The sequence below is a fragment of the Peribacillus sp. NPDC097225 genome, from assembly GCF_044761955.1.
GTDB lineage: Bacteria > Bacillota > Bacilli > Bacillales > DSM-1321 > Peribacillus.
In genome coordinates this window covers 336605-393805 of the sequence record NZ_JBIWDJ010000004.1, presented here as the reverse complement: position 1 = coordinate 393805, position 57201 = coordinate 336605, and the positions used below count along the sequence as shown (strand labels likewise).

Here is a 57201-nt window from a genome sequence, read left to right as displayed (position 1 = left end):
ATCCAGTCTCCTACTTCACGGGCAAAGCTCATCTCATGGGTCACGACGACCATTGTCATGCCTTCAATGGCCAGTTCCTTCATTGTCGCTAATACTTCACCGACAAGTTCCGGGTCGAGAGCGGAAGTGGGTTCGTCAAAGAGTAGGATATCCGGTTTCATGGCTAGTGCCCGAGCTATGGCAACCCGTTGTTTTTGCCCACCCGATAGTTTGCTTGGGTAGACATCCGCTTTATCCGAGAGTCCCACTTTAACCAATAACTCTTTTGCTTCCTTAATGGCTTGGGCCTTAGGGACCTTCTTGACGTGAGTAGGTGCTTCTATAATATTCTCAAGCACTGTCATATGTGGGAAAAGGTAAAAATGCTGAAAAACCATGCCCACTTTTTCCCGAATCTTATTAATATCATGTTTTCCAGGCTGAATCTCTGTTCCCTCGATCAGGATCTGTCCACTGTCCTTTTTCTCTAAATAGTTCAAGCAACGGAGCAATGTACTTTTACCAGAGCCACTAGGGCCTATCAGGCAGACTACATCGCTATCCAGCACCTTCATATCGATATCCTTAAGCACATGAAGATCTCCATATGATTTATTCAAGTTTCTTATGCGAATCATTTCTTTTTGTTCCATGTTCATTTCCCCCTATCGATCGCTAATGGACAGTTTCTTTTCGAATGCATTGACGGCTATGGTTAAGATTGCTACAAGTATCAAGTAATAGACGGCTACAATCAGAAGGTAAGTCATTTCATCAAAGTTATTAGATCCTAACGTAGTGGCAACGTTAAAGAGCTCATTCATTGAGATGAATGCGGCTAATGAGGAATCCTTAAGGCCGATGATGAATTGATTGCCTAGTGGTGGCAGTGCACGGCGGAAAGCCTGTGGCAGGATGATTCTTCTTAATGTGAGAGACTTGCTCATTCCTAGCGAGCGACCAGCTTCCACCTGTCCTTTGTCGATGGATTGAATCGTTCCACGAAGTATTTCCGAAATATAAGCACCGTTATGGAAGGCGAGTGCAAGAGATGCTGCCCAAAAATCAGGAAGCAGGAAGATGTTACTAATACCAAAGTAAAGGATGAATATTTGTACGATCAATGGTGTACCCCGGACTAGGAATACATAAGCATCTGAAATCCATGCGAGGATCTTAATATTAGAAATTTTTAAGAGTGCAAAAAGTAATCCGATGACGGTCCCCACTAAAATGGATACGACAGTAAGCTCCAAGGTGAGGAGCATGGCTCGGATGAACACATCCGAAGAGCTAAATAATGTATCAAAGAAATGTGAAAAACTTGGCAATGGAACAACTCCCTTTCTATCTATCTTTATTCAGGTTTGGTCGTGATATCTTCACCAAAGTACTTTTTGCTGATTTCAGCAAGCGTTCCGTCTTCACGGAGATTGTCGAGTGCTGCATTGACACGTGCGAGCAACTCAGGGTTATCTTGTGGCAGTACAATCGCCTGCTCACTCCGTTCAATCAATTGTCGTCCTTCAATTTCAAAGCCTTCTTTCACGGCTTCTTTTCCGGTGACAAAATCCGTTATGACAGCATCATGACGCCCCCCGCTCAACGCTTTAAGGGCCGTGATGTCGCTATCATAGGTTTTTACATTGGTTGTATATTCTTCAGCGGTGTTTGCGTATGTAGAACCTTTAGACGCGGCTACCTCTTTTCCTTTTAAATCCTCGATTGTCTCGATATCACTATCAGGGCGCACAAAGATTTGAGGACCAGAGTAGTAATAGGGAGTAGAGAAGGAAACGTGTTTACTACGCTGTTCATTGATGGTATGACTGGCAACAGCTGCATCTGCCCGACCAGTCTTGACCCCTTCAACAATTCCTTTGAATTTTATTCGCTTAGGAACTGCTTCAAGTCCTAATTCTTTGGCAATGGCCGTTCCCACCTCGACATCAAATCCAGTTACAGTCATGTCATCATTGACATAGCTGAATGGTTTGAATTCACCTGAGGAAGCGAAGATAAACTGATCCTCATTAATCAGCTTACTACCATCTTCAAGCTGATCCTTCTCAGCACAGCCGGACATGAGACCAAGAATGACCAATAATGCAAGAATGAATTTTACTGATAATTTCATGATTATTTCTAATCCCCCTTTTAGGTACTGATAAAGTGTTTTATACCCAACATGTCTTCTGTCATAACCTCCAATTTTGGGAAGAACGTCCCAAAATGTCCAAATATCAAAAAAAATCGTCCTTAATCAGGCCGATTCTTGTCTTTTAATCTCTTTTACTATGCAATTCTTAAAGGTTCTGGGACTTTGCATTTACTTCTTCTACATTTCCCGTTATGTTCAAGTCACTGGATAGCTGGGCGTCTATCAAGTCATTGAAAATCCAATCGAAAAAAATCCCCCTTATTAAAACGGTACGCAAGTGGAAACCGCCGAAGAAATAATAAAAAAACCGGTATACGGGGATGTATTACCTTCCAATCCGGAGTGGGTGTTGAAATCAGTGCAGGTTTCAGACAAGGATTATCGTGCTTATTAATCGGGGAGTAATGGACTGACTTTAACATTGCTGACGAAATAAAGTATAATAGAGCCAAAAAGACGAAGGGCAGTTGGGATAATGGTGAACAACTTTGTGCAAGAGCAATTACAGGCATACCGTGAAAAAAATGAAGATAGAGGACGTTTGATAATAAAATGTCCGGATCAACCAGGCATAGTCGCAACGGTAACGGCTTTTTTAAAAGAATATGAAGCGAATATTGTTGAATTGAGTCAGTATTCCATGAATCCAAATGGCGGGACTTTTTTTACTAGAATTGAATTTGATTGCCCCAACTTAAAAGCGAAATCAGGAGACATGGAAAAAGATTTTCAAGAAATTTCAGAAAAGTTTTCCATGCAATGGACGTTCAATTACGTTAGTGATTTAAAGAGGACGGCGATTTTCGTTTCGAAAGAACCACATTGTCTACTTGAGTTGTTATGGGAGTGGCAAAGCGGCAATCTACTGGCAGATATAGCGATGGTCATCAGTAATCATGAAGATACTAGGGAAATTGTGGAATCCATGAATATTCCTTTTTATTATATTCCGGCAAATAAAGAGATTCGTAAAGAAGTGGAAGCGCAGCAGCTTAAATTGCTGGAGGACTTTAAAATTGATTTAATCGTATTGGCTCGATATATGCAGATTTTGACACCCGATTTCGTGGCAGCCCATCCGAATAAAATCATCAACATCCATCATTCATTCCTACCTGCATTCATAGGGGCTCGACCTTATGAACGCGCATATACCCGCGGTGTTAAGTTGATAGGGGCAACATCCCACTATGTGACAAATGATTTAGATGAAGGTCCCATCATCGAGCAGGACATAGAACGTGTCGATCACCGTGACTCTGCAGAAGAGATGAAGAAAATTGGTCGTTCTGCAGAACGCAGGGTACTTGCTCATGCTGTGAAGTGGCATTTGGAAGACCGTGTTCTTGTTCATGAAAACAAAACAGTCGTCTTTTAAAAACAAAAACCCTCTATTGGCAAGTAGCCTTGCCAATAGAGGGTTTTACTTTGGAAACCGGCAACTTAGTAAGTATATTCCACTCTTACTGTAGCGGTAATGTTCAATTCACCAGGTTGGATGGGGGTAGTGGCTGCTTTGGTGTAGGAACTGGTTTGGAAAAGAACAGGAGGAGTTGTTTCCGACATTTCTTCAACGAGAGTGGGAATGGGGTTTAAGGTAACTCCTATCGTTCTTGCCATGGAGAGTGCTTTTTCATAAGCATTCTTTAAAGCTAGTGAAAGGGCTTGATTGTAATAGACCTCTGGAGTGGACAAGGAAAAACGGATACTGGAGATGGAATTGGCCCCATTGCTGACAGCCGTGTCAATTATGATGCCAATGGCCTCAATCTCAGTTGTTTGGACTTGGATTATATAATGGACCTTATAATTTTTAAACAGTTCTTTTCCACCAACATAATCATATTGCGGGTCAATCCTATATTCACTCGTTTTCAATTGATCTTCGGAAATGCCAATGGACTTCAGTCCAGCAATGACTCGTGCAATGCTTTGTGAATTGGCTTGTTGAGCCTTCCGGGGGTCCTCATCCTCTGTTATGACCCCCAGGGTAATGGTCGCCTGATCAGGGGCAGCCTGAAGCGTCTCAGAGCCGGATACCTTTAAAGCGTGAGGGTTATCAAGATAATTTCGATTGGGACTGCTAAATTCCTGATTCATAAGACACCAACCTTTTATAAAAGTGAGTTTATCCTATTGTACGGGACCGTAAGGGAAAACATGCTCCCTTTTGTTGAAGGATTGATCGAAAGAATAAGGATATAAAAAAACACTCGGTTTCAAACCGAGTGCATGTTATTTATGAATGACCTGGACCCTGCCAACTTGGCCGTCTGTCAATCGTACTTTTATTCCATGTGGGTGACTGCTAGAGTTTGTTAAGATGTCCTTTACTGTACCACTTGTTAGTTTTCCGCTTCGTTGATCTGCTTTCAGTACAATGTCTACAGAGGTTCCTGGAGTGATATCTTTTCGGTTTTTACCGTTCATTTTACTTCAATCCCTTTTAGAGGTATTTGCAAGTTACTGCAGTCCCTTCAGTATAAGGAAAACAGTTGTTATAGTCGAGAATAATAGGGCAATGTACGCTAGGTATCCGTTATTACCGAATTTTCTTGAGGGGCTCGACTGCAGGACCTTCCATAACTTCTCCAGTAATAGAGTAACGTGAGCCATGGCACGGGCAATCCCAAGTCCTATCCCCACTGTTCCACGCGACTTCACATCCCATATGGGTACATGTCGAGTCCACGATGAATAGTTGACCTTCTTTATCTCGGTAACACCCAGCCTTTTCCCCATTCACTTTGACAATGGCCCCTTCATCCAATCCTAGGTCGTCTGGCTTTTTATGAAGGATGGAAAGCTTGCCCTGAATCATATGCTTCGCGACATCCGCATTATCTTTCACCATGTTTTTCATTCCATCTAATCTGGCGGGATCATACAAGTCCGCATATCGGTTATCCTTTTGTAAAATGCGGTCAGTCAAGATTTTTGCGGCAATGGTTCCATTTGTCATGCCCCATTTTGCATAACCGGTTGCAATGAGCACCCGGGGATGATTGGGGGTTGCAGGACCAACGAATGGCAGGTCATCAGGCGTCACGATATCCTGAGCCGACCAACGGTAAGGGATGTCCTCCACTTTGAAATAGTGGGAGCTAAAATCCTGTAAAGCCTCATAATGGTTTATTGTGGATATACCTTGCCCGGTTTTATGCCCTTCTCCGCTTACAAGAATCAGCTTTTCCCCATTGTCATTTTCCGTATAGCGAAGGGAACGCGAAGGGCTATCCGCGCTGTAAAACATGCCTCCCGGATATTCCTGTTTCATCCTAATGCCAAGGACATAGGATCTTTTTACATGGACCCGTGCAAAGTATAAACCCATCTCATCATTAAAAGGAAAATGAGAAGCGACGATGACATGGTTGCATGTAATTTTATGACCATCCTCAGTCAGAACGGTCGGATTTTCTCCATCTTCAATCTTCATGGCTGTCGTATGTTCAAAGATTTTGCCGCCACCATCCAGAATGGGGGAGGTAAGTCCCAGTAAATATTTCAATGGATGGAACTGTGCCTGGTCCTTCATGATTACCGCGGCTTTGCATGGAATGGAGAAGGGTATAGTGTCGGTATAATCACCGGGAATACCGAGTTTACGATAGGCCCTCAATTCTTTTTGAATCTTACTAACATATTCTTCAGTATTTGCATACACATAAGCATCTTGTTTAGATAAATTACATTCTATAGAATGTTCCTCGACCAATTCCTTGATTAAATTCATTGCTTCAGTATTTGCTTCATAGTATAGTTTTGCCTTTTCCTCGCCATGCGCTGCAATTAGCTTGTCATAAACCAGTCCATGCTGGGCGGTAATCTTGGCTGTTGTATGTCCTGTGGTTCCGTTTAGGATCTCGCTCGCCTCAATGAGTGTGACTTGAACTCCTTGCTTGGCTAATAGATAAGCGGAAGTTATGCCTGTGATCCCGCCTCCAACAATCAAGACATCTGTTTTAATATCTTCTTCTACCTTGGGGAATGAAGGAAAAGTCAATGTACTTCTCCAGAAGGGTTCAGGATACTGTGGGAGTTCTGTATTTTTTTCAGTCATTTTTAAATTCCTCCAGACGTTTAGGAATGGTTTCCGTTTATTACCATTCCCTTTCACCTAGCTTTTTATCCTCTTTTTGGTAGATAGATGTTATAAAAAGGGAATGATTTGCATTGTATACAAAAATGTATACATGTAAACAAAATAAGATAGTTTGTAAACAATATAGTAAACATGTTTACAAACACGTATACATGGCTATATACAAGGTGTGTACACACTTGTTACTAATGTATACAAAATGAATACATATTTTAGGAAAAGGTATATCTATCGAATCATTGACTATTATGGTATTTTTTTCTATTCTTATTAAAGTACACTGTCTGGCATTTTTTTAAAAAAAAGGGGATGTTTTAAGATGAATTCTAGAATCGCAGCAGTAGATGTAGGTAATGATGCTATCAAAGCTATTTTTGGAAAACTAGAGTCTGAACTATATATACCGAATGTCATTGCAAAAGATATTGAGGACCGGCCGGTCATCGGGATAGAGGAACTGGATGAGAATAACCCATTGGATGGAATTCATATAAGAGTTCACTCACCAGCACTTCAAGATAATAATGCTATTTACCGTGTTGGGAATTTAGCGACAAAAAGTGATAACCCTACAGAATTGGATTTAGGCAGCAGTAAATCGGAAGAAGACCAAACGTTGATCATGCTTTTTGCGGCACTGGCATTGGATGCGGCTAAACAGGGGAACAATGATCGCTTCAAAAAGGTTAATAATGTCGTCGAAGCGAACTATACGTTGGGTACGGGCCTTCCGCTCCGTGAAGTGAAGGAAGGGAAAGATGTCGGATATCGCTCGAAATTAGTGGGTTCGGTTCACCAAGTGGAATTTTTAATCACGCCTAAATATCAGGGATTGAAAGTGAATATTAAATTTGATGAAGTGAAGGTCTATCCTGAAGGGTTTGCAGCTTATATCAATCTAGTAATGGACAATGATTTGAACATCATTAACCGTGAGCTGATCGACAAAAGAATTCTTATTCAAGATATCGGCGGACTTTCGACAGATATCGCGGTCATTAAGAACCGTAAAGTGGATGATGATAAAGCACAAGGGTTTAACCTTGGTGTGGCTGAAGCACTCGAATCAATTCGTGAGGAAATCAGGAAGAAACATGGTGTCGAATTGGACAGCAGACGTGACGTGGTGGAGATTATCACGAAAAAAAACGACCGGAACCATATAATGGTCCGTGGAAGTCGGACAAGTGTGCATGATATTGTCGACCGCATTTTAGGGGAGCTTGCAAAAAAACAATATCGTCATCTTCGCAACGTTTGGAAAAAGAATTCACAGACGGAGATTTGCTACTTCGTAGGTGGGGGTTCAATTGTACTGAAGGATTACTTGAAAACACTCAATCAAAACTTTGATGGGTACAATATCGACTTTTTTGAAGATGAAAGAGAAAGCGTTTGGATGATGGCCAACGCCTATTACAAGCTGATTTCCGACTTTAAACGCCGGAATTCAAAGGAAGAGCAACAATCTCAACATAAGAAGAAAGAACAACGTACAGGTTCAGTTAAATAGGTGAGAAAATGAAAAAAACAGCTTCTTCTGAAATCAAAAGAGGACAGGCCATCACTTTTCGTATCCCTTCAGATGTATCCGATTATACGTTAAGGCAGCTGCAGAAATTAAAGGAAACGGAAAGAAGAAATTTTTCCAGTAAAATTGCTGAGTATGTTCTTGATGGCGTTGGGCAATCCTCTCATCAGGAACGGGAGATGGTTGCCTTGCCCATGCCGAATAAGCTTAGTAAATCTCAGCGTGACTGGCTAAAGCATTCCCACTCAGAAGCAATGCTTGGAACGATTTTGTACCATCTTTTATCCGATCCTTTACGGGCTACGGCCTTGTTGGCCTCACTAAACAGCAATGGAATCAATGAGGATGTCTATGTAAAGGAAGAGGAAGAATTGGTGGAGAGGAGTTTGGAAGAAGAACCGAAGGAATTACCCGAAATGGATCTGGATGATTTTGATTGGAGTTTCGATGAGACTTCAGAACAGTCAGAGCAACCGGAACCAGAAGAGGAAAATCTGGATGATCTTCTTGGCGACTTTCTTGATCAAATGAATCAGTAAAAGAGGAAGGGTATCTGACAACATGTTGGATATCCTTTTTTTTGATAGGATTCGAAGGGGGTTAAAGGCGAGGATAAGACATGAAAAGAGGAACCGTGATGTCACGGTTCCTCTCTTTTATGCTAAGAAAATGAGTTGGTAAAGAAAAAGAACGGCAAAGATGTATACTAACGGATGGACTTCTTTGAATTTCCCTCTTGCGATTTTTAGTATTGGATATGAGATGAATCCAAGTGCTATACCATTGGCGATACTTGAAGTAAGAGGCATCGTAACAATGACCAAAAAGGCTGGGAAAGATTCGTCGAAATGGGTCCATTCAATCTCATTGATGCTTTTGATCATCATGCTACCAACTATGATCAAGCTAGGTGCAGTGATGGCCGCAATATCTGATACTGCCCCGATAAGTGGGCTGAAGAAAGCAGTGACCAAGAAAAGAATGGCTACGACAAGAGCGGTTAACCCTGTTTTACCACCTGAACCTACACCGGCCGAGGACTCCACGGAGGCGGCAGTAGGGCTTGTACCGAACATGGCTCCGATTGTTGTCCCAACGGAATCCGCGAAGAAAGCACTTCCTGCTTTCTCCAACTTTCCGTCTTTCAATAACCCTGCTTGGCGCACAATCCCGATTAGGGCTCCGGTGGTGTCGAATAGCATAACGAGAAGGATGGAAAACACTACACCATATAGGCCGTAGTTTACAACATCCGCAAAAGAAGTGATTGGATTAGCAACAATGATGCCCTCGGGTAACGATGGCACCGAAACAAAATGTTCAATTTTAAGTTGTCCAGTAAATAGGGCAATGATCGCTGTAATGATCATCCCGATGAAAATGGAACCCTGAATCTTACGGACCATTAAAATGATGGTTATTACCAAACCGATTAAGGTAAGTGCCACTCCTGGGTCTCTGAAGCTCCCTAGGGTCACCAGGTTCGATTCATGACTCGTTACGACCCCAGATAAACGAAGCCCGATAAAGGTGATGAATAGACCAATCCCGGCGCTGATAGCATGTTTCAGATTATTGGGGATCGCTTCAATCAGTTTAGACCGGAAAGAAGTAAGCGATAATATGACGAAGATAATCCCTGTAACAAAGACTGCCGAAAAGGCAACCGTGTACGAGATATCATGCGTGCCTAGGACAGAGTACGCGAAATAGGCATTCAATCCCATCGCAGGAGCAATGACAATCGGATAATTGGCTAGAAAAGCCATGAAAAGAGTACCGACTAAGGTAGCGATGATGGTTGCTGTAAAAGCCTGTTCAAAAGGAACACCAGCATCAGAAAGAATTTTGGGGTTTACAACGATGATATAAGCTAATGTTAAAAAGGTTGTAAGCCCTGCAAGGACTTCTGTCTTAATATTCGTTTTCCGTTCTTTTAATTTAAACATGCGGCCACTCCTTCTTTTTATATACAAAAACTCCTTGTACGGACATTTACAAGGAGGAGACGCCCACCTTTTTCCAGGCAAGTAGCTCAAATAGTATAGTTAGTCAGAAATTTAAAATCTTATAAATTATATTAGAAAAACATCTAAAGCACAATACCATGAAAAATTTTCTCTCAAAAATAGATAATGATATACTAACAAAGAACTTGGAGTAAAGGAAATTGCCTTAGTGTAGAATCAATAATAGACAATGGATGTAATGATGATTTAAATAAGATATCACAAATATAGAGAGTAGGCCGATACATGACAAATTTCATCGAGCTTGGCATAAGCCCAGAAATTAACACGATATTGAAGCAAACCGGCATAACCAGCCCAACCCCGATACAGGAAAAATCGATACCTGACATAATGGCGGGACGGGATGTCATCGCGAAAGCACAGACAGGAACAGGGAAGACATTGGCATTTTTGCTTCCAATATTAGAAAAAGTCGACCCAAAAGCTTCCCACGTTCAATCATTAATCGTCACACCGACTAGGGAGTTAGCGTTACAGATAACGGCTGAGCTGAAAAAGTTCGCCAATGAGATCGAGGAATTGCAAGTGCTAGCCGTGTATGGTGGACAAGATGTGGAGCAGCAAATGAAAAAGCTGACACGGAATATTTCTGTCGTGGTAGCTACACCGGGCCGATTATTAGACCATTTACGAAGGGGAACCATTGATTTATCCCAAACCGAAACGCTTGTTTTGGATGAAGCGGACCAAATGCTCCATATTGGATTTTTACCGGAAGTGGAAGAAATCATGGGACAATTGCCAGAGACAAGACAAACGTTGCTCTTTTCCGCGACGATGCCAGAACAAGTCCATCAGTTGGCGAAGCGTTATATGGATAGACCATTGACAGCTGCTGTTAAAGCTGAGCAAGTGACGGTCGAGCAGATCCGTCAACTTGTCATTGAAACGACGGATAGGGCCAAACAGTCCTCACTGATCAGCATCATAAAGGAAGAACAGCCATATCTGGCGATTGTTTTTTGCCGGACAAAGCGCCGTGTTTCTGTTTTGAACGATGCTTTAAAGGCGGCTGGTTTCAACTCGGATGAACTTCATGGGGATTTGTCGCAGGCAAAACGAGAGCGCGTCATGAAAAACTTCCGGGATGCGAAGCTTCAATATTTAGTGGCCACGGATGTTGCTGCGCGTGGGCTGGATGTTGAAGGCGTGACACATGTTTTTAACTACGATGTTCCTGAAGATGCCGAAAGCTATATCCATAGGATAGGACGTACAGGAAGGGCCGGTGAGCATGGATTAGCCGTAACCTTTATTGCTACGAAGGATCTTCAGCTTTTGAGTGATATTGAAAAAGGTATTTCCATGAAAATTGAACGGAGAAAGATCGAAGGGGTTAAGATGTTCCAGCCGGGCGAAGTCGAGAATAAACGGAAGCGTCATGACCGCGACTCATCTGAAGGGGAAGCGCGTCGTCCACGTTCTGGTGGTGGACGCCGTCATAGAGAAAGAATCGATACGCGAGGTCCGAACCGAGGAAGTCACCGCTCCGCTAATCAGGCCGACAATCGTGAGTTGAGTCTAGAGAATACACGTGAGGGCTTTGCAAACCGAGGTCCTAAACGCGAGAACACACGAGGAGATCATAGGGATGAAAGTCGGGGACGTAGTCGCGACAATGTCCGAGGAGAACGACAAGGAGGGAGTCAAGGCAGAAGGGGGAATACCCATAGTCCGAATGGGAACCGTCGCAATGATTCAGGAGGTTCACCTAGCAGGGGCAGAAACCGATAAAGGGGGAAGGAGAATTGGACAAACCATGGTTGGCAGAATATCCAGTTTCCTTAGAACTTGCAAAGAATTTGATAAAGAAGCAGTTTCCCGATGTGGGCTTGGAAAAGGTGAGGCAAATCGGGGAAGGGTTTGACAATACGGTCATTCAGTTGAATGAGGAGTATGTATTCAGATTTCCCCGAAGACCCATTGCTGTTACCTTAATTCAAGTGGAAAACAAGCTTTTGCCTTCATTGGCCGGAAATCTTCCGCTAGCCATTCCTGAACCGGTCTTTTTTGGAGAGCCGAGCAGTAGTTATCCATATCCCTTTACTGGCTACAAAATGGTGAAGGGACACTTACCTGTGAAGGAAACCATGGAAAGTAAGATTTCCTCGGCAATAAAGTTTGCCCACTTCCTGAAAGTGCTTCACGGGTTTCCTGTGCCAACGGCGAAACAATTGGGTGTACAGCCTGATGGAATGCGGAGGCTTGATGTTTCTTTCCGGCAGGACAGCCTTGATGAGCAACTCTTAGCATTAGTGGCACTAGGCTATTCTGAACAGGCCCATGCCGTTTCGATGTATTTGAAAGACCTGGATGTATCGTATGAAGGGACATGCGATACCCTTGTCCATGGTGATATTCATGTCCGGAACGTCTTGCTCGATGCCCAGGGTGTACTAATGGGCATCATTGACTGGGGGGACGTTCATATCGGGCATCCAGCTATCGATTTTTCTTTTTTATACAGCTACTTTCCAAAAGAGGCGAGACGGTCCTTTTTTGAAATCTATGGTGAAATTGAAACCGAAGTCAAAAACCTGGCAAGATTTAGGGCGATTTACATGCTCGTCAGGCTGCTTGTGTATGGAATCGATCGAGGTGACAAAGAACTGATCTCCCTCACGCGCACAGGTTTGTCGTTGGCTATGGAAGATTGATTCTACTGATTTTTACTGATCTAGGAGGTTCGCATGAACGGAAACTATTTACATACAATTACATGGATAGGGGAATTGCTTGAGGATGAAAACATTCCCTATCAATTTACGGGACCCTCCGCTTTATTTATACAAGGGGTTGAAATAAAGGATACTATAAATGTCTCGGTCGACGTGCAGTGGGATGTTTTTGATGAAACATTTTCCCTTTTCATAGATCATGCTCCTTCACAGCCCGAAAAGAATCCTGAAACAGCCTTTTTCCAGGTTGAAAAGGATGGAATACTGATTACGGTCCGCTGTTTATTCAATAGGACAATTAAAACGGATCCTTACCGACTACTCATACCAGTAGGGGAAACCGAGCTTTGGTGCCAATCCCTATACAGCTACCTTTACAATGCTGAAATGCAGAGTAATCGTGATGAAATCCATGCGTATCTATTATCGGCACAAAAGGGCTTTACAGCTGAAAATGAACAGGCCTGGAATCAAAATAATTATCTAGCCCTTGTGAACCGTTACGGTAAACCGGATGAATTGGCAGGGAAGATCAAGCACAACCCGCGATGGAGATTGCATCCATTTTATAAATATATGGGAGACATAGTGGGTCGGAAAGTCACACATTTAATGGGATCGAATGGGGTCAAGGCAGTCGCCATGGCGATGTTGGGAGCTGACGTTAAGGTCGTGGATTTCTCTCGGGAAAATGCTACTTTCGCGAACGAACTGGCTGAATCATCCGACGTCAGCATTGAATATATTGTCTCGGATGTGCTGTCCTTGCCGCCCGAACATGCATTAGGAGACCAGGACTTGGTCTTGATGGAACTGGGTGTCCTTCACTATCTCATAGATCTGCAGCCATTATTCGAAACGGTAAAAAGGATGTTGAAGCCGGGGGGACGATTCGTGCTGCATGAGTTCCATCCAATTTCGACGAAACTCATAACCTCTTCTGGTAAAAAACATAAGGTGACAGGCAATTATTTTGCTCCTGCCATTGAAAATAACGAGGTGGCTTTTTCCAAACATATGCCTGAAGAAGATAAACAAAGCCTTTCGAAAGTGGTCCAACGCAAATGGACCATGGGTGAACTCATAACGGCAGTCGGAGAATCCGGTTTGATCATCAAAGTCCTTGAAGAAGAACCAAACCACAAAATCCATGACATTGGGATACCTAAAACGTATACGTTAGTAGCTGAACGTAGTGGGGACATGCATTAATCATTGAGCATGACCAGTCCCGTTCAATAAAATAAAGAGGGTGCCCGCAATGTATGCGGCACCCTCTTTGACCGTTCATTTAGTTGTTGTTCGACCATTCTTCGACGTCCCATACTTTCGTGACCCAATCTTCGTAGAAATCGGGTTCATGGCAGACAATCAGAACCGTTCCTTTATATTCTTTCAATGCACGTTTCAATTCTTCCTTGGCCACCACGTCTAAATGGTTTGTTGGTTCATCGAACAGAAGCCAGTTGCTTTCTGTAAGCATCAACTTACATAAGCGGACCTTGGACTGTTCCCCACCACTTAAATGGGCCATCGGGCGAGTGATATGTTCATTTTTTAAGCCAACCCGCGCGAGGATAGCACGTACTTGAGGTTGATCGAGATGAGGGAATGCGTTCCACACTTCATCGATCGGTGTCGTGTTGCCTGCTTGTACCTCTTGTTCAAAATAAGAAGGGAAGAGGAAATCACCAAGTGATCTTTTCCCGCTTAGTGGCTCGATTTTACCAAGAATCGTTTTTAACAGTGTGGATTTCCCCACTCCGTTACATCCCACAATGGCAATTTTCTCCCCACGCTCTATGTTCATTGAAAGTTTTGGAAGTAATGGACGGTCATAGCCGATTTCAATATCTTCCCCTTCAAATACATATCGGCTGCTCGCACGTGACTCTTTGAAATCGAAAGTCGGTTTCATCGCCGTTTCCGGACGGTCGATACGTTCTATGCGATTCAATTGTTTCTCCCGACTTTTTGCCCGGCCAGAAGTTGAATAACGGGCTTTGTTTTTTGCGATGAAGTCTTCCTGCTTTTTAATGAAGTCCCGCTGTTTTTCGTATGCATTAATATGTTGGTTCTTATTCAGTTCAGCAAGTTCAAGGAATTTTTCGTATGTCGCCGTATAACGGGTCAATTTCGAGAATTCTAGATGGAAGATGACATCAACTACGCCGTTCATGAACTCGGTATCATGTGAAATCAATAGGAATGCGTTAGGATATTCCTTTAAGTAGCTGCTCAACCAACGGATATGCTCTACATCCAAGTAGTTTGTCGGCTCATCCAACAGTAGTACTTGGGGTTGTTCCAATAGCAGTTTCGCCAGCAATACTTTTGTCCGCTGTCCGCCACTCAGAGCAGAAACGTCACGCTCAAGGCCTATCGCATCCAAGCCCAACCCGCGTGCCGCATCTTCGATTTTCATATCTAAATTATAAAAATCCCCAGCTTCGAGTTTATCTTGGATTTCCCCCATTTGTTCCAAAAGTTCTTCAAGTTCCTCTGGTGTCGCTGAACCCATTTTCTCGGTCACTTCATTCAAAGCTTTTTCCTGCTCGAATAAAGGTAAGTAGGCATCTCTTAACACATCGCGTATCGTTTTGCCTTTAGTCAGGACGGTGTGCTGGTCAAGGTAGCCATATTCAACGCCAGGTGTCCAATCAACTCGGCCTTCATCGTGAATCAGTTGCCCGGTAATAATGTTCATCATTGTTGATTTACCTACGCCGTTAGCGCCGACGAGGCCTACATGTTCCCCAGCCATCAAACGGAACGTAACATCTCTGAATAATGTCCGATCACCAAAGCTGTGTGCCAAATTATCTATAGAAAGTAAGCTCATTTATGTTGAACCTCCCAATTATTTTGAAAAAATCTCTACGTTTCATCATACTAAAATCTGTACTAGATTGCTATCTAATCTAGTAATTTACATATTGCGCATGAATTAGGTGGGGTCCACCGATAAATGGTTCACCAACTAGACGGTCTGCCTAAGTCACTTCGACATTAGTTGTTAGTCCCTAGTCCTTTATCGCCCTGACTAAAAATATATGAGATAATGAGAGAATCAGTTTAAAAGGGAAAGGATGTATTTGATGAGTAAAACAGTCGTACTGGCCGAGAAACCATCGGTCGGAAGAGATATAGCAAAAGTGCTGAATTGCGAAAAAAAAGGCAACGGTTATTTGGAAGGAAGTCAGTATATCGTCACCTGGGCGCTTGGTCATTTAGTTACCCATGCAGATCCGGAAACGTATGACGAAAAATACAAAACATGGCGGCTCGAAGACCTCCCTATGTTGCCTCCATCCTTGAAATTGGTCGTAATCAAGCAATCCGGAAAGCAGTTTCAAGCGGTAAAAACGCAATTGAACCGCAGTGATGTCAAGGACGTCATCATCGCAACCGATGCAGGACGGGAAGGGGAGCTCGTTGCACGTTGGATTCTGGAAAAAGCGAATGTTAAAAAACCAATCAAGCGGCTCTGGATATCATCGGTAACTGATAAGGCGATTAAGGATGGATTTAACAAGCTGAAGGATGGGAAAGAGTACGAGAATCTATTTGCCTCTGCAGTTGCTCGGGCCGAGGCGGATTGGTTTGTCGGTATGAATGCTACAAGGGCACTGACAACGAAGCATAATGCCCAGTTATCGTGCGGAAGGGTTCAAACGCCTACACTAGCGATGATAGCTGCCAAGGAAAAGGAAATCAAACAATTTCAGCCAAGGAAATTTTATGGCGTTACGGCAACGGCAGAATCTCAACTACGCCTTGTCTGGCAAGACGCCCATTCGAAAGATATACGCACATTCGAAAAGGCAAAGGCAGACAAAGTCCTTGCTGATGTGAAAAACAAAAAGGCTGAAGTGGTGGAAGTGAAAAAAGCCCATAAGAAGAATTTTGCGCCCCAGTTATATGACCTAACTGAGCTACAAAGGGATGCCAATAAGAAATTCGGTTATTCGGCGAAAGAGACACTTTCCATCATGCAACGTTTATATGAAGGACATAAAGTCCTGACCTATCCAAGAACGGACTCGCGTTTCTTAACCTCGGATTTGGTCGAGACGCTGAAAGAAAGATTACAGGCAGTCAGCATCAAGCCATATGCCCAATATGCATCGAGAATCTTGCGTAGCCCAATCAAGGCCAATAAATCATTCGTGGATGACAGCAAGGTTAGTGATCATCATGCCATCATACCTACTGAGCAAACGCCTCTACCGGGTAAATTGAGTGACAAGGAATCGAAAATTTACGACCTTGTCGTCAAACGGTTCCTTGCGGTTCTGATGCCACCATTTGAATATGAGCAAACGACCGTTACCGCAAAAGTGGGCAGTGAAACATTCGTCGCTAAAGGAAAAGTCATCTTGAAATCAGGTTGGAAGGAAGTCTATGATCATCAGTTCGAGGAAGAAGAGGCAAGTGATGGCCTTACAGAGCAATTGCTTCCGACACTCGAGAATGGTGACATCTTAGACATCACGGCAGTGAAACAAACAGAGGGAGAAACAAGACCACCGGAGCCATTCAATGAGGGCACCTTGTTATCTGCAATGGAAAATCCCGCTCGTTTCATGGCTGGGGAAAGCAAGGAACTCATTAAGACGTTGGGGGAAACCGGGGGAATCGGCACCGTTGCGACCCGGGCCGATGTTATTGAAAAATTGTTCAATAGTTTCCTGATTGAAAAACGTGGAAAAGGTCTTCATGTTACCTCAAAAGGTAAACAGCTCCTCGAGTTGGCTCCCGAAGATCTACGTTCGCCAGCGTTGACCGCACAATGGGAACAGAAGCTAACAGCCATTGCTAACGGAACGCTTGATAAGCGTACATTCATTGGGGATATGCGCACCTATGCGAAAAATATCGTTCACGAAATCAAGACGAGTGATCAAAAATTCAAGCATGATAACATTTCCGGTACAAAATGCCCGGATTGCGGCAAGTTGATGCTTGAAGTAAACAGTAAAAAAGGGAAAATGCTCGTTTGCCAAGACCGAGAATGCGGGCATAAAAAAGGTGTTTCACGTGTAACAAATGCAAGATGCCCACAATGCCATAAGAAAATGGAAATGAGAGGGCAAGGAGAAGCACAGACGTTCACATGTAAATGTGGCTTTCATGAAAAGCTTTCTTCATATAACAAACGAAAAGGTCAAAACAAGAATAAGAAAGTGTCTAAAAATGAAGTCTCGAATTATATGAAAAAGCAAAACAAAGAGGAGCCAATCAATACAGCATTAGCGGATGCATTGGCGAAACTGAAATTCGATAAATAATAGGAAAAGTCCAGTATCGGAATGATGCTTCAAGAGAAACCAGGGAGAGTATGGCTAATTTTGATGCTGGACTTGTTTCGATGCAGCTTATGCTAATAGCGAAATCTAAGGGATACGACACACTTACAATGGGTGGGTATAATAAACAACAATTCATTGAAAGATTCGATGTGCTGAACGTTATGTTCCGATTGTCTTAATTGCAAAAGGGAAGGCAGCTTCACCTTCTTTCCAAACTACAAGATTGTCGTTAGATGAAGTAGCGAAGTTCATCTGAATATGAAAAAAGGATGGAGCAGATTTGCTCCATCCTTTTTCTATCATTCATCAATATCAATTAGATTTTATTCAGTACGGTACCTTGTAAATCAAATTCAGGTGTTTTATCGGTCGTCTGTTTGACCGTTTCTAATGGTGTGAGCGCACTGAAGGGCAACTGATCACCTGGACTGAAAATTGCTTCATCATTCTCTGGATTCCATTGGCTGTGAATACTCATGTTGGTATCCTCCTTTGGTGAGAAGATTTGTCATTTTCCTTCATGGTTTTCATCGAATGCTTTACTAGTTTCTAACACTGATCACCTGGACTGAAAATTGCTTCGTCATTCTCTGGATTCCATTGGCTGTAAATACTCATGTTGGTATCCTCCTTTGGATGAGAAGATTTGTATTTTCCTCGTGGTTTTCATGAAAGCTTCACTAGCTTCTAACGCTGATCACCGGGACTAAACACCGCTGCGTCATTCTCTTTGTTCCATTGGCTTCTGATAGTACTCATCTTGCACATCATCTCCTTTGGTGAGAATGTCTTACACTATTTATCTACCCGATCGGGACAAGATTAAACAATTTTTTCAAAAAAAGTAAAAAAATATACGAGTAATTATTATTTAGAGTCTTGTATTATTTCGCCTTCGAGAAAAATAACCTTTTTACGATATTTTTATCAATGGTGGAAATAATATTGTAGAAAAGGGGGAATTGATTTGGGGTTATCGAAATAATCATTAGATCATCATTGTCCTTTGTTATTCTTTTGACTCTAACAAGGGTGATGGAAAGAAAAGAAATCTCAGAGATGACATTCTTCAACTTTGCTTCTGCCATTTCCATCGGTTCAATAGCGGGAAATCTTTCTTTCAACCATCGTTTAAGCATTCAAAATGGTATAGTCGCCTTAATGATATGGAGTTTACTTACGATCTTATCTGGACGAATTGTCATTAAGTCTAAAAAAGCACGAAGAGTAATTGATGGGGAACCCCTTATCATTATCAAAAACGGTAAAATGATGGAAAAACCACTTCGCAAGGTTAACTTGGATGCAGATACGTTAATGGCATTGCTTAGGCAAAAAAGTATATTCTCAATCACTGAAGTGGAGTATGCCATTTTTGAAATTACGGGTAAGCTTTCCGTTATGAAGAAAGAACATAAACAGCCTATCGTAAGAGGCGACATGAATATTGGAAATCTTCAAAAGAACCCTTCGCCCATCATAACAGGCGTTATTTCGGATGGGGTAGTCAACATGGATAACCTGGATCAGTTAAACCTTGATATGGAGTGGTTGAATGGTCAATTAGCTAAAGCTGGTATTACATCAATCTCTGATGTCTTTTATGCTGAAGTTCAATCAGACCGAACACTTTATATGGACATAAAGGAAGGCAGTCTTCATTAAATGGTATGAATAATTGGACAGGCTGGATGCCATATCCCTCTTTTAATAAACAACTTACATCAATATTTCTACTTTTATCATTGTTCCAATAAAAAAAACAGCCAAAACCTCCATATTACAAGGTTTTGGCTGTTTTCCATTTAGCGTCCCAGATAGGAATCGAACCTACGACCTACAGCTTAGGAGGCTGTCGCTCTATCCTACTGAGCTACTGGGACATATAAAGGTAACGACGACTTTCTTATTATATTTGTTATTAGTAAACATTTCAAGGTTATAGCCTCTTGTTGCGAAAATATTCATGGGAAATTATCTATATTGACTGCCTTGTAGTGTCTGAATGGCAGTGTGAAGAAGGCGATAAATACCTTTCGCGCCATGCTTTTTCGTTCGACAGAGAAAGGCTAACTACGGTGGAGTCCATCAGTTACCCCACTAGTTTTTTGATAAAACCAACTGGATAAAAGTTTTTGTTGACGATGATAATCATTATCACTTATACTGATAAACATAAATATTCTATCTTGAAGTAATAAATAAAAGTGATTATATCCCGTTAAATCAACATTTGACAATATTTACAATCGAAAAAATATTATATCAATATAAGAAAGATGGTTGATTATGAAACCTATAGCCTATATAAGTACTGATATTCAATTCACAAGACTTAAAGACATCGATCATGAAAATGGTTTGGTTTCTTTGCAATTGTATGATATTCCATTTGCTGATTTCTCGGCATATGCTGGGGTCATCGTGACTAATTTCGTGGAAGAGGCCTTTTTACTTGAACATAAAGAAATCATCGAAAATTATTTGAATGATGGCGGCGTCATTCTTTCCCAAACCGAAAATTTCCTACCTTGGTTACCTGGTTGCGGAAATTGGATGCGTTCTCCGATTTCTTTGAAGGACCGTGAAATCCGCTTGACTGAGCCTGTACATCCTATGTTCGCAGGAATTGACCCTTATGATTTGAATTATAAAAAAGGGGTTCGTGGCTTTTTCTCAAGAGGATATCTTGAGGCTCCAGAACATTCGGAAGTAATCGTTGAAGACCAAGAAGGAAAAGCAATCATTTACATTGACCGAAAAACGACCGGTGGCACGATTGTCGCGGGTGCAGGAACGGATCTGTACCGCTTTGGAATCCAAGAAAATAGTTCGCGTGTGCTACGTCAACAAATTTTGGACTGGATACGCGAAGAGTATGAAGCAAACAAGGGGGAAACAAAGCAATGAAAGTGGCAATCTTAGATAACGGTTATAGTTTCCATCATCGTTTCTTTCAAATGGATGAGTTTGCTTATATGTATGATGATGTGCTTCAACTTCGTCAGCTCCATACATATGATTTAAGTCAATATGACACGCTAATTGTTAATGATCGGATGTCCCTAATGCTTTTAAAACGGTACCAATCGCTTTTCGTGAAGTTCCTTCAAGAGGGAAAACGTCTAGTCGTTTTCGGTGAAGTGCTGGATAATTGGCTTCCTGGTATAGACTGGGAGGAATCTGAAGTGAATTTCAGTTGGTGGGTGAAGGAGCATGGAGATTTACCTTTAATGGCTGAAAATACAGATCATCCTTTATATCAGCATGTATCCCTATCAGATATGAAGTGGCATTACCACGGGACGTTCAAAGTTCCGGAAGGGGCAAAATCACTTGTGAATACTCCCGACGGTCGCTCGATCATCTACACCGATGATGTGTCTTATAAAGGCGAATTGATCATTACCACCCTTGATCCAATATTCCACATTGGACTTGGATTCATCGACCAATCTAAACCATTCTTACATGGGATGGCTAAGTGGCTTAGAGAAGGATAAGGAGGAAGTTTTATGAAGAAGAAATGGACAATGTTAGCGGCAACCACTGCGATGGCCGCTTTGATTACGGGCTGTGGAAACTCTGGGGATGATTCGAAAGGCAATACTTCAGAAAAACAGACGACTGCAGAGGAAAAAGTGATTCAAGATCAACTTGGCCGTGATGTAACGGTACCAGGTAAAGTGGAACGTATTGCGGTCGGTGGCATTCTTCCGTACTTCTCGACTTGGTATGTAGCAACAAATTCGACGAAGGAAGTTGTCGGCTTGCATCCTAATGCGTATAATGCCGCGGAAAACTCGATTCTTTCTGAAATATCACCCGATATTTTAAAGGCAGATACATCATTCATTAAAAATGGCGAAGTGAACGTGGAAGAATTGATGAAAGTCAATCCGCAACTTTACTTTGAAAAAGCACAGGACCAAAAGTCCATAAACAAATTAGAAGATGCAGGTGTTTCGGTTGTGGCACTCAACCCTATGGATGCAGCAGCTGCGGAGCCATTGGCTACCTTCAACAGTTGGTTGGAACTGACTGGGGAAATTACGGGCACTACCGAAAGAACGGACAAGTTCTTGGAAAAGGGCCAAGCCGTTCAAGCCGAATTGGATAAGAAATTAGATGGCATTAAGGATAAAGACAAGCCTAGAGCATTAATCCTCTATCAGCACAGTGATAAAAGCATCATGGTCGGTGGGAAGAGCTTCTTTAGTAACCAATGGTTAAATGCTACAGGGGCCTATGATATAGCAGCAGAAGAAGTTACAGGAACAAAAGAAGTCAATATGGAACAAATCTACAAATGGAACCCGGATATCATCTACATTACGAACTTTTCGACAACTCAGCCTGAAGACCTAACGAACAATACAGTGAACGGACAAGATTGGAGTCAGGTCAGTGCTGTACAAGAAGGAAATGTATATAAAATTCCGCTGGGCATCTATAGATGGTTCCCACCAAGCGGTGATGCACCTCTTATGTTAAAATGGATGGCTCAGAAAAATCATCCCGAGCTATTTGATTATGATATGAAGGATGAAATCACGGATTACTACTCAGAGTTCTATGATTATGATGTAACGGAAGAACAAGTAGAGAACATTCTTCACCCATCTTCCGAAGCCGCAAAACAGTAAAGTAGGGAATAAAAATGAAAAAATGGAAAACGGTCCTCTTCTGGATATTGCCCATTGCGATGGTTCTCCTATCATTGAGCATCGGACGCTTTGGAATGGACTTAGGGACTCAAATTAAAATATTGCTTTCAACTGTGTTTCCAATCGAGCCAACATGGACACAGATGGAAGAAACAGTGGTCCTTCAAATACGTCTGCCACGAATTTTACTGGCCTTGTTAATCGGTGCGGGCCTATCGATTGCAGGCGCCTCTTTCCAAGGGATGTTCGGCAACCCCTTGGTCAGTCCCGATATCCTAGGAGTGTCTGCAGGTGCTGGGTTCGGTGCTTCCCTTGGGATTTTATTATTGGGACATGGTTTTGCATCTCAAGTCTTGGCACTTGGCTGTGGTTTAGCCGCCATCGTTTTCACGTTCATAATCAGCGGCAAAAAAGATTCACCGGTCTTCATGCTTGTTTTGGCTGGGGTTGTCACCTCCGCCCTTTTCCAAGCGTTGATCTCGTTAATTAAGTTTGTCGCCGACCCTGAGGAAAAGCTGCCAGCCATCACATACTGGTTAATGGGAAGCCTTGGAACGGCCACATACAAGGATTTATATGTGGGTGGACCAATCATCCTTGTCGGCATCTTGATTTTATATTCACTACGCTGGAGAATCAATTTACTGACCTTACCTGAGGATGAAGCAAAATCGCTAGGTATCCCGGTCACTAGATTGAAGTGGACGGTCATTCTTGGTGCGACGTTAATTACGGCTTCATCTGTAGCGATAGCCGGTATCATCGGCTGGGTAGGACTGATTATCCCTCATGTGGCAAGAATGCTCGTCGGGAACAACAATCAACTTGTCCTGCCGGTATCCCTATCGATTGGTGGCGCCTATTTACTCCTGATCGATAACCTGGCACGTTCTGTAACCGCTACGGAAATTCCGCTATCGATATTGACAGCCATTATCGGCGCACCATTCTTTGCGATTCTACTTAGAAAGACAGGAGGTGGGTGGTCATGAAAATCGAGGTGCAGGGAGGGAATTTTTTCTATGCTAAAAAAAGAGAGAAAGCTCCTTTTCTTTACCAGACCGACATTGACTTTTCGTTGAATGACGGAGAGATCATGGCGATCCTTGGCCCGAACGGTGCCGGTAAAACCACGATGCTGAAGTGTATCACCGGCCTTCTTGATTGGAAAAAGGGTCAAACGCTCATCGACGGAAAGCCGCTTACTGCGCTATCACGCAAAACGATCTGGAAACGAATCGGTTATGTTCCTCAGGCACATAAAATGGTTTTCGGATTTACTTTGGAAGAGCTTGTCATTATGGGAAGGGCGCCTTATATCAGTACGCTGTCCCAGCCTTCTGCAAAGGACCGGGAGGCTGCCATCGCTGCTCTTGAAATGGTTGGCATTGCGCACCTTGCCAAAAAGTCCTGTAATTCCGTCAGTGGTGGGGAATTGCAGCTGGCCTTGATTGCCCGGACGCTTGTATCGAATCCGGATGTATTGATTCTTGATGAGCCGGAATCGCATCTTGATATTCAAAAGCAAATCGTGATTTTACAGACACTTAAGCGGTTATCGAAAGAGAAGAACATTTCTTGTATCATAAACACGCATTATCCGAACCACGCATTCTACTTGGCTGACCATGTTTTAATGACTGCCAAGGAAAAGCGTGTGGTGTATGGCGAAGTCCGCGAAGTGATGACGGAAGCCCGGATGAAAGAGTACTTCGGAATCGAAATGAAGAAAATCATTTATGAGGAAGAGGATGACTTTTTGATTGAAACGATGGTGCCGAAAGATCTAGGTCTTTTACGTGATCAAAGTACATGCCGTTTTAATAGTGACATCTAAAGCTATAGAAGGCAGCCATGTGATGGTTGCCTTTTTGCGTTCCAAATCTTAATTTAAAGTAATCTGAAATATCATATAATACGATTTCCTAAATGGTGTATAATGAAAGGCAGTGAAATTATATACATATGAACAATTTGGTGTCTGTAAGGACTTGAAAGGGAAGTTGGTGAAATGCCAACGCGGTCGCGCCACTGTAAATGGGAGTTAACGGATGTATACCACTGTATGAATAATATGGGAAGGTGCCGTTAGCAATGACCATGAGCCAGGAGACCTGCCAAAATTGTACACCGGTAACCACGCGGATGGGGAGGTGTGTGGCAGAGCTATGTCCCTTTTTTGTTCCGTTGCCATACATGCATCCTCCGTTTTGATGGGGGATGCTTTTTTGTATGTCTTTTGATATTCGCAACACATGTGTGAAGGTCCAGAAATGAACTCAAAAATGATGGAGGTTTTAAGATGAGGAAGATATATAGTTTCATGCTTGTGATGGGATTGATGGTCGGTATACTGGTTGGCTGTAGCGATGCCTCCCAGGATGGAACAGGAGAAAACCAGTCGACAAAACAAGCTGTTAACCAGGGCTTCCCGCTTTCGTTACAAGATGCAGTGGGTAACAAAGTCACCATCGAGCAGAAACCAGAAAAAATTGTTTCATTAATCCCAAGTAATACAGAAGCGGTCTTTGCGCTAGGTTCGGGTGAGAAAGTGATTGGAGTGTCTGAAAATGACAATTACCCGGAAGAAACGAAAGATATTCAGAAGATAGGTGGAATGGAAATAGATACAGAGATGATTTTAGCCTTGCAGCCTGATATCGTTCTTGCTCATGAGAGTGCCCATAATTCCAAAGAAGGAATCCAACAGCTTAAGGATGCGGGTATTCCAGTTATAATCGTGAATGATGCTAAAAGCTTTAAAGAAGTGTATACGTCTATCGAGATGATTGGAACGGCAATAGGGGAACTGGATAAGGCAAAGGAAATCGTCAAGACGATGCAGACCAAGCTGGAAAAGATCAAAGAAAAGGCTAAGGCAATCAAGAGTGAGGATAGAAAAAGTGTTTTTGTAGAGGTTTCACCGTCACCTGAAATCTATACAACGGGAAAAAATACTTTCATGGATGAAATGCTGGACATCATTTCAGCGGATAATGTCGCAGGTGAATTGGATGGCTGGGTAAAACTCGATGAAGAGTCGATGATAGCGGCCAACCCGGATGTCATCATTACAACCTATGGTTACTACACAGGAGATCCAGTCAAAGAGGTAACGGGAAGAAATGGATGGGCCGACATTCAGGCAGTTAAGAATGGTGAGGTTTTCGATGTCCATTCAGATATTGTCACTCGTTCCGGTCCTAGGCTTATAGAGGGAGTAGAGGAACTTGCCAAATCAGTCTATCCGAACGTATTTAAAAACTAAACGGGCATTGGCCTATGTATTTGCCCTATCATTTTTGGTTATTTCGATATTGATCGGTATTTCCTTAGGATCGGTTTCCGTTCCGATACCAGTGCTTTTGCAAATCATTGGCAAGGAAGTCCTTCATTTGCCCCTGGCCATGGAACCGGATGGGACACTGACGAATATCGTGATGAATATCCGCCTGCCGAGGGTCGTGCTTGCAGGTTTGGTTGGGGCATCCCTTGCAATAGCAGGGGCAGCATTTCAGGGATTGCTCAGGAATCCCCTAGCTGACCCCTATACCCTGGGAATATCCTCAGGGGCTTCGCTTGGTGCAGTATTAACGTTGTTTTTGAATTTGTCACTGCCGTTTTTTGGCCTATATACACTGCCTACATTAAGCATTCTTTTTTCATTGTTGACGATTTTTTGCGTATTGACCTTTGCAAGAAAAATGGATCGTTCCATGAAGGTAGAAACGATTATTTTAACCGGTATCATTTTCAGCTCGTTTTTAAGTGCTTTCATCTCATTGATGATTGCATTGACGGGTGAGGAGTTAAGGCAAATCATCAGCTGGCTGATGGGAAGTGTCTCGATGCGTGGTTGGAGTCATGTCACGATCATTTTGCCATTTTTCCTCCTTGGTTCTCTCGTTTTGATGATGAATACCCACGAATTGAATGCCATGACATTTGGGGAAGACCGTGCGAGGCACCTAGGCGTGAATGTTCAGCGGAGGAAGATGCTGATTCTGATCGCCGGCTCGATACTGACAGGGGCTGCCGTTGCCGTATCAGGGACGATTGGCTTTGTAGGGCTGGTCATCCCCCATTTGGTCCGCAGGATTTGGGGGCCAGACCATACGCATCTGTTGCCATTATCAATGATTGTGGGAAGCGGATTTTTAATATTGGCTGATCTGGTGGCACGAACGATCATCGCACCGACAGAATTGCCGATAGGTGTTATTACTTCGCTTATCGGTGCGCCGGCATTCGCATTTATTTTATTAAAGAGACGGAGAGAAGGGTAGAAGTGTATGCTTGAAGTTAAAGGGTTAACAGGAGGATATGATAATAAAACGGTTTTGGACTCCGTCTCGTTTGATGTAAAAAAAGGAGAATTATTCGGTATTCTTGGTCCGAATGGAAGTGGGAAAACGACGCTATTGGGGATGCTTAGCGGTATCCTGCCGTATCAGGCGGGAACCATCGATATTAAGGGGAAAGACCTACAGGGATATTCGTCCAAACAACTGGCACAGGTCATCGCCGTTTTGCCGCAGCATTCCTCATTGGCTTTTTCCTATACAGTAAAAGATACCGTGGCCCTTGGGCGATATGCGCATCAAACAGGGTGGTTTCATAGTTGGACGTCTGAAGACGAAGAAATCGTTCAACGCGTGATGATGCAAACGGGAGTGGCAGTCTTTCAGGAAATGCATTTTGAACGTTTGTCAGGTGGGGAAAGACAACGTGTTTTGTTGGCACAAGCTCTTGCACAAGAACCGGAAATCCTTTTTCTCGACGAACCGACGAACCACCTGGATCTGTCTTATCAAAAAGAACTTCTTGATTTGATGAGGAAAATGGCTAAGGAACAACAATTGACGGTCATTTCAATTTTTCACGACTTGAACTTGGCTGGCTTATATTGCGATCGCCTGATGTTGCTTGAAAAAGGGCGAGTCCAAGTGATTGACGTGCCGAATGAAGTGCTTCAGCAGGAGCGGATTCAGGAGGTATATAGGACAAAGATCGAAAAACATCCTCATCCTGCCTTACCTAAGCCGCAAATGTTCATTGTACCCGAGAAGCATACAGGAGAGCTGGACCCTTTGGAGATCAATGAAAGTTATCTGAACCAGGCTCCGGAGTTCCTTCATTTAAGTTCACCCATTCCGCTTAGAACCATGTCATCCGGCGTAACTGGTTCGGGAACGGGGTGGCATCAGCACTTTGTTAATCGACATGTCCACTACGATTACAATTGTGATGACCATATTGCTGAAATGGCTGACTATTTGAAGACATACGGATTTGAACCGCAGGAAACCGTCGGAATGATGACGGCCGTGTTTTTGGATACAGTGTCATATCGACTTCTAAGAGATGAGGGTTTTTCGATATTCATCATGGTAACAGCGGGGGTAGGGAATGCCATCGATGCCTCTTTGGCAGACAGGCATTCATGGACTTCATCGCCGGGTACGATCAATACCTGGGTTTTCGTGAATGGCCATTTGGCGGAAGAAGCGTTCATTCACTGTATCGTGACAGCTACCGAGGCGAAGGTTAAAGCGCTTCATGACCTACATGTCTTAGATCAGGTGACAAACACATGGGCGACTGGAACATCGACGGATAGCATCTTGATTGCAGCAACACAAAGAGGAACCACCCTCCGTTATGCGGGTACCATCACGCCCCTCGGGAAGTTAATTAGCCGTGGCGTTTATGACTGTACGGTGGAAGCGATTGAAAATAGTAGGAAACGGATTGAAAGCTTATGATTTTTCACCATCTTTATGCAATCACATTGGCATTTATCCTAGATTTGGTCATTGGCGACCCTCCTGATTGGCCACACCCGGTTAAATGGATAGGATTGCTTATCAATAAACTTGATGAAGCTCTCAACGAAGGGACAAGAAAGAAGCGGAATGGACTGTTCATGCTACTGCTCATCTTGCTGCTCGTGTTGGCGGCCACAGGCATCACCGTCTATTTAGCGTATAGAATCCATCCTGCTGCCGGTATCATCTGGGAAGCGCTACTCATTTCCACCACGATCGCTCAAAAGAGTTTAAGACGGGCGGGAATGGATGTTTATCGACCATTGAATACACGGGATATGGCCAAGGCGAGGAGGAAGCTTTCTTATATTGTGGGCCGTGATACGGCAGATCTAGATGAACCGGAAATTGTTCGGGGTACCGTTGAAACGGTAGCGGAAAACACGAGTGACGGTATTACGGCTCCCCTGTTTTGGGCTGCCATCGGAGGCGCGCCACTTGCCATGATGTATAGGGCAATCAATACATGCGACTCCATAGTCGGATACCAAAATGATAAATATGCTGACTTCGGATGGGCTTCTGCCAAGCTTGACGATCTAGTGAACTGGATTCCGAGCCGTTTAACCGGTTTTTTGATGCTGATTGGATCAAAGTCAGTCCATAACGGCTGGAAGGGGCGGTGGGCTATATTATTCAAGGATGCCCATAAGCACCCAAGTCCGAACAGTGGGTGGTGCGAAGCGGGTGTTGCAGCCATCCTGGGCGTTCAACTGGGCGGAAGGAATATGTACAAAGGTGTGGTGTCCAATCGAGCTAGAATGGGCCTTCCAATTGTTCCGCTAGAAGCGATTCATATAAAAAAAACGATTACCATCATGCATCGGACTTCTTTTTTATTCCTGTTGATGCTTTGGTTAGGAGGACTTTTATTTGCAATTACCAACTCATGGCTCTAATCCGCATTATCTTTACAAAGCACTGGGAATCGAAATGCCACAATCGTATGTGGACTTCAGTGCCAATATCAACCCATTGGGTCCACCCTCTAGTATAAAACAGAGATGGTCGGGGTTTTTTGAGGGTATCCTCGACTACCCAGATCCACATGCCGTAGAGCTGACACATATGATAGCAAAAAAAGAAGCACTTCATGAAGATTCTGTACTTGTTGGAAACGGGGGAGCGGAAATCATAACGCTTGTGGCGAAAGAACTGGCGAATAAACGAGTGTTAATCATTCAACCAGCCTTTGCCGAATATGCCGAATCTTGTTTGGCAGCAGGTTGCGAGGTCGACTTTTTTCAACTGGAAGCGCCCAGGTGGGAACTGGACTTGGATCGATTACGTCCGCTTTTGCCTCAGTATGCTGCCATCTTTTTATGTACGCCCAATAATCCGACTGGCATTTCTTATAAGGAGGAGACAGTACGGGAACTAATCGAAGCATGCCAAAAAGCCCAATGCATGATGGTGCTGGATGAGGCCTTTTATGATTTTACGGATAATGCCTTTTCCTATGCACCTCTTATTAAAGAGTTTCCTCATTTGCTCATTTTACGATCAATGACGAAAATTTTCGCGATACCTGGATTAAGGCTGGGTTACCTATTGGCTGACCCGACCATTATTACACGGGCCAAGACCTTCAAACCACATTGGAGCGTCAACCATATCGCCCTGGAGGTAGGCAAACTCTGTTTGGCAGAAGAAGCATATATGAGTAAAACAAGAGCATATATTCAAAGGCAAAAAAGGGATTTATTCCGCTTTTATAAGGAACTGGATATCGAGGTCTCTGAAAGTACGGTGAATTTTTACTTAGTGAGGGACGAGTCTCTTTCCCTGTTTCCCTTTTTACTGAAAAGGGGCATCGTGCCGCGCCATACTTATAATTTTCCTGGTTTGGATGGCAGGTGGCTCCGGTTTGCAGTGAAAAGTGAGCAGGATAATAAGGCATTGATGGAGGCGGTAAAACAGTGGAAAACTCTAGGCTCTATTTTATAACGGGGGGCGTTCGAAGTGGTAAAAGCAGCTTTGCAGAAAAAAAGGCGGTGGAGCTTGCCATTCAATCGGGCGGCAACCTACATTATCTTGCTTGTGGCCGGAGTTCTGATGCCGAAATGGAAGAGCGGATTAATAGGCACCGTCAGGACAGGCATAGAAGTCCGCTTGCATGGAGGACATCAGAATATCCGACGGATGTTAGCCGAATAGGGAAGGACCTGGATGCAAAATCAATCGTCTTGCTTGATTGCCTGACGACGTTGCTCGATAATGAATTATTTCTGCCTAATGTGCCCCTTACAGAGGATTTTCTACATAAAGTATTCACCAAAATAATCAAGGGCATCGGTGAAATCAGGAAGGAAGCTCAAAGCCTGATTATCGTAAGCAATGAAGTGGTACAGGAGCCCATTTTTCAAGATGAATTTCTACATACATACGGAAAAGTGCTCGGATTGCTTCATCAAGCGATCGTTGAAAGGGCAGATGAGGCCTATCTTGTCGAATCAGGTGTCCCTCTAAGGATGAAAGCGGGTATCCCTGAATGAATAGCTGGATTGGATTCTTAATTAACTTGCAATTTTTTACGGTGTTTCCCATAAAGAAACAACTTCCAATGGATAAGAAGTATATTCACCGGGCGATCCAAACGTTTCCTTTGGTCGGATTGTTTCTAGGTCTGATATTAGGGGGAGTGCTATACGGGCTTGTGGAATGGACACCATTTTCCCCCCTAGCCATTGCGTTTGTGCTATGGGTATTAACGATTGCCCTAACAGGTGGGTTGCACCTTGATGGTTGGATTGATGCAAGTGACGCCTTCTTTTCGTACCAAGATAAAGAACGACGACTGGAGATCATGAAGGACTCCAGGACCGGTGCATTTGGTGTCATTTCTGTCATTGTGCTGTTAGCTGCCCGCTTTATATGGATGTATGAAATCATCGAACGGATCAATGAATGGACTTATTTTTTGATTATCATGGTTCCCTTTCTAAGTAAATGCGTGATGGGCTATTTACTTAGCCGGATGCAGTTGGCTAAAAAAGAGGGACTGGGCGCCTTTTTCCAAAGTGCAGTCAGGAAAAACAGCTTGCACATATATTGGATTTACCTGCTTTTAAGTTTTGCGATAGCTTATTTAATCGATATCAACCTCATGGCTTTATTCGCGATCATGGGGATCGCCGCACTACTCTTTCTCCTTTATATAAAACGGAAAATCATCCGTTGGTTCGGTGGAATAACGGGTGATGTGCTGGGCGCGTCAGTTGAAGGAGTGGAGGTGTGGTTATGGCTGATTCTGTGGCTATTACACTACTTCGCCATGGGTTGACGGAAGCCAATGAGCGAAAAGCCTATTTAGGGTGGACGGATTCTCCCTTAAGCATAAAAGGAAAAAGGGATATCGAAGAATGGAAGCGATACTATCCAAGATATGAAAGGATTCATTCAAGCGACTTACTTAGGTGCATGGAAACATCAAGGCATCTGTTCCCGGAGGTTGATCCAGTGGGATGGCCTGCTTTCCGTGAAATGAATTTCGGCAGGTGGGAAGGCCGAACTTATGAAGAACTGAAGACGAATGCTGATTATCAAAAATGGCTGGAGGATCCCATGGTGGCAGCTGTTCCTAAAGGGGAGAGTTATCCTGAGTTTTCCAGGCGGGTTCATAATGGCTGGGCCCGGTTGATCGCGGATGAGGATAGCTCCACGTATGCGGTGATGACTCATGGAGGTGTGATACGTGAGCTTCTTGCCCGTTATGCACCGGTGGAAAAGCCCTTTTGGGATTGGTCGATACCCCATGCGAAGGGGTATGAGCTGATTTGGGAAAACAAGGAAAGGTTGAGGAGGGGTGAACGTTGCACTTTGTTACAGGCGGTGCCTATAATGGGAAAACTAAATGGGTCAAGCAATTTTACGGGTTGAATACTGAGGGTCTATGGCTATCAGGCTATCAAAACGACCAACCGGATTTCAGAGATTTTCAAAAGGATATCGTCGTGCTACAGGGAATCGATGCGTGGATTGGGCAGGATGTGAATATCATGGATGTGGAGTCAATCCGGAAGAAGTGGAAGGAAATCCTGGACGGCTGGCGAATATGGGAGAAAGAAGAAAGTGGTCGCACATGTGTTGTCATCGGTTCGGATCTATCAAAAGGCATCGTTCCAATCGAAAAAAAGAACCGTCAATGGCGTGATGCATGCGGATGGATCTTTCAAGATGTGGCCTCCATTTCTACACGCGTGGATATCATTTGGTATGGAATCAATCAACGAATTAAATAGAGGAGGAATAGAGATGAAAATATATACACGTACAGGTGATAAAGGGCAAACAAGCGTAATCGGGGGCCGTTTGGATAAGGATGATATCCGTGTTGAATCTTACGGGACTGTGGATGAAGTGAATAGCTATATTGGGCTTGCCGTAACTGAATTGGATTCGGCGGTTTTTGAAGATATACTAGTAGATTTGGAAAAGATCCAACATGAGCTATTTGACTGCGGTGGTGATTTGGCGACCGTTTCTGATAAAGCCCCTCAAAAGTTGACGGATGAGGCGATTACATACTTAGAAGAACGAATCGATGCCTTCATCGTCGAAGCCCCTGAATTGGAAAAGTTCATATTGCCAGGTGGTACAAAAGCGGCTGCAACAATCCATATAGCACGTACCGTTACAAGAAGGGCTGAACGATTGGTGGTTTCCTTGATCAAATCGGGTGCAGCGGTGTCTCCTCTTTCCCTGCAATATTTAAATCGGTTATCGGATTATTTCTTTGCGGTCGCACGAGTGATCAACTTCCGCCTTGGTGTGAAGGATGTCGAATATGCCCGTAGTGCTAACGTATTCCGCGGAGGAAAAAGAAAGGAAAAGGAATAAACATGAACGCAAGAAAAATCACCATGAGTTCCATGTTCATCGCCTTATCGTTGGTCGGGGCGATGATCAAGATTCCTTCCCCAATTGGAAGTATAGCTTTCGATAGCTTTCCGGCACTATTGGCGGCTGTTGCATTAGGCCCGATTACGGGAGGAATCGTGGCTGGTTTAGGCCATATCTTATCTGCCTTGATTGGCGGCACGCCACTTGGTCCGTTTCATTTCTTAATCATGTTGGAAATGGCAGTCCTTGCTTGGATGTTTGGTGTCCTATATGACCACGATAAGAAAATAAGCGCTTTTTCCTTTTTCTTTTTAGGTAATGCCTTCATCGTAGGATTACCTTTCGCATTCTTGGTTAGCACTGAGTTTTACATGATGTTGGTACCTTCCTTAACGGCGGCTACAGCATTGAATGTATTCTTGAGCATTCTTTTGATTCCTCGTCTCGTGCCAGTCTTGAAAAAGGTGTTCATACGAGAAGGAATGATTGGATGATGGATTCACTGATCTTGCCGTTCAATGATTCCCAGTCCTTGGTTATCTCAACAGATAATAGTGGTGGAATCGGGCTGAAGGAAAAAGATCTTGTTCATGTCCCATATGAGGTGGTCGGCTATTACTCTTTTCGGGTAGCGGTCATGGAATGTTTGGCCTCCGGTGGGAGCCCAATCGCTGTCGTCCTTCAAAACTTCTGTGGCGATGAGGCCTGGGGAAGTTTGACGAAGGGTGTGAGGAAGGGAATGGATGAAATAGGGTTAGACCTGTCCATTACTGGCAGTACAGAGAGTAACATGCCCCTCCAACAATCCGCATTAGGGTTGATGGTCATTGGAAAAAGGGAAAAAGGGTTGGGTTCGAAGGAAACTTCCAATCGGAAAATGGCCATTGTCGGCAGGCCGTTGGTTGGCGACGAGGTTATGGAACAACAGCAGTGGGTTGCACCTTTATCCCTCTTTAAATGGTGCTCCGAACTTGAAGGGGTCCGCCTCCTTCCTGTAGGTTCGAAAGGCATTGCCTATGAATGGGAGCAGCTGGATCCTCAAGGTGGGGGAATACCCGAACGGATAAAGAGTCGTGTAGATATCGAGAAATCATCGGGTCCATCTACCAGTTTTTTGATCACCTATCCTGAAAGCCTAGAAGCGGACATTTTCCAACGTTGCGGTCCGCTTATTCTCGTGTGATGGTACATATGTATATAAAGGGAGAGACCTGATTTGCGCCGAGTAGGGTCCCTCCCTTTTTCGTCTAGTAAGCGCCCTTGATGATCCTATAATTCATCTTATGAGTTGGAGTAATTAGGGAAACACTCATAATATTACGGAGCTGTTTGTTAAAGATCCGTTCATATGGCTAAGCTACTGGAATGGTTGAGTGATTCTAATTCTAAGGCCATTTTACATCCCTGCACCCTATGACTCTATTGGGGGACCTGATTTTACGAAACCCGCTTTTTACCGGATTAGGCTTTGTTTCTTCCTTTACATGGGTCTACGCAAAGGGTTTTAATAAAGAAGAACATAGCAGCGTATTCTATTTGGCCCGACCTGTATCTAGTAATTGATGATACATGTATGAATCGAAAATGGGGACGGCATTTCAGTCGTTTCGCTTATCCTAATCTTACTATTGGATACAATTGTTTAAGAGAAAGGAGCACGATGTAATAGCATGAAACATTCTAATTATATGATGGGAATCGATATTGGGACAACAAGTACAAAAGTGGTTCTTTTTACGAAAGACGGTAAGGTAGTGCAAACATGTTCTAAGGGATATCCATTGAACAGTCCCACACCGTCCGTTGCAGAACAGGACCCTGAAGAAATCTATAAGGCGGTCTTGCTGACAGTCGGTGAGGTCATGATTGCAAGTGGGATTGAAAAAGAAGAATTGGGGTTTATTTCGTTTAGCTCGGCCATGCATAGTTTGATTGCCATGGATACAGGCGGAAACCCACTAACCAACAGCATTACATGGGCTGATAATCGAAGTGCTGCCTATGCCGAGGAACTGAAGGCATCAAGTCAGGGAGAGGCATTATACCATAGGACGGGGACACCGATTCATCCGATGTCACCCATCACGAAAATCATGTGGCTTAGAAATGAACACCCAGTAATTTTTAACAAAACGGATAAATTTCTAGGAATTAAAGAATATATCATTTATAAATTTTTCAATGAATATGTGATGGACTATTCTATGGCTTCAGCAACAGGCCTGTTCAACTTGAAAACGATGGAGTGGGATGAGGAAGCATTGGTGATTGCCGGAATCGGTTCGGACAAACTACCAAGGCTTGTGCCGACGACCCATATCCTTTCCAACTTGAGTGAGGGATTGGCTGCGAACATGAATATTTCCCCTGATACACCAATGGTCATTGGTGCCAGTGACGGGGTACTAGCTAACTTGGGGCAAAATGCCATCAAACCGGGTATATTTGCGGTAACGATTGGCACAAGTGGAGCGGTCCGTACCGTCAGTGACCATCCGCTTACGGATCCAAAAGGGAGAACGTTTTGTTACGCCCTTACTGAAAGGCATTGGGTCATTGGCGGACCGGTCAATAATGGCGGGATTACCTTCCGATGGGCCAAGGACCAACTTGGTCGGGAGGAAATTGCGAGAGCGAAAGTATTGGGCCAGGACCCTTACGAAATCCTGACCGAAATGGCAACGCATATCGCCCCTGGTTCCGATGGGTTGATTTTCCACCCATATATGGCTGGGGAAAGGGCGCCGTTATGGAGTGCTGATGCTAGAGGCTCCTTCTTTGGATTGGCTCTTCATCATACCCGTGATCATATGGTCCGATCTGTACTTGAAGGCGTGATGTATAACTTATATAGTGTGCTGCTCACTGTAGGGGAATTGACCGGGGCCCCAAAAAAAATCCATGCGAGTGGCGGCTTTGTCCGTTCCAAGCTTTGGCGTCAAATTATGGCTGATATATTTAACCAGCATGTGAAGATTCCTGAAAGCTTTGAAAGTTCGAGTCTAGGGGCTGCCATTCTTGGTCTCTACGCTTTAGGGGAAATCGAAAGTTTGGATGCGGTGGAGGATATGGTCGGTAACACCCATGAGCTCGAGCCCATTGAGGCAAATGTGGAAATATACCAAGAACTCATGTCGATTTACCTGTCCGTTTGCCGAAAATTAGAAGGAGATTACAAGCGAATTGCCGACTTCCAACGTCGACATTTAGAGTGATGCGACAAAAGCACAGCTGTTAAAAGCTTGTGCTTTTCTTTTGGCTTATTTTCAAAAATGGTAAGATAGAGGAAAAAGGTAAGGGGATTTAAGAGATGGGAGCCAGTAAAACAAATGCCATGCGTATTCTCGATAAAATGAAAATAAAGTATGAGAAGATGAGTTACGATGCGAATGATGGGAAAATTGACGGGATTACAGTGGCTAATAAAATCGGTAAAGCACCGGAAACGGTCTTTAAAACGCTTGTTACCCATAATGGTCCTCAACAGCTTTATGTGTTTGTCATCCCTGTGGCTGCTGAGCTGGATTTGAAAAAAGCGGCCAAAGCAGCAGGTGTGAAAAAAATCGAAATGCTTGCCGTTAAAGATCTGCAAAAGTACACCGGGTATATCCGCGGAGGCTGTTCACCTATAGGAATGAAAAAGCAGTATCCGACCTTTATTGATGAAAGCGCATTAGACCTGTCCGAAATCATCGTGAGCGGTGGGAAGATCGGTACACAAATTGTCCTGGAACCATCGGGATTCTTGATGGGGGCAGAGGCTGAAACTGCGGCCCTTTTAAAGTGAATCTAAAAAGCTCCCATATAAGGTTTTTAGTCACTTTGAACTTTTAGGCATTCACCTACCTGTGCTTCATGGCATACGCTGTCTTGAAGATACATCTGTATGGTAAAGGAGAGTGTGGAAGTGTCAGGAAATGCGATGAATTATTTTGCCGGAGGTAATACGGCCAAAGGTTTTTATAGCTTATATGATTCAAACCTTACGGGATTGGAGAAATTATTCATCCTAAAGGGAGGACCTGGGTCAGGGAAATCAACGATTATGAAAAAGATTGGCCAGGAATGGCTGGATAAAGGCTACGACATAGAGTTTTTGCACTGTTCCTCCGATAATGATTCCATTGATGGGGTGATCGTCCCTGCATTGAAAGTAGGTCTTGTGGATGGGACGGCACCGCATGTAATTGAACCGAAAGCGCCAGGGGCTATAGAGGAATACGTTAATCTTGGAGCTGCCTGGTATTCCCAGCAGCTGGCGGCTGAAAGGGCAAACATCATTCGATTGACGAATGCCAGAAGCAAGAGCTATGAGGCGGCTTATGGCCACTTTGCCAAAGCGTTGGAGATACATGACGAATGGGAAGAAATCTATAAAGCAAACATCGATTTCGCCAAATTAAATGGATTGACGAATAAATTGATTCAGAGTTTTTATAGAGATATATTCTTGAACAAAAAAGCGGATGTTCGCCACAGGTTCTTAGGTGCAGCCACTTCAAAGGGTGCTGTTGACTATGTTCCGAACATTACAAAAGGTGTGCATAAACGATACTTTTTGAAAGGGCGTCCGGGTTCAGGTAAATCGACGATGCTGAAGAAAATTGCCAAATCTGCAGAGCAACGTGGCTTTGATGTGGAAATGTATCATTGTGGATTTGACCCTGACAGCTTGGATATGGTGATCGTGCGTGAAGTGGGCATCGCCATTTTTGATAGCACCGCCCCTCATGAATACTTCCCAAGCCTTGAAGGGGATGAAATCATCGATATCTATAAGACGGCCATCCTTCCGGGAACCGATGAGATATATGCCGATCAAATCAAGGCTGTCTCTTTGAGGTACCGGGAGAAAATGAATGAAGCGACAGCGTCTCTGGCGAAGGCTAAAGAGCAGCATGACGAACTTGAAGCAATCTATGTGAAGGCCATGGATTTTACGGCTGTCGATGACATGATGAAAGATATTCAGGAACAGATTGGTGAGCGGGTAAAGGCAATGGATAACCCAACAATATTACATTGAAAAGAGACTGCACCTTTTTTAAAATGAGGTGCAGTTTTACATAGAAGGGACAATCATTTAGATCATCTTATATGCACAAGGATGTTAATCATTTCTTATTAGGGTAAAATAAGGGTAAAAAGAAAAGGGAGTGGTTAAATGATTAAAACGATTGCGATTGATATGGACGGAACATTACTGAATAAAATGCAAACGGTGAGTGAAGAAAATAAATCAGCGATTCATAAGGCTCAAGAAGAAGGGATCGAAGTCATCATTGCTACTGGAAGATCGTTTGAGGAAGCCAGATATGCTTTAGATAAAGTGGGCCTTGAATGTCCGATCATCTGCGTGAATGGCGCTGCCCTCTTCACGCAAGAAGGGAAGGTAGCGGCTTCCCATCCAATGCCGATAGCTTCCGTAAAGAATGCAGCGGAGTGGCTTGAAGAACGGGGAATCTATTTCGAAATTTATACGAGCAAAGGAATTTTCTCTAAAAACTACGAGACCGCAATCGATGCCCTTGTGGATGTAATGGTCACGGCAAATCAGGATATTGACCCGTCCCAAATTAGAAAGTATGCAGAGGCTCGTCTACAATTGGGACATGTTACATCCATTGCGGATTATACTGAGCTTTTCGACCAAGCTGAGTTGGAACTATATAAAATCCTTGGTTTCTCCACGGATTTGCAGGTATTGGACCAAGCTGCCTCGCGGTTCAAAATGGATGAAGGGACTGCTGTCACCTCTTCGGGTCGTGAGAATGTGGAAATCACGAGCAAACATGCCCAAAAAGGAATCGTACTCGAAAAGTATGTGAACGAAAAAGAAGGCTCTATGCAGGAGACGATGGCCATTGGAGATAATTATAATGATATATCCATGTTTGAAAGAGTGGGTTTATCCGTCGCAATGGGAAATGCCCCGACCGACATTCAAAACCTTTGTGATGAAGTGACAGGGACAAATGAAGAACATGGAGTAGCGAAGGCCATTTTAAAGGTTCTTAAGAAGACAATCGAATAACTCGGCAAACCGAGGGAGGGAATTTATTTGAAAAGATGGTGTTCATTGATCCTCATGATTACGTTGGCCTTGACGGGATGTTCAGGGGGAGAGGGAAATAACGGAGCACAGCCTGAGGAAGACTCAACAGAAACGGCGATAGATGGCCCTGAGGTACTGGTAACGAACCTGGCTTCTCCATGGTCGATTCAGAAAGATGGAGAGACTTTGTATGTTTCAGAACGGTCAGGCACCATCGTGCAATGGAAGAATGAGCATATGGAGAGGCAGAAGGTTCAGCTGGAAAAGAAGTTGTCCTCAAAGGCAGAAGCTGGATTGCTTGGATTTGTGCTCGACCCTGACTTTTCGAAGAACCATCAAGCTTTTGCCTATTACACCTACGAGGAAAACGGAAAACCATCCAATCGGATCATCACGCTCCAACAGGTGGATGATACATGGAGAGAGAAGGAAATTCTAATCGACAAGATTCCAAGTGGTGACTATCATCATGGAGGACGCTTAAAGATTGGCCCCGATGGAAAACTATTTGCCACAACAGGAGATGCAAGGGAACCAATGATTGCCCAGGATCTTGATTCTTTAGGTGGCAAGCTTTTGCGTTTGAATCTTGACGGAACCATCCCCGACGATAATCCTTTCGAGAATTCCTATATTTTTTCTTACGGACATCGCAATCCGCAAGGCCTCGCTTGGGATGAAACGGGACAACTGTTCGAAAGTGAACATGGTGAATCTGCACATGATGAATTAAACGCGATTCTCCCTGGAAAGAATTATGGCTGGCCGGAAATAGAGGGAAGTGAGGCACAATCAAATATGGAAGCTCCTATGATTCATTCCGGAAATGATACATGGGCACCTTCTGGGATTGCGTATTCAGATGGCAAGCTTTTTGTTGCTGCCTTAAGGGGAGAAGCACTTAAGAGGTATGATATAAAAAGTGGGGAAATGACGGATTTAGTTACCGATTCTGGCCGGATACGAGATGTGTTAGTAGACGGGGGATTCCTATATTTTATTAGAAATAATACAGATGGGCGTGGAAAGGCCGATCGTAATGATGATAAACTTTATCGTTTGCCCTTAGCTAAGTCCCATTAAGAGATGTCCTGTAAAGGGCATTTTTTTTATGCTTCCAAGGAGGAGTGGGAATACTGATAATGTGTGAGTAGTATCTGGATAAATCAATAGGGATTGGCTGGACAATTCAGATGAATCGTAGTATAGTTACCTAGGTAACTAATTTTCAGGGGGAATACCTTTGTTTTTACGTGATGGTTTATTTTTTCACCATAACCTGCAATTCTCAAGAACGTTCACCAAGAAGTTAAATGAGCAGCTGGCAAAGGTCGATCTTTTTCATTCTCAATGGATGATTATCTATTATCTGAAGGAATATGGTAGTACCACGTTGGTTGAAATCAGCAATTACTTAGATGTCGAGAAACCGACAGTAACCCGGACGGTGAATCGATTGGAAGAACGAAAATTAATCGAACAAATACCGGGAAAAGATAAACGGGAACGGAGAATTCAGTTAACTGATTTAGGTGAAAAAACATACCTAAAAGCTAGAAAGGCAGTAGATGAATTCGAACTTCAATTAATAGATGGTTTGTCTGAAGAGGACTGGGAAGCAACATTGCGGACCTTAAAATTCTTAAAGGAAAAGTTACAACAATCGTAAGGAAGAAGGATTGAAATGAATCAAAAAACAAAATTGTGGACGAAAGACTTTATTATTGTTTCGTCCGCAAACTTTTTTCTCTTTTTAACGTTTTATGTCTTGATGGTCACTTTGACCCTTTATACGATGGATAATTTCCATTCTTCTCAAGCTCAAGCCGGACTGGCGTCGAGTATTTTTGTCTTGGGAGCAGTACTTGTACGACCAATCGCCGGAAAAAAGATTGATCAATTAGGTCGGAAGAAAATGCTTATTGGTTCGTTGGTATTATTTTTTATAGCCTCCGTTTTCTATCTGCAAGTGGATAGTTTGCCGCTTTTATTTATTGATCGGTTGGTTCATGGTATCTCATTTGGTCTCGCTACAACGGCCACTGGAACAATTGTTGCTGATATCATACCGAATGAAAGACGTGGTGAAGGTACGGGATACTTTGCCATGAGTACAAACCTGGCCATGGCATTTGGTCCATTTATCGGATTGTTCATTACCCAGCATTTTAGCTACTCCTTTATTTTCTATGCCGCGTCACTATTCGCTGCATTCTCTTTAGCGGCTTCTTTATTTTTATTTGTACCTGAGGCAACAAAAGATCAAGCGCCTCGACCACGGGGGTTCAACATCAAAGACTACTTTGAAAAACGTGCTTTACCGATATCCATACTTGTGATGTTTGCAGGTTTAGCCTATTCGAGCATCTTGTCCTATTTAACTTCTTTTGCAAAGGAAATAAACTTACTGGATGCCGCGAGCTTTTTCTTTGTCGTGTTCGCTATATTCCTTTTAGTTACCCGTCCATTTACAGGGCGTATGTTCGATGTGAAAGGTGAAAATGCTGTAATTTACCCTTCCCTTGTCTTATTTGTAATTGGGATGGTCGTACTAAGTCAATCGCAACATGCCTTGACGCTCTTGATTGCAGGTGCTTTCATCGGTGTAGGATATGGTACGTTTCAGTCAAGCGCACAGGCTATATCCATCAAGGAATCTCCATCAAATCGTATGGGATTGGCAACCTCCACATTCTTTACCTTTTATGACTTTGGAATTGGTTTAGGACCGTTTATGCTAGGGTTCCTCGTTCCTTATACTGGTTTTAAAGGGTTGTTTATCTGCATGGCTGTTCTGTCAGTCTTGTTGATAGTCATTTACTATTTTGTTCATGGTAAAAAGGCATCAGCAAGGGCATCCAGGCAGAATACGGGCGATCAAATGATTTCTTGATTATCCCTTATTTGTTTAAAAATATGGAAAATGGGGATACTTATTGTATGATTTACTTTTCTAAGTAATCCCCCTTTTTCTACGTCTGTTACAAACAGGCGTTTTTTTATGGAAATAAATAAAAAAACCGCCAAATGGCGGTTTTTAAAATTTGTAGGTCCATAATCGCTCTTTTCGAATCCAGTCGAGGAAATCAGCATCTTGGTTTTCGAATTTTTCCTTCCAATCAACCACCATTGCTTGTGTTTGCGATCGGTGCGCGGTTATGGCCGCTACCTTTTTATCTTCAGCTGCGGTGATGTCATGGATGATATCGGGTTGTCCCAATTCATCGATGCAATTATTGGAAAAGGCGACACAATGGAGCTTTGGACGGTCTTTTTCTTCGATTCTTTCTACAGCGCGAACGACGGCACGTGCTGTCGCTTCATGGTCGGGGTGGACACTGTATCCTGGATAAAACGTTATGACCAATGAAGGATTAAGTTCATTGATGGCCTCTGTGAACAGGGAGGTCAATTTTTCATCATCTTCAAACTCAATCGTTTTATCTCGTAAACCAAGCATGCGCAAGTCTTGGATACCAATGGCATTCGCTGCATCGATTAATTCTCTTTTGCGAATTTTAGGAAGGGACTCTCTAGTTGCGAAAGGAGGATTTCCTAAATTTCTACCCATTTCCCCTAGAGTCAAGCAGAGGTAGGTAATCGGTGTGCCGGCTTCACTATGTAAGGCAAGCATCCCTGAAACAGAAAAGGCTTCATCATCGGGGTGCGGGAAAATCACTAAAATATGCTGTTCTTTTTCCATAATACTCGTCTCCTTTCGTTCTACTTACAATAATTATAAAAGAGTTCCGCCGAAGAGAAACGTACGTGCGGGATGAATAGAAATGGTGTAAATATCTTTTGGTTATTCAAAGGGAGTAGAACTGATCTGAAGGGAAACGGCAAGTTTTCCCGTGAAATCAAGTCCTGCCAACAATAATCTTCCTTGATCATCGATCTCGAAGTGGTTTACGCCTTCAGCATACACCCAGCCAATCATGAGTTTTAAGCCGACGCGAAAAGGTCCGTCCCCAATAATCTTACCGTGTTCATATTGAATTTGTGCATTACGAATATAAGCGCCTGCAGAAAAAAAAGCTTCATCCACATGGGTGGCATAGGCACCGTTAGTCGTTTCAAGGTGAAGGTATACATCTTTTCCTGCAAATGAATCGATGGCTTTCTGCACCTCTGAACGGTCTATAGGTTTCATTCGACAATTCCTCCTTTACTGGGTAACTATAAGCATTTTCCATCTTTCTATTTTACTAAAGTTAAGCGGAAAAAGCGAAGAGGGCCGCTCGAGTATTTGAGCAACCCTCTTAATTAATAGTATTTTTTATTTTTTAGGCGTCCCATATTTATGGTATGCACCATGATTGACCGGACCTACATAATCATTCATTTTCCAAGAATGACGGACGGCTTCGGTAATGAAGTCTTTTGCGACATAAATGGCTTCACGAGGGCTCTTTCCTTCAGCTAACTGTGCCGTAATGGCAGCTGAAGATGAGCAGCCGGCCCCGTGTGTATTGGTCGTTTCGATTTTTTCGGATTCCAGGATTTCAAACTCTTTTCCATCGTATAAAAGGTCGATGGCTTTGTCATGATCCAGCTTATTACCACCTTTGATCAGAACATATTTGGCACCAAGGGCATGGATTTTCTCGGCAGCCTTTTTCATATCATCAATCGTTTTGATCGGGGCAGTCCCAGCCAATTGTGCAGCCTCGAAAAGGTTTGGAGTAACGACTGTTGCACGTGGAACAAGCAACTCACGAAGTGCGACAGCAGTTTCCGGATGTAAAACTTCATCTTCCCCTTTACATACCATAACCGGGTCGATTACGACCTTATCCAGTTTCAATTCGTCTATTTTACGAGCAACAAGCTCAATGATTTCAACAGAACCAAGCATGCCTGTTTTCATGGCATCTATCCCGATAGAAAGAATCGTTTCTAATTGGGCTTCTAAAATTTCGACCGGTGTAGGGAAAACATTGTGAGACCAACCGTTTTTAGGATCCATGGTGACAATTGTCGTTAAAGCGGACATTCCGTAAATCCCGAATTCTTGAAATGTCTTTAAATCAGCTTGAAGACCTGCACCGCCGCTGGAATCTGAACCAGCAACAGTCATAGCTCTATTCATGGTCATTATGTGACCTCCTCAGGAGTATTGAATGATATGGATATTATCAGTGTACCGTAATATCTTATTTTTAGAATATACCAAAATTTATATTATGTAAAACTAAGAAGATATCTGGAAATACAGGCTTTAAAATGGGGCGGGACATGACATAGAATGAACAAATCTCATCTGGTAATTTTTATGGGAGTACAGCCAAATTTTGTATTGAAATGGTGAATTATTCAATGAAAAAGGGATATAATGCGTAAAATCCATTTGAAAATGTAAAACACCGGAGAAATATGCTATATTCAATCTTTTGATAAGGGTGTGAAAGTGTTAATATTTTAAAAGTTGATTTAAACTATTGAGGTACGACCGAATTCGTTTAAAAAGGACTTATTCATTATAACGTTTCCAAATGGTAAAGGGTTCAATCAAATAATAGGAGGTGTTTCAGTTGAATTGTACGATCTTGCTTTTAGCCGGTGGCCAATCAAGCCGAATGGGTATGAATAAAGCCTTGCTGAAAATAGGCGAGGCGGTGAACATCCAAAGAGTGGCGAACGTCTTTAAAAAGGTTACGGAAAACATCCTGGTTGTTACGAATTCACCTGAAGAATATCACTTTCTTGAATTACCTTTCATTCCTGATATATATATAGGTCAAGGTCCGCTTGGAGGACTCCATGCTGGAATGTCCTCTTCCGAAACAGAGCTGCAGGTCCTTAGTGCCTGTGATATGCCTTTTGTAAATGATCAGGCGGTCAATGAAATGCTTTCATTTTATGAATCGGATTTTGATGCCATCATTCCGGAAATCAATGGAAGACTTCAGCCGCTCTTTGCGGTCTATCACAAAAGGTGCCTACCCTTGTTAACGGAATGTCTGGAGAAGAAGGAATTGAAAATGAAGCTTTTTCTAGAAAAGATCAGGGTGAAAGTCATCAAGGAAACCGACTTTTCGTTATATCATGAAGACCCTGAGCGTTTCCGTCTTCTCTTTTTTAATATGAATACAATGGAAGATTATGAAGAAGCAAAACATATATACCAAACTGAAATTGTCAGAAAGGAAGGTACCCCATGAATTTTGAAATTTCGAAGGAACCGATCGTCATTCAAGAAGTGGTAGATAAAGTAGTTAAGCGGGATGCAGGTGCAGTCACGACCTTCATTGGTACAGTTAGGGAAATGACGAAGGGGAAGAAGACTCTATTCTTAATATATGAGGCTTATGAACCGATGGCGGTCAAGAAGTTAGAACAAATCGGGATGGAGATTAAGGAGCGCTGGCCTGACGCAGAAACGGCGATCACTCACCGGGTCGGTCAATTGGAAATTACGGATATTGCGGTGGTCATCGCTGTAAGTACACCACATCGTAACGACGCGTATGAAGCTAATCGATATGCCATAGAAAGAATAAAGGAAATCGTTCCGATTTGGAAAAAGGAACATTGGGAAGATGGGGAGACATGGGTTGGCAATCAACTAGAAACCGTACCTTATCCTAATGGAAAGCCAGAAGAGGGGGATCTCGATGATTAAAGTACTTTTGTTTGCTCAACTAAAAGATGAAATGGGAAAAGAGACTATTTCTATAGAAGGAAATGGGTTGAGCGTGGCTCAGCTAAAGGAAAAGATTAGGGCCGAGTTCCATTTGGAAGGTCTGGATACGGTAATGACAGCGGTCAATGAAGAGTTTGCCGGAGACGAAGTGATAGTGGCTGATGGAGATACCATCGCCTTCATACCACCTGTCAGCGGAGGCTAATTAGATAGGGGGGAATCATAGTGAATGAGCGATATTCAAGACAAACCTTGTTTTCTCCGATCGGTGAAGGAGGACAGGCCCACATTCGTCAAAAGCATGTCTTGCTTCTGGGAGCTGGAGCGCTTGGTTCCGCTAATGCAGAAGCCTTGACTCGTGCAGGTGTGGGAAAGTTGACCATTGTGGACCGGGATTACGTCGAGTCCAGTAATTTACAACGTCAACAGTTATATACGGAACAGGATGTCGAGGATAAACTGCCAAAGGCCGAAGCGGCAAAGCGGCACTTGCATGCTATTAATCACGAAGTAGATGTAGCGGCGGTCATCATGGATGCCACTGCACGCACGCTTGAACCATTATTGGGTCATGTGGATTTGATAATAGATGCTACAGATAACTTCGAGACTCGGATGATAATCAATGATTTATCACAAAAGCTTCAAATACCTTGGATATATGGGGCATGCGTAGGCAGTGTTGGCATGACCATGACGATTCTTCCAGATAAAACACCGTGTATGAACTGCCTGATGAAAACCATTCCGGTACAAGGGATGACCTGTGATACCGGTGGAATCATCTCTCCAGCCGTAACCATGGTAGTGGCTCATCAAACGGCTGAAGCCTTGAAGATTTTAGTCGAAGATTGGGAAGCAGTTCGACCAACGCTTGTTACATTCGATTTATGGCGAAACCAATATCAAACGATTAAATTAACGAAAGCAAAGAGAACGGACTGTCTTTCATGTGGGGAGCAACGGACGTATCCGTTTTTAAATGCGGATAATATGACCAAAACCGCTGTCCTTTGTGGAAGGGATACGGTACAGGTCAGGCCATCAAAGCCATTGAAACTCCAACTAGAGAAGCTGGCCAAAGATTTAAAGGGAAGTGACTATTTAGTCAAGGTTAATCCTTTCCTTCTTTCTTGTGAAAAAGACGGGGAGCGTATGGTCATTTTTCAGGATGGCCGAGCGTTAATTCATGGCACGAAGGATATGGTCCATGCAAAGGCGTTGTATCAAAGAATTCTTGGATAACACAAAAAATGAGGCTCCCGAATGGGGCCTCATTTTATATAGGATGTGATATAGGGTAAATGGGTAATGGGTTAACGGGAATTAATGAGTAACTCCGTCTTTGTTGTCTTGTTTGGATGCAATGATGACGACTTTTCCTTCATCTAACACTTCTTCATAACGTTCCGCTTCTGTTTTGGTAAGTCCAAGATTGCTCATTCGGTTACGTAGTTCGTCCCCACGTGATTTGAAGAGGTTTCCAACTGTATCGAGGAAACCTTGTTCCTTCATGCCGACATCTTCAGTATTTGTATTTTCGGTAAGGTGCTTAGAGCGATCCTTATCGTGAGCAAATAAATATACATCATCCTTCGTATAGCCGGTTGTAACTAACTCATCGATTTTTTCCTTAGCTTGTAAACCGTTTTCTACAACATGTACTTGATACATATAAACTCCTCCTTCAATTTTAGTGTAAGACTTTCTTAAATTGGGTAAATGGAATCTTGCATATCTCAGCTTGTTATTAGCTATAGTAGTATATAACCTTATTTAGCCATTGCTAAACATTTACCTTATTAATTATTAATAGGTGGTGAAACGGAACAGCTTTTGCAATCGATAGGTAACATATTTTAAGAACGGTAATTTATCCTGGTATTCGCTATAGTCTGAAGTATATTCGCCCTTTTCATTTTTCCAAAGCCGCTGGAAATAGTCATCCACTTCCTGTGCGACTTCGGTGTCTTTAGGGGCATGGATTTCAACATTGGCTTCTAGATTATAATCGTCTAGGTTTCGGGCTGTGTAATTGGCTGATCCTCCAATTATGACGGTTTCCTCTTCTTTTTGAATCGTCATCAGTTTCGTATGGAACTGTTCTTTATCGGTTTTGTACCAACGTATGTTGATATTCCCTTCATCTAGCTTTTCGAATTCGGCTGCAACCGGCAGATTGGGAAGCCCCATTTTTTGACTGCCAAATGCATTTTGATTCGGGTCCAATATCATGTGGATCCAGACACCTCTCCTGGCCGCATCGGTCAATGCCTCGACGACGTGTCGGTCAGCGATATAGAACATGGCGAGCTGGATTCGATCGCCTTTCTTTGTTTCCCTAATGGCTTTTAGGACATGTTTGTTGATTTTTCCTTCCGTCAATAATTGAACGGAAATGGGGCCATTTTCTTCCGCTGTTCCTTTAACTTCAGGAAATGCCTTCGGACCGTCAGAGAACCTCGATGCGGCTTCTTCCGCTTTGACGAAATCACTGATGATGTTGCCATCCATCTGGAAAGCAATATTGGAATGGAACCCACTTGCATCGTGAGGATTTGCGGATGAGATGATGACTGTCTTTTCAGTAGCTACCACTTTTCTGTGATTGGCTTTGATATTCATTAATCGAAGATAAGACCGTGCCGTGACCTTTGGGGCATTATTAGCCATGGGATTGACAATCCAGCCTTTCCCGCTTTCCCCAAACCATTGGAAAAATGTTCGATATAGTCCGGAATAGAGTGGATTGGGATCCCGGAGTCGGTCCAAGTTGGTTACGACCACTTCGATGTCATTTTGTTTCAGCTTTTCTAACTCGTCTAATTCGTATGCATTATAGGAGGTGTTCACTTCATCGGTAATGAACATAACCTCAAGTTCAGGTTTCTTCTTCTTTTGGGCTATCAGTTTATCTGTTAAAGTCTTGCTTAATTTAGGGAAGTCTACTTTCTCATCATAGAAACTATTAAACAAGAACATATCAATTACGATAAAAGAATCGGCCTCTTCAATTGCATGATAGATGGTCTGGAAGATTCGCTGTTCATGCTGTACCTTTCCTTGTTCATCATGATAAGAGAGATCATAAATGAAATCGATATCCTCGACATGATGTATCTCCCCCTCGTAGGATATTCCTTTGGGCAGGGGTTTATAGCTGTTATAGACAATGACCGCGATGACAACAAGGAGCATACTAACAAGCAAATAAAATCGTTTGCGTTTATACCATTTTTTCATAGAAAATCCTCCATCTTACTTAAATTGCTTGCTAACTATCTATTTCCCCTTTTTAGGGGTATATAGAAACATGAATCAGAAAATGAGTTTGATATAATAATTGGAAAAGCGAGAAAGGGGCTAGTAAAGATGACAAAGCCGATTTTAACGAATGACTGGTGGCCTCTATTGAAAGAGGAATTTAAAAAGCCATATTATCAGGATTTAAAAGAATTCATCACACGAGAATACAATCAGCATGCCATACATCCGAGTCCGGAAGATATTTTTAATGCGCTTCACTGTACACCGTATGAAAAGGTAAAGGTCGTCATTCTTGGCCAGGACCCTTATCATGGACAGGGTCAGGCCCATGGTCTTAGCTTCTCGGTAAAGCCTGACGTCCGCATCCCGCCTTCTTTACGAAATATCTTTAAAGAACTGAAAAGTGATCTGGGCTGTGAGGTTCCTGACAATGGTTACCTAGGCGAATGGGCGGAACAAGGTGTGCTTCTCCTCAATACCGTTCTAACTGTACGTGAAGGGGAGGCACATTCCCACAGGGGCAAAGGGTGGGAGACCTTCACGAATCAGATCATCCAGCTGTTGAATGAGAGGGAGACACCGGTGATTTTCATCCTTTGGGGAAAGCCAGCTCAAACAAAACTGCGTTGGATAGATGAAAAGCGCCACCCAATCATTACTTCCGTCCACCCGAGTCCGCTGTCTGCTAGCCGTGGTTTCTTTGGCAGTAAGCCATTCTCCAAAACCAATGAACTTCTTATGGAAATGGGATTGGCTCCTATCAACTGGCAAATATCGAACCGCAAAGGGGGCATGATAAATTGAAACGAGTAAATTGCATGGCCTGCAAGCATTTTTATGTGACGTGGGATCCTAAATTCCCCAAAGGTTGCCGCGCCTTTCAATTTAAAACATCCAATCTGCCATCCCTTGATGTGTATCGCTCCTCGGGTGAGCCTTGTTTGAAGTTTGAATCCAAAGCCAATTGAAAAGTAAGTTTTCTTCCCCCTTAATGTTTGCTATGCTAGGTAGGGAAGTTAGGAAATGTATGCAGACGAGGTGGTAAATGTGGATATCTCATCCAAACAGATGCTGGATAAAATGGAAGAGCTTGTGACAAAAGCTAAACTGGCGAATTCAGAGACTAAGTTGCAAGGGTATGTAGTTGCCATTCAGGCACTTTGTGAAGTGATGGTGGATGAAAAATCGGAAAATAACAAAATAATGAAGCCCATTACATTCACACAACCTGTTATGTCGAACATACCGAATGCAGAACCGGTTAAAATGGATGAAGCCAATGGGGATTCCTTATTTGATTTTTAAATAAAAAGTAAGAGAGGCGGAGCAATCGTGAAATTATTTATCATCTTAGGAGCGTTGAATGCATTCATAGCCGTGGCACTAGGAGCATTTGGCGCACATGGACTAGAAGGGAAAATACCTGATAAATATTTAGCAACCTGGAATACGGCTGTAGATTATCAAATGTTCCATGCGGCAGGCTTGTTGGTTATCGGTTTGTTGGCGGGGAAAATTACGAGCCCACTCATCAATTGGTCGGGTTGGATGATGTTCATCGGCATTATCATATTTTCCGGTAGCCTTTTCGTTCTGAGTGTCACTCAAATCAAAGTGTTGGGTGCCATCACACCAATCGGTGGCGTTTCATTTTTAGCAGCTTGGATCTTGATGATCATTGCTGCCTATAAGTATTTATGAAAAAATCCAGCTGGCCGCATTCAGGGATCAGCTCTTGTTTTTTGCATGATGAAAACGAACAGCCTCAGGATTTCTGAGGCTGTTCGTTTTCACATAGTCACTTTCTATCTAGGAGAGTATGTGGTAAGTCCAGCTCCTCCGAATGGATAGTCATACTCAATTTCTTCATCAAAGGTAATGTAATCTAAGAATACCATTGGTATCAAATAACGTTTTCCGGTCTGTGGGTCACTGATGATTAGATGATCGCGTCCGGCCGCTTCGATGATCCCCTTGAAGATTTTTGCATTCCATTCTTTATTGTTTTCAAATGTGGTATAAACGGTGGCCAGTTTCCCTTTATTCAAGCGTAATATGTTCTCTATATAAGATTGTTCGACTGGAAGCATGCCCGGTACTTGTGGACCGGTGGTGGGAGCGTTCATCGGCGTAGGGATTTGCTGCTGGGTACCGCCTGTAGTGGGCATCTGTGGTTGATAAGCAGGCTGCTGCTGGTAACCTTGTTGCTGCTGGTATTGACCCTGCTGCTGTCTTTGGGATGGGTCACTTTCATATGGGTTATAAGAGTTTCCTCCATAAGGATAATTGCCATAAGGATTATTTTGTGACATTGCATTCCCTCCTGAAATTCTAGGTTATTTCGGTTCTTGAACAACTGAACATCCGAGTGTCTTGGCTGGAAGAAACAGTGCGATTTATAGCAGCCGGAGTGGGACGGTTTACATGGATAATCTAGGGCAGACCCGGACACGGCCCAAAAAACCACAATGAATGTTACACATGCCATTGAACTACTGCATGTATGGCAGTCTGAAGCTGAATGAGACTGTGAAAAAAATTAGCATCACTAAAGAAAATGTATGGGACGATTCTGGATTTTATGTCATGGTAGTGGAAATAAAAAGGGGATGAAAAAGAAAGGCTCCCGGGATGCCGGAAGCCTTTGTCTTATACATATAAGAAAGTGGGTATGTTATCTTCTGAAAGGATGTTGCCGACGAAGAATGAACCAAACGCAGCATAACGGGCGCTGACTTCATCGAAACGCATTTCATAAATCAACTTTTTGAATTGAAGAACATCATCCGCAAATAGGGTAACGCCCCATTCGTAATCGTCAAAACCGACAGAACCGGAAATGATTTGTTTCACTTTACCGGCATAGCTGCGTCCGATCAAGCCATGCGAACGCATCAAGTTTTTACGTTCTTCCATGGAAAGCATATACCAGTTGTCTTCTCCTTCACGGCGCTTGTCCATCGGATAGAAACATACATGCTTCGCCTGAGGAAGGATTGGATAAAGTCTTGAACGTACATGAGGATTTTGATATGGGTCCTCACCGTCTCCACCTGCTAGATAATTACTTAATTCCACGACAGAAACGTAAGAATAAGCTGGGATCGTATATTCGGCAAGTTTCGTTTTATTGAATTCATTTTCAATGGCATTCAATTCTTCCATTGTCGGACGGGCAAACATAAGCATGAAGTCGGCTTTTTGTCCTACGATGGAATAAAGGGCATGACTGCCTTCATTGTTGCTTTGGGTCGTATTCCATTTATCCAATAAACCTTGGAATTCCGAGATGGCTAATTGACGTTCGTCACTTGACAACGTTTTCCAAGAGGCCCAATCAATCAGGCGGAAATCATGTAGACAATACCATCCATCAAGTGTTTGTGCTGCTTCACTCATTACGATCACTCCTATGTCTTAATATAACTTTAATATAACATAGTTTCAGTATAAGGAAATTTATATCAAGCCGCAAATGTCTGCAGTCATTCTTCTTTGTTCAAGGAATGTTCATATGTACGATTTTACGAAGAAGACCAATGATTCTGGAATTTAAATAGCGGCTAGAGTATTCTTAGAAGAAGAGCATAAAGTTTACGAAGTGGGTAATATAGGAATGAATAGAAGGTACATACATTCAAGGAGGATGAGCTTGTGAGCGATTTATTTGAAATTTTAGAATCGAAGATAACAGGGAATAATCTAAAAATCGTTTTTCCAGAAGGGCTGGATGGACGCGTTTTGGGAGCAGCGGGAAGGCTTGCTAAAGCGAAATTATTAACACCTGTATTAATTGGCGATATCGGCAAAATTCAAGAGAAAGCCAAAGACCTCAAAATTTCTCTGGATGCCATTGAAATTTACGATCCGAAAAACTACATCATGATGGATGAGATGGTTGAAGCTTTTGTTGAGGTTAGGAACGGAAAAGCCTCCGTTGAGCAAGCCCGTGAAATCCTCTTGGATGAGAATTACTTTGGAACGATGCTCGTTCATATGAAACAGGCACATGGCATGGTGAGTGGGGCAGCCCATTCAACGGCTGATACAGTCCGACCGGCATTACAAATCATTAAAACAAAGCCAGGTGTTCAAAAAACCTCGGGAGTCTTTATCATGGTCCGTGAAGAGGAAAAGTACGTATTCGCGGATTGTGCCATCAATATTAACCCGGATTCCCGTGATTTGGCTGAAATCGCATTGGAAAGTGCCAAGACGGCCCTGACATTCGATATCGAACCAAGAGTCGCGATGCTGAGTTTTTCTACGAAGGGATCGGCCCATTCACCAGAAACGGAAAAGGTCGTTCAAGCCGTCGCCTTGGCAAAAGAAATGGATCCACACCTTCTCCTGGATGGAGAATTTCAATTCGATGCGGCGTTCGTTCCTTCGGTTGCTAGGCAAAAGGCACCGGATTCTCTCATTCAAGGAGATGCCAATGTCTTTATATTTCCGAGTCTTGAAGCCGGTAATATTAGTTATAAGATGGTTCAGCGTCTGGGTGGTTTCGAAGCGGTGGGTCCAATCCTACAAGGACTTAACCGTCCAGTGAATGATCTTTCCCGTGGCTGCAGCGAAGAGGATGTATATAAATTGGCACTCATCACAGCCGCACAAGGATTCGTTGCGCAATACCAGTAATGACGTGAATGATATTGATAGAGGGAGATTTCTATGAGTGAAACAGATTCATTATTAAGGCAGCAAGAATGGCGGATAATTGACCAGTCATCGGTTGGTCCCCAGTTTCCAGCCCTAGAATCCTTCGCGATGGATGATACATTATGTGCCTCCGTAGGTTCCGGCCGCTCGACGGCCGTAGCCAGGGCTTGGGTGCATCATCAAACCATCGTACTTGGTATTCAGGATACGAAACTTCCTTTTCTTAAAGAGGGAATTAATTATTTGGATAAGCACGATTTCAAGGCGATTGTACGGAACTCAGGAGGGTTGGCCGTCGTGTTAGATGAAGGAGTCCTGAATGTATCACTCGTTTTCCCTGAAAGCGAACGGAAAATCGAAATAAACCGTGGATATGATGCCATGTGGGAACTGATTAGACGTATGTTCAGCGATTTCCCGGTTAGCATCGAAGCAAAAGAAATCGTGGGCTCCTATTGTCCAGGGAGCTATGACTTAAGTATCGATGGCAGGAAATTTGCCGGTATATCGCAACGCCGGATCCGCAATGGTGTGGCTGTACAAATATACATATGCGTCAATGGAAGTGGTGCACAAAGGGCCGAACTTGTGAAAGGTTTCTATCAGACCGCCAAAAAGCAGGTCGAAACGAAATTCACTTATCCGGATATCACTCCTTCCGTAATGGCCTCGCTTACTGAGTTATTGGGGGTTAAGTTAACTGTCCAAGATGTTATGCTCAGATTCCTGAACGTATTGAAGGAGCATAGTGGGAAGATATTTTCCGATTCCCTTTCGGCACAAGAGTGGCCTTTATATGAAGGGTACTTAACAAGAGTGGTAGAACGTAATAACAAAGTCTTCGATGCATTGGAAGAGGAATAAATGGTAAAAAGCTGTTCCTGAAGGAAGGGACAGCTTTTTCGGTGTTGCTTCCGAGTATAGTATTCACTGAAACTGAAAAAGAAACTTTTAGTAAGAAGATACCAGGCTAATACATGAAAAAAGAGCCCTTTCCAGACTCATTTTTCGGAAAATGTATAGGGAATGGCTATTTGTCATGTGGTTGACCTGATAAAAGGCCCCCGCATTATCTTTATTCAGCCATTTTCTCCAGATTTCCATTTCGGTCCATCTTGAATTTTGTGGCCGGGCGCTCTTCCTCCTCTAATAGGACTAGCTTCCTGGCACGATTCATGATATTCATCAATGTTTCGTAATCTTCCTGCATCAAGCCGCTATTTTGTTCAAGGTGGGATACTTTATTTTGAAGTTCTTCATTCCGTCCTTTTAACTCTTTTATTTCTAACTTCAAGCGTTCATTTTCAGTTTGTAATGTTTCGGATTGTAGCAATCGCCCATTCATGGACTCCAAATAAGCGATAACCATATCCAGGCCCATTGCCGGCGTGCTGGTAGGCATGTTTGTGTTCCTTTGTTGTGTCGGAACGAACGCTTCATCAGAAAATTCCTCTGCGGTTTCATAATTAGTAGATTCTATTACTGCCGTATCAGTCTCTGATTCCACGTCCTCTTCTTGCAGGAGAGGAGCCATGATATCAGAAATCATTGGGGATGGCGGTGTATAGAGCAGACGTTTTTTTCCTCCCTGATCTTTTCCGAGAATCCGTTGTCTCTGTTTTCTTTGTTTTTTTGCTAGAGACAGCGCCTTATCATAATTATGGCGGACAACTGCATTCCAGCGAAATCCACAAGCTGCGGATGTGCGGTTCAATTTGTCACCGACCTCTTCGAATGCGTTCAGTTGCGTGCTGCCTTCACGTACATGCCGTAATACCGTTTCTGCTAACAGTAAATCATCCTCTTCTGTCCAGGCATCTTGACGAACCTTCATTTCTACATACTCCCTTTCTGGTAACTTTTTAAAATGATCATTATATGAATATCTTGTAACAATGATTGATTAGGTGTTCTACTAGTATTTTGGACAAGATATGGATTTTTTATACAAAAAGGTTAAAAGGATACTAGTTTTTTGTGAGGGAAGGAAGAATAAGTTGAATTGACTTGGTACTTCCCCTATTTGGGGCATCCACTTATGACAAAGCATCTTTTCTCCTTCCATTCCGTCTCTTGATATTCATAGATAGAAACGGTAAAATACCTTTTAGTCACGTAAATAGAACGAAAATCATTTGTTATAGAAAGGATGCTTACCGAGGATGTCCAATGAATTCAGAGTGTGTGATGACTGCCTGGCAGTAAACGTCAAAACATTAATTCCACGGCTGGAAAAGCTTGATCCTGACGCGAAAATTGAAATTGGCTGCCAATCCTATTGTGGTCCGGGCAGGAAAAAATCCTTCGCTTTTGTCAATAACCGCCCAGTTGCGGCCCCGACAGAAGACGAGTTACTAGAGAAAATAGATAAGAAGCTAAAGTAGCTTTATGTATAAATAATTCAGCAGTTTTGAAACGTGAAACATGCGACTCGTCACCCAGATTCAATAAACTGTGGTGATTTTTTAATTCCGTTATTTTCTCTATCAAAATCCATAAAAACTCCTGATTTCATATAAAATCAACAGGCTTTCTATCATGGGTCGAGTTAGGATATTCTATAAAGACAAGCTATAATAAAAGCAATGAGATTATGAAAATGAGGGTAGTCCATGGAATATTCTGGCGAAAAATTACAAGAAGAAAAAGTATTTAAAGACCCAGTACACCGGTATATACACGTTCGGGACCGGGTTATTTGGGATTTGATCGGCACGAAAGAATTCCAGCGTCTTCGCAGAATCAAGCAACTAGGAACGACCTATCTTACCTTTCATGGTGCAGAACATAGTAGGTTTAGCCATTCGCTTGGGGTATATGAGATTGTCCGAAGAATTGTCGATGATGTCTTCGAAGGGAGACCGGAATGGAAACCGGATGAAAGGTTGCTTTCGTTGTGTGCGGCCTTGCTACATGATTTAGGACATGGCCCATTCTCTCACTCTTTTGAAAAGGTTTTTGATTTGGACCATGAACAGTTCACTCAACAGATCATTATCGGTCATACAGAAGTGAATGAGATCCTTCTCAAAGTAGGACCCGATTTTCCCAAAAAAGTAGCGGAGGTCATTGCCAAAACGTATAAAGGCAAATTAGTAGTCAGCTTGATTTCTAGTCAAATTGATGCCGATAGGATGGATTATCTGCAACGGGACGCTTATTTCACTGGAGTAAGCTACGGCCATTTTGATATGGAGCGGCTATTACGGGTGATGCGGCCGCGTGAGGAGCATGCTGTCATTAAGCAAAGTGGGATGCACGCGGTGGAAGACTATATTATGAGTCGATACCAAATGTATTGGCAGGTCTACTTCCACCCGGTTACACGGAGTGCCGAGGTCATCCTAACGAAAATTTTGCATAGGGCAAAGTATTTATTCGAAACCAACTACCAATTTGCCCAAGAACCCCGTCACTTTTATTCAATGTTCAAGG

Annotated in this window: 61 protein-coding genes, 1 tRNA gene and 1 riboswitch (2 of these 63 only partly in view); of the genes, 44 read left to right on the top strand and 18 right to left on the bottom strand. The window is 43.1% G+C overall.

Annotation, left to right across the window (positions count from 1 at the left end; translation table 11 throughout):
- The 3 genes in view from ACIQXH_RS14635 to ACIQXH_RS14625 are tightly spaced (at most 26 nt apart) and all read right to left on the bottom strand, a layout consistent with a single transcriptional unit that may run on beyond the window.
- Positions 1 to 632, bottom strand: partial view of an amino acid ABC transporter ATP-binding protein gene (locus ACIQXH_RS14635; RefSeq protein ID WP_402870075.1) — the 5' portion only. 109 nt of this gene lie to the left of the window's left edge; 632 of the gene's 741 nt are visible here — the first part of the coding sequence; it begins with the start codon at positions 630 to 632; the stop codon falls past the left edge of the window.
- A gap of 12 nt (positions 633 to 644) precedes the next feature.
- On the bottom strand, positions 645 to 1310 hold the full coding sequence (locus tag ACIQXH_RS14630) for an amino acid ABC transporter permease (protein WP_402870078.1): 666 nt from the start codon (positions 1308 to 1310) through the stop codon (positions 645 to 647).
- A 26-nt stretch (positions 1311 to 1336) separates the two neighbouring features.
- Entirely contained in the window at positions 1337 to 2116 is a 780-nt protein-coding gene (locus ACIQXH_RS14625) for a transporter substrate-binding domain-containing protein (RefSeq protein WP_402870080.1), read from the bottom strand.
- Positions 2117 to 2615: 499 nt separating this feature from the next.
- Between ACIQXH_RS14625 and purU the strand changes: the two genes are divergently transcribed.
- On the top strand, positions 2616 to 3518 hold the full coding sequence (gene purU / locus ACIQXH_RS14620) for a formyltetrahydrofolate deformylase (RefSeq protein ID WP_402870082.1): 903 nt from the start codon (positions 2616 to 2618) through the stop codon (positions 3516 to 3518).
- A gap of 65 nt (positions 3519 to 3583) precedes the next feature.
- Here purU and ACIQXH_RS14615 read toward each other — a convergent pair whose 3' ends face one another.
- The 3 genes from ACIQXH_RS14615 to ACIQXH_RS14605 all read right to left on the bottom strand — a co-directional run bounded on the left by ACIQXH_RS14615 (position 3584) and on the right by ACIQXH_RS14605 (position 6203).
- A complete protein-coding gene (locus ACIQXH_RS14615) occupies positions 3584 to 4240 on the bottom strand; it encodes an SIMPL domain-containing protein (RefSeq protein ID WP_403124212.1) in 657 nt (218 codons plus the stop codon).
- Between the two features lie 135 nt (positions 4241 to 4375).
- Positions 4376 to 4570 (bottom strand): YwbE family protein, encoded by a 195-nt coding sequence (locus ACIQXH_RS14610; protein WP_057914066.1) that lies wholly within the window; start codon positions 4568 to 4570, stop codon positions 4376 to 4378.
- 112 nt (positions 4571 to 4682) lie between these two features.
- A complete protein-coding gene (locus tag ACIQXH_RS14605) occupies positions 4683 to 6203 on the bottom strand; it encodes an FAD-dependent oxidoreductase (RefSeq protein WP_403124209.1) in 1521 nt (506 codons plus the stop codon).
- 361 nt (positions 6204 to 6564) lie between these two features.
- On the opposite strand from ACIQXH_RS14605, the gene ACIQXH_RS14600 reads away from it, so the two are divergent.
- Both ACIQXH_RS14600 and ACIQXH_RS14595 read left to right on the top strand, forming a co-directional pair.
- The gene (locus tag ACIQXH_RS14600) at positions 6565 to 7758 is read left to right on the top strand and encodes an Alp7A family actin-like protein (protein ID WP_403124206.1); all 1194 of its coding nucleotides are present in this window, start codon (positions 6565 to 6567) and stop codon (positions 7756 to 7758) included.
- Between the two features lie 8 nt (positions 7759 to 7766).
- On the top strand, positions 7767 to 8315 hold the full coding sequence (locus ACIQXH_RS14595) for a hypothetical protein (protein WP_402870092.1): 549 nt from the start codon (positions 7767 to 7769) through the stop codon (positions 8313 to 8315).
- 117 nt (positions 8316 to 8432) lie between these two features.
- Here ACIQXH_RS14595 and ACIQXH_RS14590 read toward each other — a convergent pair whose 3' ends face one another.
- The gene (locus tag ACIQXH_RS14590) at positions 8433 to 9725 is read right to left on the bottom strand and encodes an NCS2 family permease (RefSeq protein WP_402870094.1); all 1293 of its coding nucleotides are present in this window, start codon (positions 9723 to 9725) and stop codon (positions 8433 to 8435) included.
- A 306-nt stretch (positions 9726 to 10031) separates the two neighbouring features.
- On the opposite strand from ACIQXH_RS14590, the gene ACIQXH_RS14585 reads away from it, so the two are divergent.
- From ACIQXH_RS14585 to ACIQXH_RS14575, 3 genes are read left to right on the top strand one after another with little or no spacing between them, the layout of a single operon-like run.
- Positions 10032 to 11543, top strand: a complete 1512-nt coding sequence (locus tag ACIQXH_RS14585) for a DEAD/DEAH box helicase (RefSeq protein ID WP_402870096.1) — start codon at positions 10032 to 10034, stop codon at positions 11541 to 11543.
- Between the two features lie 14 nt (positions 11544 to 11557).
- Positions 11558 to 12466, top strand: coding sequence for a phosphotransferase (locus ACIQXH_RS14580; RefSeq protein WP_402870099.1), 909 nt, complete (start codon positions 11558 to 11560; stop codon positions 12464 to 12466).
- Between the two features lie 33 nt (positions 12467 to 12499).
- Positions 12500 to 13699 (top strand): class I SAM-dependent methyltransferase, encoded by a 1200-nt coding sequence (locus tag ACIQXH_RS14575; protein ID WP_402955012.1) that lies wholly within the window; start codon positions 12500 to 12502, stop codon positions 13697 to 13699.
- Positions 13700 to 13778: 79 nt separating this feature from the next.
- Here ACIQXH_RS14575 and abc-f read toward each other — a convergent pair whose 3' ends face one another.
- Positions 13779 to 15329: a ribosomal protection-like ABC-F family protein gene (gene abc-f / locus ACIQXH_RS14570; RefSeq protein WP_402870105.1), complete on the bottom strand. Its 1551-nt coding sequence runs from the start codon at positions 15327 to 15329 to the stop codon at positions 13779 to 13781.
- Between the two features lie 256 nt (positions 15330 to 15585).
- On the opposite strand from abc-f, the gene ACIQXH_RS14565 reads away from it, so the two are divergent.
- Both ACIQXH_RS14565 and ACIQXH_RS14560 read left to right on the top strand, forming a co-directional pair.
- On the top strand, positions 15586 to 17778 hold the full coding sequence (locus tag ACIQXH_RS14565; protein WP_402955009.1) for a DNA topoisomerase III: 2193 nt from the start codon (positions 15586 to 15588) through the stop codon (positions 17776 to 17778).
- Positions 17779 to 17828: 50 nt separating this feature from the next.
- Positions 17829 to 17978, top strand: coding sequence for a nitroreductase family protein (locus tag ACIQXH_RS14560; RefSeq protein ID WP_403124201.1), 150 nt, complete (start codon positions 17829 to 17831; stop codon positions 17976 to 17978).
- A gap of 137 nt (positions 17979 to 18115) precedes the next feature.
- On the opposite strand, the gene ACIQXH_RS14555 is transcribed toward ACIQXH_RS14560, so the two are convergent.
- Positions 18116 to 18277, bottom strand: a complete 162-nt coding sequence (locus tag ACIQXH_RS14555) for a hypothetical protein (protein ID WP_402870111.1) — start codon at positions 18275 to 18277, stop codon at positions 18116 to 18118.
- Positions 18278 to 18774: 497 nt separating this feature from the next.
- Here ACIQXH_RS14555 and ACIQXH_RS14550 point away from each other — a divergent pair, with 497 nt between their 5' ends.
- On the top strand, positions 18775 to 19464 hold the full coding sequence (locus tag ACIQXH_RS14550) for a YetF domain-containing protein (protein ID WP_402955132.1): 690 nt from the start codon (positions 18775 to 18777) through the stop codon (positions 19462 to 19464).
- 144 nt (positions 19465 to 19608) lie between these two features.
- Here the strand turns inward: ACIQXH_RS14550 and ACIQXH_RS14545 are convergent.
- Positions 19609 to 19682: transfer RNA gene (locus ACIQXH_RS14545), tRNA-Arg, on the bottom strand.
- 406 nt (positions 19683 to 20088) lie between these two features.
- Between ACIQXH_RS14545 and ACIQXH_RS14540 the strand changes: the two genes are divergently transcribed.
- The 24 genes from ACIQXH_RS14540 (at position 20089) to ACIQXH_RS14425 (ending at position 42084) form a co-directional block, all read left to right on the top strand.
- Entirely contained in the window at positions 20089 to 20709 is a 621-nt protein-coding gene (locus ACIQXH_RS14540) for a hypothetical protein (protein ID WP_402870117.1), read from the top strand.
- Positions 20706 to 21302: a hypothetical protein gene (locus tag ACIQXH_RS14535; protein ID WP_402870120.1), complete on the top strand. Its 597-nt coding sequence runs from the start codon at positions 20706 to 20708 to the stop codon at positions 21300 to 21302. Before ACIQXH_RS14540 ends, ACIQXH_RS14535 begins: the two co-directional genes overlap by 4 nt.
- A 12-nt stretch (positions 21303 to 21314) precedes the next feature.
- Positions 21315 to 22445, top strand: coding sequence for an ABC transporter substrate-binding protein (locus ACIQXH_RS14530; protein WP_402955006.1), 1131 nt, complete (start codon positions 21315 to 21317; stop codon positions 22443 to 22445).
- Positions 22446 to 22459: 14 nt separating this feature from the next.
- Positions 22460 to 23458, top strand: coding sequence for a FecCD family ABC transporter permease (locus ACIQXH_RS14525; RefSeq protein ID WP_402955003.1), 999 nt, complete (start codon positions 22460 to 22462; stop codon positions 23456 to 23458).
- Positions 23455 to 24303 carry an ABC transporter ATP-binding protein gene (locus tag ACIQXH_RS14520; RefSeq protein ID WP_403124198.1) on the top strand — a complete coding sequence of 283 codons (849 nt, stop codon included), beginning with the start codon at positions 23455 to 23457 and terminating at the stop codon, positions 24301 to 24303. Before ACIQXH_RS14525 ends, ACIQXH_RS14520 begins: the two co-directional genes overlap by 4 nt.
- 121 nt (positions 24304 to 24424) lie before the next feature.
- Positions 24425 to 24602, top strand: a riboswitch (cobalamin riboswitch).
- 166 nt (positions 24603 to 24768) lie between these two features.
- Positions 24769 to 25734 (top strand): helical backbone metal receptor, encoded by a 966-nt coding sequence (locus tag ACIQXH_RS14515; protein WP_402954997.1) that lies wholly within the window; start codon positions 24769 to 24771, stop codon positions 25732 to 25734.
- Positions 25697 to 26752 (top strand): FecCD family ABC transporter permease, encoded by a 1056-nt coding sequence (locus ACIQXH_RS14510; RefSeq protein ID WP_402954994.1) that lies wholly within the window; start codon positions 25697 to 25699, stop codon positions 26750 to 26752. The genes ACIQXH_RS14515 and ACIQXH_RS14510 overlap by 38 nt, the downstream gene beginning before the upstream one ends.
- Before the next feature lie 6 nt (positions 26753 to 26758).
- A complete protein-coding gene (locus ACIQXH_RS14505; protein WP_402954990.1) occupies positions 26759 to 28231 on the top strand; it encodes a heme ABC transporter ATP-binding protein in 1473 nt (490 codons plus the stop codon).
- Positions 28228 to 29193 (top strand): adenosylcobinamide-phosphate synthase CbiB, encoded by a 966-nt coding sequence (cbiB, locus tag ACIQXH_RS14500; RefSeq protein ID WP_402954987.1) that lies wholly within the window; start codon positions 28228 to 28230, stop codon positions 29191 to 29193. Before ACIQXH_RS14505 ends, cbiB begins: the two co-directional genes overlap by 4 nt.
- The gene (cobD, locus tag ACIQXH_RS14495; protein ID WP_402954984.1) at positions 29168 to 30241 is read left to right on the top strand and encodes a threonine-phosphate decarboxylase CobD; all 1074 of its coding nucleotides are present in this window, start codon (positions 29168 to 29170) and stop codon (positions 30239 to 30241) included. Before cbiB ends, cobD begins: the two co-directional genes overlap by 26 nt.
- Complete coding sequence (locus tag ACIQXH_RS14490) at positions 30214 to 30789, top strand: bifunctional adenosylcobinamide kinase/adenosylcobinamide-phosphate guanylyltransferase (RefSeq protein ID WP_403124195.1); 576 nt, start codon at positions 30214 to 30216, stop codon at positions 30787 to 30789. The genes cobD and ACIQXH_RS14490 overlap by 28 nt, the downstream gene beginning before the upstream one ends.
- Positions 30786 to 31577, top strand: coding sequence for an adenosylcobinamide-GDP ribazoletransferase (gene cobS, locus ACIQXH_RS14485; RefSeq protein ID WP_402870151.1), 792 nt, complete (start codon positions 30786 to 30788; stop codon positions 31575 to 31577). The genes ACIQXH_RS14490 and cobS overlap by 4 nt, the downstream gene beginning before the upstream one ends.
- Positions 31535 to 32173, top strand: coding sequence for a histidine phosphatase family protein (locus ACIQXH_RS14480; RefSeq protein WP_402954978.1), 639 nt, complete (start codon positions 31535 to 31537; stop codon positions 32171 to 32173). The genes cobS and ACIQXH_RS14480 overlap by 43 nt, the downstream gene beginning before the upstream one ends.
- Positions 32107 to 32535, top strand: a complete 429-nt coding sequence (locus ACIQXH_RS14475; protein ID WP_402954975.1) for a bifunctional adenosylcobinamide kinase/adenosylcobinamide-phosphate guanylyltransferase — start codon at positions 32107 to 32109, stop codon at positions 32533 to 32535. The genes ACIQXH_RS14480 and ACIQXH_RS14475 overlap by 67 nt, the downstream gene beginning before the upstream one ends.
- Positions 32536 to 32548: 13 nt before the next feature.
- A complete protein-coding gene (locus tag ACIQXH_RS14470; protein WP_402954972.1) occupies positions 32549 to 33133 on the top strand; it encodes a cob(I)yrinic acid a,c-diamide adenosyltransferase in 585 nt (194 codons plus the stop codon).
- A 2-nt stretch (positions 33134 to 33135) separates the two neighbouring features.
- A complete protein-coding gene (locus ACIQXH_RS14465; protein ID WP_402954969.1) occupies positions 33136 to 33630 on the top strand; it encodes an ECF transporter S component in 495 nt (164 codons plus the stop codon).
- Positions 33627 to 34319, top strand: coding sequence for an AIR synthase related protein (locus tag ACIQXH_RS14460; RefSeq protein WP_402954962.1), 693 nt, complete (start codon positions 33627 to 33629; stop codon positions 34317 to 34319). The genes ACIQXH_RS14465 and ACIQXH_RS14460 overlap by 4 nt, the downstream gene beginning before the upstream one ends.
- A 487-nt stretch (positions 34320 to 34806) precedes the next feature.
- Positions 34807 to 36351 carry a gluconokinase gene (gene gntK / locus ACIQXH_RS14455; RefSeq protein ID WP_402990554.1) on the top strand — a complete coding sequence of 515 codons (1545 nt, stop codon included), beginning with the start codon at positions 34807 to 34809 and terminating at the stop codon, positions 36349 to 36351.
- 95 nt (positions 36352 to 36446) lie between these two features.
- A complete protein-coding gene (gene ybaK, locus ACIQXH_RS14450) occupies positions 36447 to 36923 on the top strand; it encodes a Cys-tRNA(Pro) deacylase (protein ID WP_403124191.1) in 477 nt (158 codons plus the stop codon).
- A 120-nt stretch (positions 36924 to 37043) separates the two neighbouring features.
- The gene (locus ACIQXH_RS14445; protein ID WP_403124188.1) at positions 37044 to 38162 is read left to right on the top strand and encodes a PRK06851 family protein; all 1119 of its coding nucleotides are present in this window, start codon (positions 37044 to 37046) and stop codon (positions 38160 to 38162) included.
- Positions 38163 to 38300: 138 nt separating this feature from the next.
- On the top strand, positions 38301 to 39170 hold the full coding sequence (locus tag ACIQXH_RS14440; protein WP_402870173.1) for a Cof-type HAD-IIB family hydrolase: 870 nt from the start codon (positions 38301 to 38303) through the stop codon (positions 39168 to 39170).
- Positions 39171 to 39197: 27 nt separating this feature from the next.
- Positions 39198 to 40274, top strand: coding sequence for a PQQ-dependent sugar dehydrogenase (locus ACIQXH_RS14435; RefSeq protein WP_403124186.1), 1077 nt, complete (start codon positions 39198 to 39200; stop codon positions 40272 to 40274).
- 160 nt (positions 40275 to 40434) lie between these two features.
- On the top strand, positions 40435 to 40860 hold the full coding sequence (locus ACIQXH_RS14430) for a MarR family winged helix-turn-helix transcriptional regulator (protein ID WP_402870177.1): 426 nt from the start codon (positions 40435 to 40437) through the stop codon (positions 40858 to 40860).
- A 15-nt stretch (positions 40861 to 40875) separates the two neighbouring features.
- Positions 40876 to 42084, top strand: a complete 1209-nt coding sequence (locus tag ACIQXH_RS14425; protein ID WP_402870180.1) for an MFS transporter — start codon at positions 40876 to 40878, stop codon at positions 42082 to 42084.
- A gap of 144 nt (positions 42085 to 42228) precedes the next feature.
- On the opposite strand, the gene bshB2 is transcribed toward ACIQXH_RS14425, so the two are convergent.
- The 3 genes from bshB2 to pdxK form a co-directional block, all read right to left on the bottom strand.
- Complete coding sequence (bshB2, locus tag ACIQXH_RS14420) at positions 42229 to 42894, bottom strand: bacillithiol biosynthesis deacetylase BshB2 (RefSeq protein WP_402870183.1); 666 nt, start codon at positions 42892 to 42894, stop codon at positions 42229 to 42231.
- Positions 42895 to 42996: 102 nt separating this feature from the next.
- Entirely contained in the window at positions 42997 to 43344 is a 348-nt protein-coding gene (locus ACIQXH_RS14415; protein ID WP_402870186.1) for a YojF family protein, read from the bottom strand.
- A gap of 126 nt (positions 43345 to 43470) precedes the next feature.
- Positions 43471 to 44289, bottom strand: coding sequence for a pyridoxine/pyridoxal/pyridoxamine kinase (gene pdxK / locus ACIQXH_RS14410; RefSeq protein WP_402870188.1), 819 nt, complete (start codon positions 44287 to 44289; stop codon positions 43471 to 43473).
- Between the two features lie 436 nt (positions 44290 to 44725).
- Between pdxK and mobA the strand changes: the two genes are divergently transcribed.
- From mobA to ACIQXH_RS14390, 4 genes are read left to right on the top strand one after another with little or no spacing between them, the layout of a single operon-like run.
- Positions 44726 to 45355, top strand: a complete 630-nt coding sequence (gene mobA / locus ACIQXH_RS14405) for a molybdenum cofactor guanylyltransferase (protein WP_403124183.1) — start codon at positions 44726 to 44728, stop codon at positions 45353 to 45355.
- Complete coding sequence (locus ACIQXH_RS14400; protein WP_402870194.1) at positions 45352 to 45816, top strand: molybdenum cofactor biosynthesis protein MoaE; 465 nt, start codon at positions 45352 to 45354, stop codon at positions 45814 to 45816. Before mobA ends, ACIQXH_RS14400 begins: the two co-directional genes overlap by 4 nt.
- Positions 45809 to 46042 carry a molybdopterin converting factor subunit 1 gene (gene moaD, locus ACIQXH_RS14395; protein WP_402870199.1) on the top strand — a complete coding sequence of 78 codons (234 nt, stop codon included), beginning with the start codon at positions 45809 to 45811 and terminating at the stop codon, positions 46040 to 46042. The genes ACIQXH_RS14400 and moaD overlap by 8 nt, the downstream gene beginning before the upstream one ends.
- A gap of 20 nt (positions 46043 to 46062) precedes the next feature.
- The gene (locus tag ACIQXH_RS14390) at positions 46063 to 47082 is read left to right on the top strand and encodes a MoeB/ThiF family adenylyltransferase (protein WP_402870201.1); all 1020 of its coding nucleotides are present in this window, start codon (positions 46063 to 46065) and stop codon (positions 47080 to 47082) included.
- Positions 47083 to 47163: 81 nt separating this feature from the next.
- On the opposite strand, the gene ACIQXH_RS14385 is transcribed toward ACIQXH_RS14390, so the two are convergent.
- Together ACIQXH_RS14385 and ACIQXH_RS14380 are read right to left on the bottom strand one after the other, a co-directional pair.
- Positions 47164 to 47511 carry a YflT domain-containing protein gene (locus ACIQXH_RS14385; protein WP_402870203.1) on the bottom strand — a complete coding sequence of 116 codons (348 nt, stop codon included), beginning with the start codon at positions 47509 to 47511 and terminating at the stop codon, positions 47164 to 47166.
- A 135-nt stretch (positions 47512 to 47646) separates the two neighbouring features.
- On the bottom strand, positions 47647 to 49080 hold the full coding sequence (locus ACIQXH_RS14380) for a phospholipase D family protein (RefSeq protein WP_402870206.1): 1434 nt from the start codon (positions 49078 to 49080) through the stop codon (positions 47647 to 47649).
- A 129-nt stretch (positions 49081 to 49209) separates the two neighbouring features.
- Here ACIQXH_RS14380 and ACIQXH_RS14375 point away from each other — a divergent pair, with 129 nt between their 5' ends.
- The 3 genes from ACIQXH_RS14375 (at position 49210) to ACIQXH_RS14365 (ending at position 50805) form a co-directional block, all read left to right on the top strand.
- Positions 49210 to 49908 (top strand): uracil-DNA glycosylase, encoded by a 699-nt coding sequence (locus tag ACIQXH_RS14375; protein WP_402870208.1) that lies wholly within the window; start codon positions 49210 to 49212, stop codon positions 49906 to 49908.
- 219 nt (positions 49909 to 50127) lie between these two features.
- Complete coding sequence (locus ACIQXH_RS14370) at positions 50128 to 50409, top strand: YwdI family protein (protein ID WP_402870211.1); 282 nt, start codon at positions 50128 to 50130, stop codon at positions 50407 to 50409.
- Between the two features lie 27 nt (positions 50410 to 50436).
- On the top strand, positions 50437 to 50805 hold the full coding sequence (locus ACIQXH_RS14365) for a DUF423 domain-containing protein (RefSeq protein WP_402870213.1): 369 nt from the start codon (positions 50437 to 50439) through the stop codon (positions 50803 to 50805).
- 104 nt (positions 50806 to 50909) lie between these two features.
- Here the strand turns inward: ACIQXH_RS14365 and gerQ are convergent, their stop codons facing one another.
- Positions 50910 to 51416, bottom strand: a complete 507-nt coding sequence (gerQ, locus tag ACIQXH_RS14360; protein ID WP_402870216.1) for a spore coat protein GerQ — start codon at positions 51414 to 51416, stop codon at positions 50910 to 50912.
- A gap of 337 nt (positions 51417 to 51753) precedes the next feature.
- Positions 51754 to 52503 (bottom strand): hydrogen peroxide-dependent heme synthase, encoded by a 750-nt coding sequence (hemQ, locus tag ACIQXH_RS14355; RefSeq protein WP_402870218.1) that lies wholly within the window; start codon positions 52501 to 52503, stop codon positions 51754 to 51756.
- A 255-nt stretch (positions 52504 to 52758) separates the two neighbouring features.
- Between hemQ and pta the strand changes: the two genes are divergently transcribed.
- On the top strand, positions 52759 to 53745 hold the full coding sequence (gene pta / locus ACIQXH_RS14350) for a phosphate acetyltransferase (protein ID WP_402870221.1): 987 nt from the start codon (positions 52759 to 52761) through the stop codon (positions 53743 to 53745).
- A gap of 33 nt (positions 53746 to 53778) precedes the next feature.
- Positions 53779 to 54630, top strand: coding sequence for an octanoyl-[GcvH]:protein N-octanoyltransferase (gene lipL / locus ACIQXH_RS14345; RefSeq protein ID WP_402954946.1), 852 nt, complete (start codon positions 53779 to 53781; stop codon positions 54628 to 54630).
- Between the two features lie 211 nt (positions 54631 to 54841).
- Here the strand turns inward: lipL and ACIQXH_RS14340 are convergent, their stop codons facing one another.
- On the bottom strand, positions 54842 to 55600 hold the full coding sequence (locus ACIQXH_RS14340) for an RsfA family transcriptional regulator (protein ID WP_403079730.1): 759 nt from the start codon (positions 55598 to 55600) through the stop codon (positions 54842 to 54844).
- 328 nt (positions 55601 to 55928) lie between these two features.
- Between ACIQXH_RS14340 and ACIQXH_RS14335 the strand changes: the two genes are divergently transcribed.
- Both ACIQXH_RS14335 and ACIQXH_RS14330 read left to right on the top strand, forming a co-directional pair.
- The gene (locus ACIQXH_RS14335; protein WP_402870227.1) at positions 55929 to 56150 is read left to right on the top strand and encodes a YuzB family protein; all 222 of its coding nucleotides are present in this window, start codon (positions 55929 to 55931) and stop codon (positions 56148 to 56150) included.
- 228 nt (positions 56151 to 56378) lie between these two features.
- Positions 56379 to 57201, top strand: partial view of an HD domain-containing protein gene (locus tag ACIQXH_RS14330; RefSeq protein ID WP_403124179.1) — the 5' portion only. 485 nt of this gene lie beyond the right edge of the window; the window shows 823 of its 1308 coding nt (coding positions 1-823); it begins with the start codon at positions 56379 to 56381; the stop codon falls past the right edge of the window.

Coding starts and splice junctions, on each gene's coding strand:
- ACIQXH_RS14625 (WP_402870080.1), bottom strand. CDS start 2,116: ATGAAATTATCAGTAAAATTCATTCTTGCATTATTGGTCATTCTTGGT.
- purU (WP_402870082.1), top strand. CDS start 2,616: ATGGTGAACAACTTTGTGCAAGAGCAATTACAGGCATACCGTGAAAAA.
- ACIQXH_RS14615 (WP_403124212.1), bottom strand. CDS start 4,240: ATGAATCAGGAATTTAGCAGTCCCAATCGAAATTATCTTGATAACCCT.
- ACIQXH_RS14610 (WP_057914066.1), bottom strand. CDS start 4,570: ATGAACGGTAAAAACCGAAAAGATATCACTCCAGGAACCTCTGTAGAC.
- ACIQXH_RS14605 (WP_403124209.1), bottom strand. CDS start 6,203: ATGACTGAAAAAAATACAGAACTCCCACAGTATCCTGAACCCTTCTGG.
- ACIQXH_RS14600 (WP_403124206.1), top strand. CDS start 6,565: ATGAATTCTAGAATCGCAGCAGTAGATGTAGGTAATGATGCTATCAAA.
- ACIQXH_RS14595 (WP_402870092.1), top strand. CDS start 7,767: ATGAAAAAAACAGCTTCTTCTGAAATCAAAAGAGGACAGGCCATCACT.
- ACIQXH_RS14590 (WP_402870094.1), bottom strand. CDS start 9,725: ATGTTTAAATTAAAAGAACGGAAAACGAATATTAAGACAGAAGTCCTT.
- ACIQXH_RS14585 (WP_402870096.1), top strand. CDS start 10,032: ATGACAAATTTCATCGAGCTTGGCATAAGCCCAGAAATTAACACGATA.
- ACIQXH_RS14575 (WP_402955012.1), top strand. CDS start 12,500: ATGAACGGAAACTATTTACATACAATTACATGGATAGGGGAATTGCTT.
- abc-f (WP_402870105.1), bottom strand. CDS start 15,329: ATGAGCTTACTTTCTATAGATAATTTGGCACACAGCTTTGGTGATCGG.
- ACIQXH_RS14565 (WP_402955009.1), top strand. CDS start 15,586: ATGAGTAAAACAGTCGTACTGGCCGAGAAACCATCGGTCGGAAGAGAT.
- ACIQXH_RS14560 (WP_403124201.1), top strand. CDS start 17,829: ATGGCTAATTTTGATGCTGGACTTGTTTCGATGCAGCTTATGCTAATA.
- ACIQXH_RS14555 (WP_402870111.1), bottom strand. CDS start 18,277: ATGAGTATTCACAGCCAATGGAATCCAGAGAATGATGAAGCAATTTTC.
- ACIQXH_RS14540 (WP_402870117.1), top strand. CDS start 20,089: ATGAAACCTATAGCCTATATAAGTACTGATATTCAATTCACAAGACTT.
- ACIQXH_RS14535 (WP_402870120.1), top strand. CDS start 20,706: ATGAAAGTGGCAATCTTAGATAACGGTTATAGTTTCCATCATCGTTTC.
- ACIQXH_RS14530 (WP_402955006.1), top strand. CDS start 21,315: ATGAAGAAGAAATGGACAATGTTAGCGGCAACCACTGCGATGGCCGCT.
- ACIQXH_RS14525 (WP_402955003.1), top strand. CDS start 22,460: ATGAAAAAATGGAAAACGGTCCTCTTCTGGATATTGCCCATTGCGATG.
- ACIQXH_RS14520 (WP_403124198.1), top strand. CDS start 23,455: ATGAAAATCGAGGTGCAGGGAGGGAATTTTTTCTATGCTAAAAAAAGA.
- ACIQXH_RS14515 (WP_402954997.1), top strand. CDS start 24,769: ATGAGGAAGATATATAGTTTCATGCTTGTGATGGGATTGATGGTCGGT.
- ACIQXH_RS14505 (WP_402954990.1), top strand. CDS start 26,759: ATGCTTGAAGTTAAAGGGTTAACAGGAGGATATGATAATAAAACGGTT.
- cbiB (WP_402954987.1), top strand. CDS start 28,228: ATGATTTTTCACCATCTTTATGCAATCACATTGGCATTTATCCTAGAT.
- cobS (WP_402870151.1), top strand. CDS start 30,786: ATGAATAGCTGGATTGGATTCTTAATTAACTTGCAATTTTTTACGGTG.
- ACIQXH_RS14480 (WP_402954978.1), top strand. CDS start 31,535: ATGGCTGATTCTGTGGCTATTACACTACTTCGCCATGGGTTGACGGAA.
- ACIQXH_RS14470 (WP_402954972.1), top strand. CDS start 32,549: ATGAAAATATATACACGTACAGGTGATAAAGGGCAAACAAGCGTAATC.
- ACIQXH_RS14465 (WP_402954969.1), top strand. CDS start 33,136: ATGAACGCAAGAAAAATCACCATGAGTTCCATGTTCATCGCCTTATCG.
- ACIQXH_RS14460 (WP_402954962.1), top strand. CDS start 33,627: ATGATGGATTCACTGATCTTGCCGTTCAATGATTCCCAGTCCTTGGTT.
- gntK (WP_402990554.1), top strand. CDS start 34,807: ATGAAACATTCTAATTATATGATGGGAATCGATATTGGGACAACAAGT.
- ybaK (WP_403124191.1), top strand. CDS start 36,447: ATGGGAGCCAGTAAAACAAATGCCATGCGTATTCTCGATAAAATGAAA.
- ACIQXH_RS14440 (WP_402870173.1), top strand. CDS start 38,301: ATGATTAAAACGATTGCGATTGATATGGACGGAACATTACTGAATAAA.
- ACIQXH_RS14425 (WP_402870180.1), top strand. CDS start 40,876: ATGAATCAAAAAACAAAATTGTGGACGAAAGACTTTATTATTGTTTCG.
- bshB2 (WP_402870183.1), bottom strand. CDS start 42,894: ATGGAAAAAGAACAGCATATTTTAGTGATTTTCCCGCACCCCGATGAT.
- ACIQXH_RS14415 (WP_402870186.1), bottom strand. CDS start 43,344: ATGAAACCTATAGACCGTTCAGAGGTGCAGAAAGCCATCGATTCATTT.
- pdxK (WP_402870188.1), bottom strand. CDS start 44,289: ATGACCATGAATAGAGCTATGACTGTTGCTGGTTCAGATTCCAGCGGC.
- ACIQXH_RS14400 (WP_402870194.1), top strand. CDS start 45,352: ATGAATTTTGAAATTTCGAAGGAACCGATCGTCATTCAAGAAGTGGTA.
- moaD (WP_402870199.1), top strand. CDS start 45,809: ATGATTAAAGTACTTTTGTTTGCTCAACTAAAAGATGAAATGGGAAAA.
- ACIQXH_RS14385 (WP_402870203.1), bottom strand. CDS start 47,511: ATGTATCAAGTACATGTTGTAGAAAACGGTTTACAAGCTAAGGAAAAA.
- ACIQXH_RS14380 (WP_402870206.1), bottom strand. CDS start 49,080: ATGAAAAAATGGTATAAACGCAAACGATTTTATTTGCTTGTTAGTATG.
- ACIQXH_RS14375 (WP_402870208.1), top strand. CDS start 49,210: ATGACAAAGCCGATTTTAACGAATGACTGGTGGCCTCTATTGAAAGAG.
- ACIQXH_RS14370 (WP_402870211.1), top strand. CDS start 50,128: ATGTATGCAGACGAGGTGGTAAATGTGGATATCTCATCCAAACAGATG.
- gerQ (WP_402870216.1), bottom strand. CDS start 51,416: ATGTCACAAAATAATCCTTATGGCAATTATCCTTATGGAGGAAACTCT.
- hemQ (WP_402870218.1), bottom strand. CDS start 52,503: ATGAGTGAAGCAGCACAAACACTTGATGGATGGTATTGTCTACATGAT.
- lipL (WP_402954946.1), top strand. CDS start 53,779: ATGAGTGAAACAGATTCATTATTAAGGCAGCAAGAATGGCGGATAATT.
- ACIQXH_RS14340 (WP_403079730.1), bottom strand. CDS start 55,600: ATGAAGGTTCGTCAAGATGCCTGGACAGAAGAGGATGATTTACTGTTA.
- ACIQXH_RS14335 (WP_402870227.1), top strand. CDS start 55,929: ATGTCCAATGAATTCAGAGTGTGTGATGACTGCCTGGCAGTAAACGTC.